Consider the following 56735-nt stretch of genomic DNA (forward strand, 5'->3'; position numbering starts at 1 on the left):
GAGAACGGGTCGGCCGACGGCGTCGCCACGGCGGCGAAGACGAACGTGCCGATGATGATCCACGGCCGGTACGCCTTGAGCGAGGCGCCCCTCACCACGCCGGCGAAGTTGAGGAGCACCACGAACACCGGGATGTTGAAGGAGAGGCCGAACACGAACAGGGTGCGCGTGAAGAACTGGAGGTAGTCGTTGAAGTCGATGAGGTTGGTGACGCCCTCGGGGTTGAAGCCGATGAGCACCTGGAGGGCCAGCGGCAGGGTGACGTAGCCGAGCACCACGCCGGCGAGGAAGAGCGGGCCCGCGACGGCCACGAAGATGCGGCTCATCTTCCGCTCCTGCGGGTAGAGCCCGGGCAGTACGAACGCCCAGATCTGGTAGAGCCAGTAGGGCGCGGTGACGATCGCCGAGGTGAAGCCGCACAGGGTCAGCCACAGCAGCAGGCCGGCGGCGGCGCCGCTGGTGGTGGCGTTCGTGGTGCCGGCGGGCAGCTTGTCGCGCGCCTGCTCGTAGGGGCCGTAGACGAGCTCCAGCAACCCGTGACGGAACACGAGCGCGACGCCCAGCGCGACCACGAAGACCAGCAGGCACCGCAGCAGGCGGGCGCGGAACTCCCGGAAGTGGTCCGAGAGCGCCATCCGGCCGTCAGGGCCGACAGGGTGGTGCGGCCGGGCGCTGAACAGCCCAGCGAGTCCCGCGATCCTCACGCTTGTCGCGGCCCCGCGTCAGGCGGTGGTGTCGTCGCGGCGCTCGCGGAGCACCTCGCCCGGGGCGTCGGTGCGCGCCTCGTCCCGGCCGTGGTCCCCGCTGTGGTCCCGGCTGGAGTCGCCGGCCTGCTCGCGGGCGGCCCGGTCGCGGCTCTCGATCTCGCGCTGCTCGGGCGTCGTCTTGTCGTCGTCGCGCAGGCCCTTGGTCTCGGTCTTGAAGATGCGCAGCGCCTGCCCCGAGCTGCGGGCGAGGTCGGGCAGCTTGGCGGCACCGAACACGAGCACGACGATCGCCAGGATCACCAGCCACTCCAGGCCCTGCGGCATGCCGATCATCGGATTCACCATGGAAGTCACTCCGTCGTCCCTGAGGTTGTGTGAGGTGCGTGCGTCAACACCGGCGAGTCTACGCCGTCGTCCTCGTAGAGGCTGAGCGCCGCCCGTGCGGACTCGGTGAACACCCGGGCGTACTCGGGTGGCGCGAGGACGACCGCGTGGGGTGCCAGCCGGAACAGCAGCGACCGCACCCACTGCTCGCTGGCGACCTCGAGGTCGACGTCGACGGTGTCGTCGGGCCCGGGCCGCTGGTTCGTCACCTGGTAGTACTCCAGTGCCCAGCGCGCGGGCGGCGCCAGCCGCAGCGTGACCGTGGTCGTCTCGGCATCGGTGAACCAGCCGCCGGTGAGGTCACGGGCCCGCGCCGCCGGGTCCGCGACCGGGCTGTCGAGCTCGGTGGCCGCGAGGATGCGGTCGACCCGGAAGGCACGGTCGCCCTGGGCGGTGTGGCACCAGGCGTCGAGGTAGAGCAGGTCCTCGACCCGCGCCAGGCCGCGGGGGTCGACCACTCGCTGGGACTCCTGGTCGCGCGAGGGCACGTGGTAGGTGATCTCGACCTGGTGCCCGTGCGCGATCGCCGCCTCGAGGACCGGCACGACGGCGCTGGCCTCGAGAGGCGTGGGTGTGACGTGCAGCCGCAGCAGCCCCTCGTCGTCCTGACCGGCGGCCTCCTCGAGCTTGCGCAGGGTCCGCTCGATGACCTCCCGCGCCTCCGCGGGAGCCACCTCCAGCATGGTGCGGAGCGCGACCACCAGCGACGTGGCCTCGGCGGGCGAGAACCGCACCGGCCGGGCGAGGTAGTCGGCATTGTCCACGCGGATGACCCGCTCGCCCTCCAGCGCCTCGAGGTCGACCTCGATGAGGTCGCCCGGCAGTCCCGGGGAGACGCCGGTCATGAACAGCAGGCGCAGGTCGCGCTCGATCTGGTCGGCGTCGGTGCCGAAGTGGGCGGCCGCGTCGTCGAGGCGCACCTCGCCGCGCGCGAGCAGGTAGGGCACGAGGGCCAGCAGCCGCGCCACCTGGTCCGGGGCGGTGTCCGCCCCCTGCGTGCTCATCGCACCTCTCCCGTTCCCTCGACCGGGCCAGCGACGGCCCGGAGCCGGGTCACCACGTCCTCACGCAGCGACGCAGGCCCCTCCACCACGACGTCAGCGCCGTAGGTGAGCACCTCGTCGGAGAGCTCGTGGACGGGGCCCTCCACGACGACCGCGTCCCACCCCGGGCGCCCCGGGATCGGCGTGACGGACTCGGCACGCCGGCGCAGGCCGACGCCGGTGCCCTGGCGCACCCGCACCTCGGCTCGCACGGACGGGAACGACGGCGACAGCCGGCGGGCGACCTCGCGGACGTCGGTGCCCGGCGGGACGTCGTAGGCACCGGACTTGCCGCTCGCGCGGACCGGCCCGACGATGCGGGACAGGCGGAAGACGCGCTCGGCGCCGCGGTCGACGTCGAACCCGACGACGTACCAGCGTCCCGACGAGCGGGCGAGCCCCCACGGCTGGACCCGGCGGGTGGTCGGCTGGGCCTCGCTGGTGCGCTGGTAGGGGAAGCTGACCTGGCGGCGCTTGCCGACGGCGTCCCAGAGCGGCTCGAAGGCCGGCTCGTCGGCGGTGATGGCCGGGGCCACCACCTCCAGGCGGGACGGGTCGATCTCCACCCCTTGCCCCTTGAGCTTGGCCAGGGCGCGGCCGGTCGCCTTGGCGAGCGTCGCCTGCTGCCACACCTGCGCGGCGAGCCCGAGCACGGCGGCCTCGTCGGACTCGAAGCGGATCTCGGGCAGCGACGTCTGCTCGGTGGGGATGCGGTAGCCGATCTCGTCGTCGAAGAACGCGTCCGCGCTGCCGACCTCGATCACGGCGCCGATCTGGCGCAGGGCGTCCTTGTCGCGCTCGAAGGCGCGCTCGAACGCCTCGTCGCCCGCGGGACTGTGCGCGTGCTCGGGGTAGACGGCCTCGCGGATCGCGTCCTTGCCGATGAAGCGCTTGGCGCCGAGCAGCAGGATGTGCAGGTTCATCAGCCGCTCTGCACGTGGCGTCGCCATGCCCCTGTCCTGCCTCGTCCAGCGCCGCTCGGATCAGGAGGCGGCGAGGATGTCGACCACGAAGAACAACGTGTCGGTGCCCTTGATGCCGGCCTGCTCGTTGCCCTTCTTGCCGTAGCCGTCGGCCGGCGGGATCTCGAGGATCACCCGGGAGCCGACGGTCCGGCCCACGAGGCGCTCGTCCCAGCCCTTGATGACCTGGCCCACGCCGATGGGGAACTCGGCCGGCTCCTTGCTGTAGGACTCGTCGAAGGGCTTGTCGGCCCCGTAGACCTGGCCGAGGTAGTCGACGGTGAGGGTCTGGCCGGACTTCACCTTCGCCCCGTCGCCCTTCACCAGGGTGGTGGCGATGAGCTTGCCGCTCGGCTCGTGGGCGTCGGTGAAGTCGAAGCCGGTGATGACCCCGTCCTCCTCGATGAGCGTGGGCGCCCATCCGGCCGGCTTCTTCTTCTCGCCCTGCGGGCCGTCGAGCGGCGGCACGGTCTCGGACCGGTCGAGGATGTCGACGACCGCGAGGACGGCGTCCTTGTTGCCGATGCCGATGCTCGGGTTGCCGGCCTCCCCGTAGGCCTCCTCGGCCGAGGTGAGCAGGACGACCCGGTCGCCGACCTTGTTGCCGATCAGGGCCTCGCGCAGGAACGGCAGGATGTCCTCGGCGACCTCGAGGGACTGGGGGCCCGACCCGTAGGTGCTCTGGGCCTCCTCCTCGGTGTAGCCGTTGCCGATCCACCAGTCGGCCTTGACCGTGTCGCCGTCGGCGACGGTCTCGCCGTCGCCCTCGATGAGGACCTCGGTCTCGGTCCTCGTGCCGTCGAGGCGGCCGTCGAAGGTGACCTTGGGCTCCTTGCCGTGCTTGCCCTCGATCGTGACCGAGCTCAGCGGCTGCCCGCCGGCCTCGTCGTCGCTGGACCCGGAGCCGCAGGCCGCGAGGGCGAGCATGCTGACGGCGAGGACACCGCTGACGGCAGCGGAACGTACACGAGACACTGGTTCACCTGTTCGATCGGACGGCGTTGCGCGGTCACCCTACCCAGCGACCCCACCCCGGCGGTGACGACACCCACCCCCGGGACCTCCCGGTCGGGCGCGTCCGGGTCGGGCGGCAGGGGGCGCGGGCCGGCTCACATGCCGTCGATGAGCCGCTGCACGCGCTCGTCGTAGGCCTTGAACGGGTCCTTGCAGAGCACGGTGCGCTGCGCCTGGTCGTTGAGCTTGAGGTGCACCCAGTCGACCGTGAAGTCGCGGCGGCGCTCCTGCGCCCGGCGGATGAACTCGCCGCGCAGCCGCGCGCGGGTGTTCTGCGGCGGGACGCTCTTGGCCTCGAAGATCTTCAGGTCGCTGGCGACGCGGGCCACGGCACCGCGCTTCTCCAGGAGGTAGTAGAGCCCGCGGCCGCGGTGGATGTCGTGGTAGGCCAGGTCGAGCTGGGCGATGCGGGCATCGCCGAGGGAGAGGCCGTGCTTGGCGCGGTAGCGCTCGATGAGCTTGAGCTTGATGACCCAGTCGATCTCCCGGTCCACGAGGCCGAGGTCGTCGGACTCGACGGCCTTGAGGGCCCGCTCCCAGAGGTCGAGCGCCCGCTCGATGGTCGGCGTGGAGATCTGGCGCCGGTCGACGAAGTCGCGCGCCTTGCCGAGGTACTCCGCCTGGATCTCCAGCGCGCTCGCCTCACGGCCGTTGGCCAGGCGCACCTTGCGCCGGCCCGACGGGTCGTGGCTGATCTCGCGGATCGCCCGGATCGGGTTCTCCATCGTGAGGTCGCGCATCACCAGGCCCTCCTCGATCATCCGGAGCACGAGGTCGCACGACGCCACCTTGAGCAGCGTCGTGGTCTCGCTCATGTTCGAGTCGCCGACGATGACGTGCAGCCGGCGGAACCGCTCGGCGTCCGCGTGGGGCTCGTCGCGGGTGTTGATGATCGGGCGGCTGCGCGTGGTGGCGCTGCTGACGCCCTCCCAGATGTGCTCGGCACGCTGGCTCACGCTGTACGACGCCCCGCGAGGGGTCATCACGACCTTGCCGGCGCCGACGACGATCTGCCGGGTCACCAGGAACGGGATCAGTATGTCGGCGAGGCGGCTGAACTCCCCGGCCCGGCCGACGAGGTAGTTCTCGTGGCAGCCGTAGGAGTTGCCGGCGGAGTCGGTGTTGTTCTTGAACAGGTAGATGTCGCCGGCGATGCCCTCCTCGTGGAGGCGGGCCTCGGCGTCGAGCAGGAGACCCTCGAGGATCCGCTCCCCCGCCTTGTCGTGCGTCACCAGGTCGACGATGTCGTCGCACTCGGGGGTGGCGTACTCGGGGTGGCTGCCGACGTCGAGGTAGAGCCGGGCGCCGTTGCGCAGGAACACGTTGGACGAGCGACCCCAGCTCACCACCTTGCGGAAGAGGTAGCGGGCCACCTCGTCGGGGCTCAGGCGGCGCTGGCCCCTGAACGTGCACGTGACGCCGTACTCGTTCTCGATGCCGAAGATCCGCCGGTCCATGACCCCACACTAGGCCCGCGGTCCACGTCGCGCGGGCGTACGCAGCGGTGACACGCAGGCCGCCGCCCGCCTTGGGCCTCGCGCCTAGGTTGCGGGCATGGACGACCCGACCGCCGCACCCGGGGCGCACCTCCGCCCGCAGCCTCGGGCTGACTCCCGCCTGAACTCCCTCCTGGACTCTCGCCTCGATTCCTGGCCCGCCCACCTCGCGACGGCCGCCGCCACCGGGCTCGTCACGACGCTCATGCCCGTCCAGCGCTGGTCGCGCGGCGCCCGGTGGACGATGCACGGCGGGACGGGGGTGCTCGCAGCGGCCGGGACGGCGCTGGTCGTGCGGCACCCCGAGAGGTTCGGCATCACCGACAGGCCACGCACCTCGCACCCGCAGGCCCTCGCGGTCGCGGCCCCGGCCGTGGTCGTTGGCGTGGCCGTGGCCGGCGCGAGCCGCGGCGGCCAGGCGGTGGACGCCTGGGCCGAGCGGCGGCTGGTCGCCCGCGGCGTACGCCGCCCGCGGCTGTGGATGGGCCTCGGGGCGGCTGGGCTCTCGCTCGCGATGAGCGTCGGGGACCGGCGACGCGCGGCGCGGCAGGCTCAGGCCTCGCCGGGCTCCGACGGGGGCGACGGCAAGCCGGGTGCCGGCGGCTGACCCGGCTGGGTCGGCGGCTGTGGCGCCGGAGGCCGCGGCTCGCCGGGCGCCGCCGGGTCGGTCGGTGTCCGCTCGCCCGGCTGCGACGGCGGAGCGACCGGGGGCACGACCGGCGGGGCCACCGGGGGTGCCACCGGCGGCTCGCCCGTGACGGGGTCCTCCAGCGGCGGCGTGCCGCCCGACACCTGGTCGGTCGGGTCGGCGGGGTCGTCGGTGGCCGACTGGCGGGGGCCGGCCCCGGCCAGGGCGTCCTCGGGTGCGGCGGCGTCGGCCTGCTCGGGGCCGCGGTCGGCCAGGATCTCGGCGAGGCGTGCCTCGCGCAGGCGCATGAACTTGCGCGGCTGCGTGCGGGTGCGGTCGAGCACCGCCACCTCAAGGTCGCGGGCCGGGATGACGCGGTCGTCGGTCTCGCTGTGACCGAGCGCGCGGACGGCGCACCGGACCGCGTCCTCGAGGGAGGCGCCCTCGACGTAGTGCTCGGTGAGGTGCGCGGCGACGACGTCGGCCGCCCCGCCCATCACCGCGAAGCCGTGCTCGTCGGCGACCTGGCCGTCGTAGGTGAGCCGGTAGAGCTGGTCGTCCGCGGGCGCGTCCCCGATCTCGGCGACGAAGATCTCCACCTCGTAGGGCTTCTCGCCGCCCGAGGAGAAGATCGTGCCCAGCGTCTGGGCGTAGGCGTTGGCCAGGCCGCGGCCCGTGACGTCGCGCCGGTCGTAGGCGTAGCCGCGCATGTCGGCGAGGCGCACGCCGGCGATGCGGAGGTTCTCGAACTCGTTGTAGCGACCGACCGCGGCGAAGGCGATCCGGTCGTAGATCTCGCTGACCTTGTGCAGCGCCTGCGACGGGTTCTCGGAGACGAACAGCACGCCGTCGGCGTACTGCAGCGCCACCACGGAGCGTCCGCGGGCGATGCCCTTGCGTGCGAAGTCGGCCCGGTCCTTCATCAGCTGCTCGGGCGAGACGTAGAACGGCATGCTCATGCGGGGCCTCCTAGACCAGCTCGGCGGCAGGGCCGTCGGGCCGCCGCATGCGGGACGCGATCATCCGGTCCGCGATGGCGGAGACCTCGTCGTCGGGCATCCGGCGCCCGCCGTCGGCGGTGATGACGTGGACGACCGGGAAGATGCGGCGGGTGAGGTCGGGGCCGCCGGTGGCGGAGTCGTCGTCGGCGGCGTCGTAGAGCGCCTGGATCACGGCCGTCACGGCGCCCTCGGCGTCGAGGTCCTCGCGGTAGAGCTTCTTCAGCGAGCCCCGCGCGAAGAGGGAGCCGGAGCCGACCGAGTGGAAGGCGGTCTCCTCGTAGCGGCCGCCGGTGACGTCGTAGCTGAAGATCCGGCCGCCGCCGGCGGCCAGGTCGTACCCGGCGAACAGCGGGACCACGGCGAGGCCCTGCATCGCGAGGCCCAGGTTGGCCCGGATGAGGGCGGCCAGGCGGTTGGCCTTGCCGTCCATGGACAGCGTGGTGCCCTCGATCTTCTCGTAGTGCTCGAGCTCGGTCTGGAACAGCCGCACCATCTCGACCGCGAGCCCCGCCGTGCCGGCGATGCCCACGACCGAGTACTCGTCGGCGGGGAAGACCTTCTCGATGTCGCGCTGGGCGATGATGTTGCCCATCGTGGCCCGGCGGTCGCCCGCCATCACCACCCCGCCGTCGAAGGTGGCGGCGACGATCGTGGTGCCGTGCGGCGCCAGGTCGCCCGCGTCACCCGGGGGCACCGCCCGGCGCGACGGCAGCAGGTCGGGGGCCTGTGCACCCAGGAAGTCGGTGAAGCTCGACGTGCCGGGCGTCATGAACGAGGTGGGCAGCCGGGACTCGCTCACTGGCCGCCCTTCTGGATGAACGACTTCACGAAGTCCTCGGCGTTGGTCTCGAGGACCTCGTCGATCTCGTCGAGGATCGCGTCGACGTCCTCGTCGATCATCTCCTTGCGCTCGGCGACGTCGGTCTCCACGACCTCCTCGGTCGCCGTCTCCTCCTGCGAGGACTTGCGCGGCTGCTTCTGCTCCTGGGCCATGACTCGACCCTATCCACTCCCCCTGACGCCACAAGGCGTTCACCGCAGGGCGAACGGGTGTGTCGGTGCGGGCCGCGCGGTCGTCGTACGTCGCGCAGGGGCGGCACTTCTCGAGGGTTGTGTGAACCTCGGGGGGCGTGCAGGCCCCCGGAAGTTCGCAATCCCCCGCTTGAGCGGGGGATCCGCACCCGGGCGCCGACGCGGCCGGCTACCCGCGCTGGCCCGTCGTCCGCGCCGGACTTCTCCAGGGTTGTGTGATCTCCGAGGGGCGTGCAGACCCCCGGAAGTTCGCAATCCCCCGCTTAAGCGGGGGATCCGCACCCGGCCGGCCGGCCCGGCCGGCTACCCGCGCTGGCCCCGTCGCTCGCGACCGGACTTCTCGAGGGTTGTGTGATCTTCGAGGGGCGTGCAGACCCCCGGAAGTTCGCAATCCCCCGCTTAAGCGGGGGATCCGCACCCGCGGCCGGCCGGCCAGCACCCCGACGACGCGCAAGCGCGGTCAGCGGGTGATCGCCGCGACGAGCGCCTGCGCGGTGTCGCTGCGGTCGATCAGCTCCCCCACGTGGGCGCGGGTGCCGCGGAGCGGGTCGATCGTCGGGACCCGCTGGAGCGATTCGCGTCCGGGGAGGTCGAAGATCACCGAGTCCCACGACGCGGCGGCGACCGCGTCGGCGTACTTGTCGAGGCACCGGCCGCGGAAGTAGGCCCGGGTGTCGGTCGGCGGCTCGTGCATGGCCGCCTCGATGCCGGCGTCGTCGAGCAGCCGCTCGATCCGCCCGGCAGCGGCCAGGCGGTGGTAGAGCCCCTTGTCGGGGCGCACGTCCGCGTACTGCAGGTCGATGAGGTGCAGCTTCGCGTCGTCCCAGTCGAGGTCGTCGCGGTCGCGGTACTGGTTCAGGAGCTTGAGCTTGGCGACCCAGTCGAGCTCGGTGGCGCACTCCATCGGGTCGCGCTCGAGCCGGGTGAGCACCGACTCCCAGCGGGCGAGCACGTCGACGGTCTGCTCGTCGGCGTCGGCTCCGTAGCGGTCCTCGACGTACTTGCGCGCCAGCTCGAGGTACTCCAGCTGCAGCTGCACGGCGGTGAGCCGACGACCGTCGCGGAGGGTCAGCAGGTGCCGCAGCGTCGGGTCGTGGGAGACCTCGCGCAGCGACTTCACGGCCCCCTCGACGGCGAGGTCGCGGTCGATGAAGCCGTCCTCGATCATCGCCAGCACGAGCGAGGTGGTGCCGACCTTGAGGTAGATCGAGACCTCCGCGAGGTTCGCGTCGCCCAGGATCACGTGCAGGCGGCGGTAGACCGCGGGATCGGCGTGCGGCTCGTCGCGGGTGTTGATGATCGGGCGCTTGAGCGTCGTCTCGAGCCCGACCTCCACCTCGAAGTAGTCGGAGCGCTGGCTGATCTGGAACCCGCGCTCGGGCGTGGTGTCGCGGCCGTCCTGGCCGATGCCCACCCGCCCGGCACCGGTGACGACCTGGCGGGAGACGAAGAACGGCGTGAGGTGGCGCACGATCTCCGCGAACTGGGTGGAGCGGCGCATGAGGTAGTTCTCGTGCGCGCCGTAGGACGCACCCTTGTTGTCGGTGTTGTTCTTGTAGAGCAGGATCGGCGTGCTGCCCGGCACCTGCGCCGCCATCCGCGACGCGTCGAGCATGACCTGCTCCCCCGCCTTCTCCCAGCGCACCACGTCGAGCGGCGTGGTGACCTCGGGCGAGGAGTACTCCGGGTGCGCGTGGTCGACGTAGAGCCGTGCGCCGTTGGTGAGGATGACGTTGGCGAGGCCGAGGTCCTCGTCGGTCAGCTGGGTGGGGTCAGCGACCTGCCGCGCCATGTCGAAGCCGCGGGCGTCGCGCAGCGGCGACTCCTCCTCGAAGTCCCACCGCGCGCGACGCGCCCGTGCGGTCGAGCTGGCATAGGCGTTGACGACCTGCGACGACGCGACCATGGGGTTGGCCGAGGGCTGCCCCTGCACCGAGATCCCGTACTCGATCTCCGTGCCCATCACGCGGCGTACGCTCATGGGATGAGCCTACGGGTGTGGGACGAGCGCGTCGTGCCGCGCCTCACGGAGCTCAGCCTGCGCGGACCCGAGCTCCACGAGGTGCGCGCCGCCACCTGCGCCGGGCTCGCCGGACGGGTGCTGGAGATCGGCTTCGGCAGCGGGCTCAACGTGCCCTGGTACCCCGCGGAGGTCACGTCGGTCACCGCCATCGAGCCCTCCGACCTCGGCTGGCGGCTCTCGGAGCCCCGCCGCAGGGGCGCTGCGCTCCCGGTCGTCCGCGCCGGGCTCGACGGCCAGCGCCTCGACCTGCCCGACGACTCCCACGACAGCGCGCTGGTCACGTTCAGCCTCTGCACGATCCCGGATCCGCTGGCCGCGCTGCGCGAGGCGAGGCGGGTCGTGCGCGACGGCGGTCGGCTGCACGTCCTCGAGCACGGCCTGGCCCCCGACGAGTCCGTACGCCGCTGGCAGCGGCGGCTCGAGCCGGTGCAGCGGGCCCTCGCCGGTGGTTGCCACCTCACCCGCGACGTCCCGGCGCTGGTGGGGCGGGCCGGATGGCACGTCGAGGACATCGAGCAGGCCTACCTGCCCGGGCCCGCCGTCGCCCGGCCCTGGGTGCACTGCACGCGCCTGCGCGCGTCGTGAACCCCCGGCCGGGGACGGCCGAGGCTCAACGCCCGCGGCGCAGGAAGCCCAGCAGGAAGATGACGATGACGACGACGACGACGATGATCAGAATGGTTCGCATCTGCTCAACCTAGCGCTCCGGGCCCCCGCGGCAACCCTCCGGAGGGGTGTCGCGCTCAGGGCCGCCGCGACTGCCAGGCGTGCGCGAGGTTCACCCCGACGATGCCGGCCAGCGTCACCAGCAGGGCGAGGAACTCCCCGTTCACGCCGAGGGCGATGCTGATCGGGATGAAGGCGACGAGCGAGACGATGCCGAGCGCCAGCTGGCGACCACCGGCCCCCGCGACCGCGGACGTACGCCGCTGCTCCAGGGCGGCGCGCTCGGCGACCCGCCGCTCCACCGCGCGCTCGATGCGCTCGGCGAACCCGTCGACGAGCTCGGCGTCGTAGCGCGCACCGAGCTCGCGACGGGCGGCGAGGGCGGCCTCGATGTCGCCGTGGCCGAGGTCGTCGTCGCGGGTCACCGGAGGCTCACCCCGGCCGGCTCACAGGTACTGGCCGGTGTTGGCGACGGTGTCGATGGACCGGCCCGGCTCGGTGCCCTGCTTGCCGGTGATGAGCGTGCGGATGAAGACGATCCGCTCACCCTTCTTGCCCGAGATCCGCGCCCAGTCGTCGGGGTTGGTCGTGTTGGGCAGGTCCTCGTTCTCCTTGAACTCGTCCACGCACGCCTGGAGCATGTGCTGGACGCGGAGACCGCGCTGGGCGGGATTGAGGTCGCTGTCGAGGAAGTCCTTGATCGCCATCTTCTTCGCCCGGTCGACGATGTTCTGGATCATCGCGCCGGAGTTGAAGTCCTTGAAGTAGAGGACCTCCTTGTCGCCGTTGGCGTAGGTGACCTCGAGGAAGCGGTTCTCCTCCGACTCGGTGTACATCCGCTCCACCGTGGCGCGGATCATCGCGTTGACCGTGGCCTCGCGGTCGTTGCCGAACTCGGCGAGGTCGTCGGCGTGCAGCGGCAGCCGCGCCGTGAGGTACTTGGAGAAGATGTCGCGCGCCGACTCGGCGTCCGGCCGCTCGATCTTGATCTTCACGTCGAGCCGGCCCGGGCGCAGGATGGCCGGGTCGATCATGTCCTCGCGGTTGGACGCCCCGATCACCAGCACGTTCTCCAGCGCCTCGACGCCGTCGATCTCGCTCAGCAGCTGCGGGACGATGGTGTTCTCCACGTCGGAGGAGACGCCGGACCCGCGGGTGCGGAACAGCGAGTCCATCTCGTCGAAGAACACGATCACCGGGGTGCCGAGCGACGCCTTCTCGCGCGCCCGCTGGAAGACCAGCCGGATGTGGCGCTCGGTCTCGCCGACGTACTTGTTGAGCAGCTCGGGTCCCTTGATGTTGAGGAAGTAGGACTTCCCCGACGCGCCGGTCTTCTCGGCGACCTTCTTCGCCAGCGAGTTGGCGACCGCCTTGGCGATGAGCGTCTTGCCGCAGCCGGGCGGACCGTAGAGCAGCACGCCCTTCGGCGGCTTGAGCTCGTGGTCGCGGAACAGCTCGGGGTGCAGGTACGGCAGCTCGACGGCGTCGCGGATCGCGTCGATCTGCGTGGTGAGGCCGCCGATCGAGCCGTACTCGATGTCGGGCACCTCCTCGAGCACGAGCTCCTCGACCTCGGACTTCGGCACGACCTCGTAGACGTAGCCGGCGCGGGTGTCGAGCAGCAGGGAGTCGCCCGCCCTGATGGTGACGTCCTCGGCGCGCAGCGGCTCGGCAAGACGTACGACGCGCTCCTCGTCGGCGTTGGCGATGACCAGGGCGCGCTCGCCGTCGGCGAGGATCTCCTTGAGCATCACGACCTCGCCGACCTGCTCGAAGTCGAGCGCGGCGACGACGTTGAGCGCCTCGTTGAGCATGACCTCCTGGCCGCGCACGAGGCCGTCGAGGTCGACGGCCGGGCTCACGCTGACGCGCAGCTTGCGCCCGCCGGTGAAGACGTCGACCGAGTCGTCGTCGTTGCGGCCGAGGAAGGTGCCGAACCCGGCCGGCGGCTGCGCCAGGCGGTCGACCTCCTCCTTGAGCGTGGTGATCTGGTCGCGCGCGTCGCGCAGCGTCTGGGCCAGGCGCTCGTTCTGGCTGGAGACGGCGGCCAGCGAACGCTGCGCGTCGGCCAGGCGGTTCTCCAGGCCCCGGGCGTGGCCCGGCACGTCGTCGAGGCGGCGGCGCAGGTCGGTGACCTCCGCCTCCAGGTAGCGCACCTGGGTGGCAAGTTGCTCGCGGGTCGGCTCCGTCATCTCGCACCTCCTGCTCAGTGACACTACCCACGGATCCGCGGGAGGGAAGGGCACACACGCCTGAGTTGGTCACCGTTTGGCAACGCCGCCGCGTCGGCTGTCCCGATCCGCGGGCGCGGCGCCCCCTCAGCCGGCGTCGTTGACGCGGCGGATCTCCTCGAGCTCGTCGGCGGTGAGCTCCCCCGACGCCGCGAGCACCTGCTGCAGGATCGCCGACTTCCCGGCGACGTAGGTGTCCATGTCCATGGCCGGGTCGGCTGCGAGCGCGCGCTTGACCCCGGCGTACGCGTCGCGCAGGTCGTCGCGGCCGCGCAGGACGTCGCGGACGGCGAGGTGGTTGCGCACCGAGGCGGTGCCGGCGGGGCACACGTAGACGTGTCGGCGCGGCCCGCCCGGGGCGTGGAAGGCCCCCCGGCCGGGGACACCGAGGTCGCCGCGGTGGACGTAGCCGACCGCCTCCAGCGCGGCGACGGCGGCGGGGACCTCCGCGGCGTCGACGACCACGTCGATGTCCAGGACCGGCTTGGCGGCCAGCCCGGGGACCGACGTCGAGCCGACGTGCTCGACGCGCGCCGACGGCACGTCGACGAGGGCCGAGCGCAGGACGGTCGCGACCTCCTCGAACTGCCGCGACCAGTCCGGTGACCAGTCGACGACCTCGACGCCGCTCACGCGCCGTCGGCCGCCTCCGCCGGCGGGACGTCGGCCGGGCGCGGGCCGGTGTAGTCGGGTCCGTACGCTCCGGGCGCGGGTCGCCGGGTCTTGCGGGGCGGCCTCTCCCCCGGCGCCATCCGGCGTGCGGTGACGAGGAAGGCGGTGTGCCCGATCATCTTGTGCCCCGGCCGCACCGCGAGGCCCTCGACGTGCCAGTCGCGCACCAGCGACTCCCAGGGCTGCGGCTCGGTGAAGCCGCCGTGGGCGCGGAGGGTCTCCACGACACGTGAGAGCTGGGTGGTGGTGGCGACGTAGGCACAGATGATCCCGCCGGGCACGAGCGCCTCGGCCACGACGTCGACGCAGCTCCACGGGTCGAGCATGTCGAGGATGACCCGGTCGACCTGGCCACCGAGAGCGGGCAGGCCGTCCTTGAGGTCGCCCAGGCGCAGGTCCCAGGCAGGGTGCGTGTGGCCCTCCGGAGCGGAGAAGAACTGGCCGACGTTGCGCCGGGCGACGTCGGCGAACTCCTCGCGCAGCTCGAACGACGTGACCCTGCCCCACGGGCCGACCGCGCGCAGCAGCGAGCAGGTCAGGGCGCCGGAGCCCGCCCCGGCCTCGACCACGCGGGCGCCCGGGTAGATGTCGGCCAGGGCGACGATCTGGGCGGCGTCCTTGGGGTAGACGACCGCGGCGCCGCGGGGCATCGACACGACGAACTCGTTCAGGAGCGGGCGGAAGACCAGGTACTGGCCGCCGGCCGACGAGGTGACCGTGAAGCCCTCGTCGCGGCCGATGAGCTCGTCGTGGTCCAGGTGGCCCTTGTTGGAGAAGAACCGCTTGCCCGCGGTGAGCTCGAAGTTGTGCTTGCGGCCCTTCTGGTCGGTCAGCCGCACCCACTCGCCCTCGCGAAGAGGACCGCGGTGGACGCCGGACCAGGCCTCGGCGGGGACGTCGGGTGAAGGCTCGGGCATGCCGCGAAGACTAGTGGTCGACGCCGCGTCGTCAGCGCCGGGCGTTCTCCCGGAAGGCGCGATCGACGTCGGCGGTCGACAGCACGCCGTAGATCCGGCCGTCCTCCTCGACGAGGAGGTACTCCTCGGCCGGGCGCCGGCTGATCGCCAGGATGAGGTCCTCACCGGACACGGCGGCCGGGAGGGCGAGGCCGTCCTCCATGGTGCGGGCCACCGTGGAGACCGCCACCCAGGGCCGGCGGTCCGCCGGCATCGCCGTCACGGCGGCCTCGCTGACGATGCCGACCGGCGTGCCGTCGGCGGCGACGGTGACGATGCTGCCGGCCTGCGCCTCCTGCGCACGGCGTACGGCCTCGGCGAGCGGCAGGTCCTCGGGGACGGTGAGCGTGCGCCGGGCGAGGGGTCGCGCGACCAGCGCGGGGAGCCGCTGCCGCAGCCGGGCGTGGGCCATCGCCGCCGTGGCGCCGGTCCACAGGAACAGGCCCAGGATGAACACCAGCACGAGGTCGAGGATCGTCGGCTCGGACCCCGTCAGCGGCTCCTGGACGAGCGGCCACGCCAACAGCGCCAGGGCGGTGAGCCGCCCGCCCCAGCCGGCGACGATCGTGCCGCGGTGCTGGTCGCCCGACGCGCCCCAGACCGCGGACTTCAGCACCCGGCCCCCGTCGAGCGGCAGCCCGGGGACGAGGTTGAGGACCCCGATGAGCAGGTTGGCACCGGCCAGCCCCTCGACCGCGACCCGCAGGAGTCCGTCCGGCACGACGAACCACAGCCCCGCTGCGGCGGCACCCACGGCGATCGACGTCAGCGGCCCGACGACGGCGATCCAGAACTCGTGGCGCGGCCGGCGCGACTGCCCGTCGATCTCGGTCATGCCACCGAGGAAGTGGAGCGTGATCGAGGTGACGCCGTAGCCGAGTCGCTGCGCCGTGACGGCGTGCGAGGCCTCGTGGAGTAGCACCGAGAGGTAGAGCACGACCGCGAAGACGAATCCGGCGACGTACTTCCAGAAGCCCAGCCCCGGCTCCTCCTGCTCGATCCGCGGGGCGAAGGTGAGCGAGATCAGGAGCGCGACGATGAACCAGGAGCTCGTGATGAGCACGTCGATGCCCGCGATCGAGCCGATCCGCAGCGTGCCCCGGGCGCGCGGCGTACGGCGGGGACGCCCCTGGGCAGGGGCCGGATCGGTCGGGTCGGGCACGCTTGAACCCTAACGAACGCCACCCACGGCGCCGGCGCGCAGGAGCGGCGGAGGGCGCTGTCGCACCCCTCGCCTAGGGTGACGGCGTCATGTCGATACCCGTCCCGGCCTCCGTCGTCCCGGCGCCCGCCCCCGCGCCCGCTCGGCGTCCCGTCGAGTCCCCCGCCGAGCGTGTGTCCACCCCCGTCGACGGAGTGGAGGTGCTCGGCGCCCTGTCGCCGAGCCGCGCGAGCGATTTCATGACCTGTCCGCTGATGTACCGCCTGCGCACCGTCGACCGGCTGCCCGAGGAGCCGTCGCCCGATGCCGCCCGCGGCACCGTGGTGCACAAGGTGCTCGAGGACCTCTTCGACCTGCCGGCGTCGGACCGGACCCCGGAGCGGGCCGCCGACATGCTCGCGCCGGCCTGGAGCGACCTTCTCGATATCGAGCCCGCCCTCGCCGACATGTTCGGCGGCGACGGCCCGGACCAGGCGGCATGGCTCGCGTCCTGCCGCACGGTGCTCGAGCGCTACTTCGACCTCGAGGACCCGCGCCGGCTCGAGCCGGCCGAGCGCGAGCTCTACGTCGAGGCGCTGCTCGAGTCCCGGCTCCTGCTGCGCGGGTTCGTCGACCGGGTCGACGTGGCTCCCGACGGCCGGATCCGGGTGGTCGACTACAAGACCGGCCGCAGCCCGGGCGAGGGCTTCGAGGCCAAGGCGCTGTTCCAGATGAAGTTCTACGCCCTCGTCATCTGGCGCCTGCGCGGCATCGTGCCGTCGGTGCTCCAGCTGGTCTACCTCGGCAACGGCGAGATCGTCCGCTACGAGCCCGACGAGCACGACCTGCTCGCCACCGAGCGCAAGGTCGAGGCGCTGTGGCGGGCGATCCGGCTGGCGCAGGAGACGGGCGACTGGCGACCCAGCCCGTCACGCCTGTGCGACTGGTGCTCCTTCCACCAGTACTGCCCGACCAAGGGCGGCACCGTCCCGCCCCTCCCCGAGCCGCCGGCGCCGCTGGCGGGCCGGGCGGACGCCTCGGTCGACGAGTCCGCGGACTGAGCTCCGCCCCTCGCCCCTCACCGCCCGGTCCTCCGCCGCCCGCCTGCCGGCGCCAGCGTGCCGGCGCCAGCGTTATGCGGACCCGCACCCATACGTACGCCTTCGTGTGACGCCCGCCCACGCCCGCGCCGCCGGGGGCGACGCGGCGGCGCCGGCTCAGCCCTTCCGCGCGAGCATCCGCCCCAGCGCGGGCGGGTCGAGCCCGACGAGGGAGTCGGCGAACACGCGCCCGTCCCCCTCGAGGATCGGCACGTGGTTCGGCACGCACAGGACCGTGCAGCCGGCGGCGACCGCCGACTTGGCGCCGGTGTTGGAGTCCTCGATGGCCAGGCACTGTCCGGGGTGCAGGCCGAGCTCGGCGGCGGCGGTGAGGTACGGCTCGGGGTGCGGCTTGCCGAACTCCACGCGGTCGCCGGTGACGACGCTGGCGAAGGTGCCGGCCGGGAGCCGCGACAGGATCGGCGTCACGAACCGCTGCCACGACATGGTCACCAGCGCGCAGGGGACACCGTGCGCGTGCAGGTCGGTGAGCAGCTCGCGGGCACCGGGACGCCACGGGACCTCCTCCTCGACCCGGGCGACCACGCCGTCGAGCAGCTCGTCGACGATCTGCTGAGGCGTCCGGTCGATGCCCATGTGCACCCGGATGTAGTCGCCCGACTCCAGCAGGGCGTTGCCGACGAGGTTCATCGCGTGCTCGTGCGACCACGTCCCGCCGTACCTTTCCGCCATCTCGTACTCGGTGGCGATCCAGTACGGCTCGGTGTCGACGAGCGTGCCGTCCATGTCCCAGAGGACTGCGGCGGGCAGGGGGTGCGGCGGCGCCGGGAGGGTCACCCGAGCGACCCTATCGACGTGGGCAGCGGCTCGCGCCGCCGCCCACACCCCGGCCCGCACCTCGGCCGCGACTGGTCAAGGCGCACCCAGCACCGGTAGACAGGGGCCACTCGGGAGCCTCTCGAGGATGCGAACACCGTCTGCACATCGTCTGGGGAGCCCATGGTCGCCTTGCACACCGCCGTCGCCATCCTCCTGGTGATCGCGCTCATCATCCGGGTGCGCATCGACCCCGTGATCTCGTTGATCCTCGGCTCGCTCTACCTCGGGCTGGCGGCCGGCGTCGGCTTCGCGGGCACGATCGAGGCGATCACGACCGGCTTCGGCGGCATCATGGCCGAGGTCGGCCTCCTCATCGGGTTCGGCGTCCTCATCGGGTCGCTGCTCCACTCCACCGGCGCGTTCCGCCGCCTGGTCGGGCTGCTGGTCCAGCGGGTGGGTCCGGGCCGGCTGCCGTACGCGCTCACCTCGATGCTCGCGGTGGTGATGCCCTCGATCTACGTCGACGTGCAGGTCGTGCTGGCCGCGCCGGTGGCGCGCTCCGCCTCGCCGTTCATCGGCAAGGTGGGTCTGCCCGTCCTGGCCTCCGCGCTCGGCTGCGGGATCTTCGCCGGCTACGTCTTCGTCATCCCGGGCCTCGCCGCGATCTCGATCGCGGGGCTGCTCGACATCCGGCTCGGCGACTGGCTCGTCTACGGCGTGGTCATCGGCCTCGTCACCGCGGTCGTGTCCACGATGCTGATGCGGCTGCTCTTCCACGCCGGCGGCTTCTGGAACGTCGCGACCGACGAGGAGCCCGACGAGGCGATGATCGAGCAGGAGGCCGCCGACCGCGCCTACCTGACCGGCGAGGCGGGCTCCTCGCAGGAGGCCCTCGCGCAGACCGAGGCGTCCGCGAGCGCCGCCGAGGCCGGTGAGGGCGTACGCCGCCTGCCGCTGCTGGTTCTCCTGCTGCCGATCCTCGTCCCGCTGCTGCTCATCGCCTTCGGCGCGTTCGCCGAGCTCGGCGGTTGGTCCACCGACGTCATCGCGTTCCTCGGCGACGCCAACGTCGCCCTCTTCATCGGCCTGCTGGGGGCCTACACCCTGTCCCGCGCCTCGGTGGGCCCGGAGCGGACCAACGAGGCGATGGAGGACGGCTTCCACACCACCGGCGAGATCCTGCTCATCACCGGCGTGGGCGGCTCGCTGGGCGCGGTCATCGAGGCGACCGGCCTCGACAAGGTGCTCGGCGACCTGTTCTCGGCCGACGCCGGCGCGCCAGTGGTGCTGAGCATCCTGCTCGCGTGGTTCATCGCGGCGGTGCTGCACCTGGCCATCGGCTCGGTCTCGGTCGCGGCGATCACCGCGGCCGGCATCATCGCGCCGGTCCTCGACTCGATCACGGTCTCCCCCATTGTCGTGGGGCTCGCCATCGCGTCGGGCGCGATGTTCGCGCTGCAGGTCAACAGCAACTTCTTCTGGATGTTCAAGTCCCTGCTGGGGCTCTCGACGAAGGGCACGCTCAAGACGCTGACGCTCGTCACCTCGGTGGCGTCGGTCGTGTCGCTGCCGCTCGTGATGGCGGCCGCGCTGGTCCTCTGACCGGGCCCTCGCCACGGGGGCGGGTATTGAGCCAGGCGCGCGGCGGAAACTCTCGGGGTCGGTCTGCCGGGTCGCGATCGACTCGAGCAGGACGACCGCGGTCGAGCCGGTCACCGGTCACCGGTCTCCGGCGTCCAGGGGGAATCGGATGACGAACGTCGTCGGGCTGTCCTCGGCCGGGGGCTGGTAGACGGCGTCGCCGCCGTGGCCCCTGGCGATCTCGCGCACGAGGTAGAGGCCCAGGCCGGTCCCGCTGGTGGCACCGGCCGTGGCGAACCGGTCGAACAGCCGTGGGACCAGCTCGTGGGGCGCGCCCCGGCCGGCGTCGGTGACCCGGAGCTCGACCTGGTCGTCGCGCACTGTCGCCGCCACGCTGAACGGCGGGGATCCGTGGCGGACGGCGTTGTCGAGCAGGTTGTCGAGCGCCTGGGCGAGGCGCACCTCGTCGGCACGGAGGACGGCCCCGTCGGGGACGTCCACCTCGACGTGGACGGCGGGGCTCGCGGCCGCCCGCCGCAGCGCGGCGCTCCGCACCAGCTCGCGGAGCGAGACGGTCTCGGCCCGGAAGTGCATGCCGCCGCCCTGCAGCTGCGAGGCCGCGGTCAGGTCGGCAGCCAGCCGGCGGAGCCGGTCCGCGCTGCTCCGGATGCCGCGGAAGAAGCGCTCGCGCTCCTCGGGGGTCATCTGCCGCTCCGACATCTGGAGGGCATGCGCACTGCCGTCGATCACGGCCGTGGGGTTCCTGAGCTCGTGTGCCGTCACGGCGAGCAGCCGCGCCTGCTCGGCCATGGCCTCCAGCCGGTTCTCGGCGTTCTCGCGCTGCTCGGTCTGGTCGCGGGTGATCTTGGCGAAACCGATGTGCCGACCGCGGTCGTCGTGGACGGGGGTGATGACGACGCTTGCCCAGAAACGGCTGCCGTCCTGGCGTACGCGCCAGCCCTCCTCGGCGAACGACCCGTCGCGCAGCGCCGCCTCGAGGTTGCGCTCGGGATGGCCGGTCAGCTGCTCCTCCTCGGGGTAGAACACCCGGAAGTGGCGCCCGACGATCTCGTTCGCCTGGTAGCCCTTGATCCGCCGCGCCCCCGCGTTCCAGCTCATCACCAGCCCCCTGGCGTCGAGCATGAACACGGCGTACTCCTCGACGGCGGCGACCAGGAGGCGGAACTTCTCCTCGGTGCGGTGCAGCTCCTCCTCGGCGGTGCGCTGGGCGGTGATGTCCTGGACCTGCGCGAAGACGTAGAGCATCTGCCCGACCGAGTCGCGGATCGGGACCAGGGTCACGCGGGCGGTGCGCACCTCGGTGGCCCAGGGCAGCCCCGGGATGGGGTGCTCGAACGTCGCCACGTTCTCCTGCGAGGTCCGCAACGTCTCGAGGTGGCGGTCCAGGACGTCGCCCAGCCCACCGGTCAGGCGGCCGTAGTCGACACCGACGAGCTCCCTCGGCTCGCACGACATCAGGTCGGCGAGGGCGTCGTTGGCCCGCACGATCGTGGCGTGCACGGTCAGGGTGGCCATGCCGATCGCTGCTCGGTCGAAGAGCTCGCGGAACCCCTCGACGTGGTCGTCGAGGATCTCCTGCTCCACCCGCGCCACGTCGACGCCCGCCTCGCGCAGCTCCTCGGGGTCCTCGTCCGGCGGGAGAGGGATGTCTGCGACGGCCTCCGCCCCCGCTCCGCGCAGGCTCCGCAGGAGCCGGTCGGGGAGCTCCTCCAGAGGGATCGACTTCTCGATGAGGTCGAGCGCGCCGAGCTCGCGGACCTCCATGGCGAGGTGGTCGCCGCTGAACCCGCTGAACATCACGACCGCTGTGTCCGGCCGCACCGCGAGGATCGACGGCAGCGTCTCGAGACCGTCCATGGCTGCCATCGAGACGTCGAGGAGCACGAGCTCCGGCTCGTGCCGGATCACCAGCTCGATGGCCTGCTCCCCGTCCGCGGCCTCACCGAGGACCTCGAACGTGCCCGAGGCTTCGAGCCGCATGCGCACCAGAGTGCGCACGTCGACCGAGTCGTCGACCAGCACCACCGACACCTTGCCGGGCTCCGCCACCTTCACGATCCTCCATCTGCCGGGCCCACCACACTCTCGCGACCCCGCAGTGTGTACCACGACTCGCCTCCTGCCGCGGTTCCCCCCACGCCCCTTCCCGATGCGCGTCGCCGACACCGAGGGACGGCTCGCTCAGTCCTCCGGGTCGTAGCCGAGGTTGGGCGAGAGCCACCGCTCGGCCTCCGCGAGGGTCCAGCCCTTGCGCTCGGCGTAGTCGGCGACCTGGTCGCGGGCCAGGCGGCCCACCACGAAGTACTGCGACTGCGGGTGGGAGTAGTAGAAGCCGCTGACCGACGCGCCTGGCCACATCGCCATCGACTCGGTGAGCCGGATGCCGGTGTGGTGCTCCACGTCGAGCAGCTCCCACAGGGTGCGCTTCTCGGTGTGCTCGGGGCACGCGGGGTAGCCGGGGGCGGGACGGATGCCGTCGTACTGCTCCTTGATCAGCCCGACGTTGTCGAGGTGCTCGTCGGGTGCGTAGCCCCAGAGCTCCTTGCGCACCCGCTCGTGGAGGCGTTCGGCGAAGGCCTCGGCGAGGCGGTCGCCCAGCGACTCGAGGAGGATCGCGCTGTAGTCGTCGAGCTCCGCGCGGTAGGCGGCGACGCGCTCGGCGAGGCCGTCGCCCGCGGTCACCGCGAACGCGCCGACGTGGTCGGGCAGGCCCGTCTCCCGGGGTGCGACGAAGTCGGCCAGGGAGCGGTTGGGCACGCCGTCGCGGTGCTCGCCCTGCTGCCGGAGCTGGTGCAGCACGGCGTGGACCTCGCTGCGGTCGCTGCCGAGGTAGAGCTCGATATCGTCGCCGACCGAGTTCGCGGGGAAGAACCCGACGACGCCGTGCGCCCGGATCCACTTCTCCTCCACGACCTGGTCGAGCATCGCCTGGGCGTCGTCGTAGAGCTTGCGGGCCGCGGGACCCGAGCTCGGGTTGTTGAGGATGTCGGGGAAGGCGCCCTTCATCTCCCACGCGTTGAAGAACGGCTGCCAGTCGATGTAGCGGCGCAGCGTGGCGAGGTCGTAGTCGCGCAGCACCCGCACGTGCTGCGCGACCGGGGTGTCGACGACCGTGGAGACGGCGTGGTCCTGCTGCAGCAGCATGTGGGGCTTGGGCGGGCGGTAGCCCGACCAGTCGATCGGCGTCGCGTTGGCCCGGGCCTGCGCGAGCGTGACGAGCGGCCGGTCGTGCTTGGCCGCGTGGCGCGCCCGCAGGGCGTCGAAGTCGGTCTGCACGTCGGCCATGAGCTTCTCGCGCTGCCCGGCGTCGAGCAGCGCGGCCGCCGTCGGCACCGACCGGGACGCGTCCTTGACCCAGACGACGGGGCCGTCGTACTTCTGGTCGATCTTGACGGCCGTGTGGGCGCGGGAGGTCGTGGCACCGCCGATGAGCAGCGGGATGTCGAGGCCGAGGCGCTGCATCTCGGCGGCGAAGTTCACCATCTCGTCGAGCGAGGGGGTGATCAGGCCGGAGAGGCCGATGATGTCGGCGTCGACCTCCTGCGCGGCGTCGAGGATCTTCTGCGCGGGCACCATGACGCCGAGGTCGATGACCTCGTAGTTGTTGCACTGCAGCACCACGCCGACGATGTTCTTGCCGATGTCGTGGACGTCGCCCTTGACCGTGGCCATGACGATCGTGCCGTTCGTGTCCTTCGCGGTGGCGAGGGCGGGGTTGTCGAGCTTCTCCTGCTCGATGAAGGGGATCAGGTAGGCGACGGCCTTCTTCATCACGCGGGCGCTCTTGACCACCTGGGGCAGGAACATCTTGCCGGCGCCGAAGAGGTCGCCGACGACGTTCATGCCGTCCATCAGCGGGCCCTCGATGACCTCGATCGGGCGGCCTCCGGCGGCGGCGATCTCGGCGCGGAGCGCCTCGGTGTCGGCCTCGACGTGCTGGTCGAGGCCCTTCACCAGGGCGTGCGTGATCCGCTCGCGCAGCGGCAGCCCGCGCCACTCGTCCTCGGCCTCCTCGACGTCGGCCGCGGCCACGTTGTAGCGCTCGGCGATCTCGAGCAGCCGCTCGGCGGCGTCGGGCCGCCGGTTGAGGACGACGTCCTCGATGCGCTCGCGGAGCTCGGCGTCGACCTCGTCGTAGACGACGAGCGCGCCGGCGTTGACGATGCCCATGTCGAGGCCGGCGCGGATGGCGTGGTAGAGGAAGACGGCGTGGATCGCCTCGCGGACGGGGTTGTTGCCCCGGAACGAGAACGAGACGTTGGAGATGCCGCCGCTCACCTTGGCGCCCGGCAGGTTCTGCTTGATCCACCGCGTCGCCTCGATGAAGTCCTCACCGTAGGTCGCGTGCTCCTCGATGCCGGTCGCGACCGCGAAGACGTTGGGGTCGAAGATGATGTCCTCGGGCGGGAACCCGACCTCCTCGACGAGGATCCGGTACGCACGCTCGCAGATCGCCTTGCGGCGCTCGAGGTTGTCGGCCTGGCCGTCCTCGTCGAAGGCCATCACCACGACGGCGGCGCCGTACTTGCGGCACAGGCGCGCGTGCTCGCGGAACGCCTCCTCGCCCTCCTTCATCGAGATGGAGTTGACGATCGCCTTGCCCTGCACGCACTTGAGGCCGGCCTCGATCACCTCCCACTTGGAGGAGTCGACCATCACCGGGACCCGGCTGATGTCGGGCTCGGCCGCGATCAGCTTGAGGAAGCGGTCCATCGCGGCGACGCCGTCGATCATGCCCTCGTCCATGTTGACGTCGATGACCTGGGCGCCGGCCTCGACCTGCTGGGCTGCGACGCCCAGCGCGGTGTCGTAGTCGCCGTCCTTGATGAGCTTGCGGAAGCGAGCTGAGCCGGTGATGTTCGTGCGCTCGCCGATGTTGACGAACAGGCTGTCCTCGGTGATCGTCAGCGGCTCGAGGCCCGAGAGCCGCATGACGGGCTCGTGGGGCACGGGCTCCCGGCGCGCCCGGCCCTCGACGGCGCCGGCGATCGCCGCGATGTGGTCGGGCGTCGTGCCGCAGCAGCCGCCGACGATGTTGAGGAAGCCGGCCTCGGCGAACTCGGCGAGGACGGCGGCGGTCTGCTCGGGCGTCTCGTCGTACTCCCCGAACGCGTTGGGCAGGCCGGCGTTCGGGTAGACGCTGACGAACGAGTCGGCCAGGCGGGAGAGCTCGGCGACGTAGGGGCGCATGTCGCGCGCGCCGAGGGCGCAGTTGAGGCCGACCGCCAGCGGGCGGGCGTGCCGGACGGAGTCCCAGAAGGCCTCGGTGACCTGGCCGGAGAGCGTACGACCCGACGCGTCGGTGATGGTGCCCGAGACGATCACCGGCCAGCGGCGTCCCTGCTCCTCGAAGAGCGTCTCGACCGCGAAGATCGCGGCCTTGGCGTTGAGGGTGTCGAAGATCGTCTCGATCATCAGCAGGTCGGCCCCGCCGTCGACGAGGCCGCGGGCCGCGACGAGGTAGGCGTCGGCCAGCTGGTCGAAGGTGACGTTGCGCGCGCCGGGGTCGTTGACGTCGGGCGAGATGGACGCCGTGCGGGTCGTGGGGCCGAGCGCGCCCGCCACCCAGCGCGGCCGCTCGTCGGTGGCCACGGCGTCCGCGGCCTGGCGGGCGAGCCGCGCCGACTCGACGTTGAGCTCGTAGGCCAGCTCCTCGAGACCGTAGTCCGCGAGCGAGATCGCGTTGGCGTTGAAGGTGTTCGTCTCGATGATGTCGGCGCCGGCGGCGAGGTAGTCCTCGTGGATCGCGCGGATCAGGGCCGGCTGCGTGAGGGTGAGCAGGTCGTTGTTGCCGACGAGGTCGCTGGGGTGGTCGGCGAACCGCTCCCCGCGGTACCCCGCCTCGTCGGGCCGGTCGCGCTGGATCGCCGTGCCCATCGCGCCGTCCAGCACCATGATCCGCTCGCGGAGGACTGCCGTCAGCGCGGCGGTGGCGTCTGGGCGGTGCTGCGGCTCCACGGCTGCGTGGCTCCTCTCGGGCTGCGGTGGGTGCCAGCCTAGGACGGGGTCCGACGCGCGGACGTGGTTCCCACATGGTGGCACCGGCGCGTCGGGCGGCGAAATCACGACGGCACGCTGGGCCGCGCGGCCTAGGCTGAGCAGGTGATCGAGTTCGACGACGTGCAGGACCTCGTCTCCCCCGTGGTGATCGCGGCGTTCGAGGGGTGGAACGACGCCGCCGACGCCGCCTCCGGGCTGGTCGACCACCTGATGGAGCAGTGGAAGGCCGAGGTGATCGGCGCGATCGACCCCGAGGAGTTCTACGACTTCCAGGTCAACCGGCCCGTCATCGGCACCGACCACAACGGGCACCGCCGGCTCACGTGGCCGACGACCCGCATCGCGGTCGCGCGGCCGGCGGAGCTCGACCGCGACGTGATCCTCGTGCGCGGCATCGAGCCGAACATGAAGTGGCGCCAGTTCTGCGCCGAGCTGCTCGCCGCGTGCGACGACCTGGGCGCGGAGCTCGTCGTGACGATGGGCGCGCTGCTCGCGGACACGCCCCACACCCGGCCGATCCCGGTCACGGGCACCGCCAGCGAGCCCGAGCTCGTCGACCGGCTCGCGCTCGAGCAGTCGACCTACGAGGGTCCGACCGGCATCGTCGGGGTCTTCAACGACGCGTGCACGCAGCTCGACATCCCCGCCGTGTCCTACTGGGCCGCGGTCCCCCACTACGTCGCGCAGCCGCCGTGCCCCAAGGCCACGCTCGCGCTGCTCGGGCAGCTCGAGGAGCTGCTGCAGGCGCCGATGCCGCTGGGCGAGCTCGCCGAGGACGCCAAGGCGTGGGAGCGCGGCGTCGACGAGCTCGCCGCGGAGGACGAGGACGTCGCCGACTACGTGCGCGCCCTCGAGGAGACCCGCGACACCGCCGACCTCCCGGAGGCCTCCGGCGAGGCGATCGCCCGCGAGTTCGAGCGCTACCTCAAGCGCCGCGACACGGACTGACCGCGCCGCCTCCCCCTTGCGGTTGGCGTACGCCGGCTCGCTCGTCGGCGATCCCGTCGGCGGTGAGTGGCGCAGGTTTCGGACCGTGGGAACGTGCGTCACGCACCGCTGGGCGCCCGGCGTACGCCGAGACGCCCGCGCGGCGGTGAGCGGCGCAGGTTTGGGCGGCGGAAACGTGCCTCACGCACCGCCCACCCGCGCGGCGGTGAGTGAGACAGGTTTCGGAGCGCGGAAACGTGCCTCACGCACCGCTGGGCGCCCGACGCACGCCGACACGCCCGTCGGCGGTGAGTGGCGCAGGTTTCGGGCGGCGGAAACGTGCCTCACGCACCGCCCACCCGCGCGGCGGTGAGTGGCGCAGGTTCCGGGCGGCGGGAACGTGCCTCACGCACCGCTTATCCGCGCGGCGTACGCCGACACACCCGCGCGGCGGTGAGTGGCGCAGGTTCCGGACCGCCGAAACCTGCCTCACGCACCGCCCGCCCGCCCGACGTACGCCGACACGCCGCCGGCGGTGAGTGGCGCAGGTTCCGAACCGCGAGAACCTGCCTCACGCACCGCCCCGTACCTACGTCAGAGCGACAGGCCCAGCGCCGCGTCGACCAGCCGGTGCACGGTCGCCGCCGCCTCGGGGTCCGAGGTGTCCGCGAGGCCATGGGTGCCGAGGGTGGCCTCGACCCAGTCCTGGACGGCCGCCACGGCGGTGGGCGCGTCGAGGTCGGAGGCGAGGGCGGCGAGGACGCGCTCGACCACCGGCGCGGCGGGCGCCCCGGCGCCGAGCGCGAGGGCGCGACGCCAGTCTTCGAGGGTGTCGACGGCGTCCCAGAGCTGGTCGTCGGTCCACTCCCAGTCGCTGCGGTAGTGGTGGCGCAGCAGCACGAGGCGGATCGCCATGGGGTCGACCTCGCTCATCCGCAGCGCGGAGACGAAGACGAGGTTGCCCTTGGACTTCGACATCTTCTCGCCGTCGTAGGCCACCATCCCGGCGTGGGCGTAGGCCCGCGCGAACGGCACCCCCGGCTCGGCGACCTGCGCGTGCCCGGCCCCCATCTCGTGGTGCGGGAAGACCAGGTCGCTGCCGCCGCCCTGGACGTCGAACGACGCGCCGAGGTGCTCGAGGGCGATCGCGGTGCACTCGACGTGCCAGCCCGGGCGTCCGGGACCGAACGGGCTCGGCCACGACGGCTCGCCGTCGCGCGCGCCGCGCCACACCACGCAGTCGAGCGGGTCCTTCTTGCCCTCACGGTCGGGGTCGCCGCCGCGCTCGCCGAAGATGTCCAGCATCTGCGCACGCTCCCACCCCGACACCTCGCCGAACGCGGGGTCCGCGGTGACGGAGTAGTAGAGGTCGGTGTCGACCTGGTAGATCGCGCCTGCCGCCTGGAGGCGCTCGATCACCGCGATCGCCAGCGGGATCGACTCCACCGCGCCGATGTAGTGGGCCGGCGGCAGGACGCGCAGGGCCTCCATGTCGTCGCGGAACAGCTGGGTCTCGCGCTGGGCGAGCTCGGCCCAGTCGACCTTGACCTTCTCGGCCCGCTCGAGCAGCGGGTCGTCGACGTCGGTGACGTTCTGCACGTAGGTCACCTCGTGGCCGGCGTTGCGCCAGGCGCGGTTGAGCAGGTCGAAGGCGACGTACGTCGCCGCGTGGCCCATGTGGGTCGCGTCGTAGGGCGTGATCCCGCAGACGTACATCCGCGCCGGACCCTCCGGACGGGTCTCCACCAGGGCGCCGGTCGCGGTGTCGTGCACCCGCACGACGGGGCCCGTCACGGGCAGGGTGGGAACGTCGGGGGACGACCAGGCGCGCATGTCGCGCAGCCTATCGGCCGGCCGTCGAGCGCCGTGCCCGCGCACCTCGGTGGGCGCGGTCCGGCATCAGAACGGCGGCCAGGGGATGACGGGGTACGCCGACGACGCAGGCGCGGGAAACTCGCCGCGGGCCAGCAGGCGGGCGACGCGCCGCCGCGTGGTGGCGACCTCGTCGTCGGTGAGCGAGGCCGCGAGCGTGGCGCCCAGCTCGGCGTCGAGGGCGGCGGCGAGCCGGCGCAGCGCCCGGTCCTCGTCGGCGGAGATCGGCTCGCCGACGAACCCCCAGAGCACGGTGCGCAGCTTGTGCTCGACGTGGAACGTCAGGCCGTGGTCGACGCCGTGGCGGTGCCCGTCGGCCATCGGCAGGACGTGCCCGCCCTTGCGGTCGGCGTTGTTGACCACCACGTCGAAGAGCGCCATCCGCCGCAGCGCTGCGGAGTCCTCGTGCACCAGCGAGACGGGCTGGTCGTGGGCGTCGAGCCCGTCGAAGACGTGGCGGTAGCCCGCCGGGACCTCACCCTCGGCGACGATGTCGACCGGCGCCTGGTCCTCGACCTCGTCGCGCCACAGCTGCACCATCCCGGGCCCGTGCGGCCCGTCGCCGAGCACGGTCGGCGGGACGATGTCCCAGCCCAGCGCCTGCGAGACGGCGTACGACCCCACCTCGCGCGCGGCGAGGGTGCCGTCGGGGAAGTCCCACAGCGGCCGCTCCCCCGCGATCGGCTTGTAGACCACCCGCACGCCGCCGAGCTCGCCGACGAACGTGGCGTTGGAGGCGGGCAGCACGCGACCGTGGAGCGTGAGCGTGCCGGTCGGGAAGCCGTCCGGCAGCGCCTCCGGGGAGGGGTGGTCAGGGATCACGGCGCCGGAAGCCGTTCGCCCGCACGCACAGGTGGCCGTCGGGGTCGATCGGCTCGCCGCAGAAGGGGCAGTCGGGGCGTCCGGCCTCGACGACCGACCGCGCCCGCTCGACGAAGGAGCGGGCCGCTGCCGCGGTGATGCGCACGAGGAAGATCTCCTCCGGCTCCGGCTCGAGGAGGTCCTCGAGGTCCTCCTGGAGCTGCTCGGGGGACACCACGGCGGCCTCGGTGAAGGGGAACACCTCGATCACCACGCGCTCGTCGGTGCCGTCCCACGACAGCGTCATCGTGCCGGCCCGGAACTCCTCCTCGATCGGCTGCTCCAGCGGCTGGGCGTCGACGAGGTCGCGCGGCGCGATGGCCGGGATGAGCACCTCGTCGCCGGCGGCGCGCATCAGCTCGTCGAGGAGCTCGTCGATGCGCTCCGCCAGGGCCTGCACCTGCTGCTTCTCCAGCGAGACGCTCACGAGCCGCGTGCCCTCGCGCGCCTGGAGGAAGAAGGTGCGCGAGCCGGGCTCGCCAACGGTGCCGGCGACGAAGCGCTCGGGCGGGTCGAAGCGGTGCACGACGGGCATGTGACTCACCCTAGGACCCTGCTGTCTGAGGCCCGGCCCCTCCACCCACCTCGGCGTCCGCGCGGCGCGCGCGGGACGTGCGGCGCGGCTTGCGCGGCGGCGTGAGCCAGGCCAGGTCACCGCCGTGGGTGTTCGTGCCGAGCACGAAGGGACGCGTCTCGGTGTAGCGCACGACCGACACCGACGCGGGGTCGACGTAGATGCGCTGGAAGAGGTCGAGGTGGGTCCCGAGGGCGTCGGCCAGGACCGACTTGATGACGTCGCCGTGGCTGACCGCGAGCCACACGGCGTCGTCGCCGTGCTCCGACGCGACGCGCGCGTCGTGGCGGCGGATGGCGGCCACGGCGCGGTCCTGCATGGCCCGCATGGACTCCCCGCCCGGGAAGGTCGCCGCCGACGGCTGCGCCTGCACGGTGCGCCAGAGCTTCTCCTTGGCCAGCTCCTTCAGCGGCCGGCCCTGCCACTCGCCGTAGTCGCACTCGGTGAGCTGCTTGTCGGTGCCGGCCCGCAGCGGCGCGGCCTGCCGGGAGGTGATCTCCCTGGCGGTCTCCCGGCACCGCTCGAGCGGGCTCGTGACGGCCGCGGCGAGACGTACGCCCGCCAGCCGCTCCCCGACCGCGACGGCCTGTGCGACGCCGGCCTCGTCGAGGTGGACCCCGGCGAGCCGGCCGGCCAGGACACCCGTCGCGTTGGCCGTGGAGCGCCCGTGGCGGACGAGGATGACGGTGGGCACGACGACGACCCTAGTGGGACTAGCCTGAGCGCCGTGATCGTCGACAACGCGCTCTACCGCGACGGCAGGCGGGTCCCCGTGCGCGAGGGCGACGACCAGAGCCTCGGCCACACCCGCGTGCCCTGCGAGGCGGGCGACTTCCAGTGGATCGGCATCCACGACCCCACCGCCGAGGAGCTGCGGCTGATCGCGGAGACGTTCGACCTGCACCCGCTGGCCGTGGAGGACGCCGGGGACTCCCACCAGCGGCCGAAGCTCGAGCACTACGGCGACACGCTGTTCCTGGTGCTCAAGACGCTCTGGTACGTCGACGAGGAGGACGCGGTCGAGACCGGCGAGATCAACCTGTTCGTCGGCGACGACTTCGTGGTGACCGTCCGCCACGGCGAGGGCATCGACCTCGCGTCGGCCCGCCGCGACCTCGAGCACCGGGCGAAGGTGCTCGAACACGGCCCGATGGCCGTCATGTACGCCATCTGCGACCGCGTGGTGGACGAGTACGAGAAGGTCGGCGCCTCGCTGGAGGTGGACGTCGACGAGGTGGAGGAGTCGGTCTTCTCCCCCGCCCGCACCGACGACTCGAACCGCATCTACGTCCTCAAGCGCGAGATCGCGGAGGTCCGCCGGGCGGTGATGCCGCTGCGCGAGCCGATGCGGCGCTTCGCGCACGGCGCCGACGACCGCGTCACCGCGCACACCGCGACGTACTTCCGCGACGTCGCCGATCACCTCCAGCGGGTCTCGGAGGTCATCGACAACCTCGACCAGCTGCTCTCGACGGCGTTCGACGCCCAGGTGGCGCGCATCTCGGTGCAGCAGAACGAGGACATGCGCAAGATCTCGGCCGGTGCGGCGCTGGTCGTCGTGCCGACGCTGATCGCCGGGATCTACGGCATGAACTTCGACCACATGCCCGAGCTGCACTGGACCTACGGCTATCCCTTCGCCGTCGGGCTGATGGCGGGGGTCGCCGCAGCCCTGTTCGCCTGGTTCAAGAGGTCCGGCTGGCTGTGAGCCGGCCCGCGACGGCCCCCACCGCCTGGCGGGTCGTGTGGTGGTTCGGCTTCGTCAGCCTGGCCGCCGACATGGTCTACGAGGGCGCCCGGTCGGTCTACGGCCCGGTGCTGGCCGCACTCGGCGCGTCCGCGGTGGTCGTCGGGCTGGTCACCGGTGCCGGAGAGGCGGTCGCGCTCGTGCTGCGCCTGGCGTTCGGGCCGCTCGCCGACCGCACCGGCCGCCACTGGACGCTGACGATCCTCGGCTACGGCCTCACCGCGGTCTGCGTGCCGCTCCTCGCGCTGGCGCCCCGGCTCGGGGCGGCGGGGCTGGCGTTCGCGGTGACGATGATCCTGCTGGAGCGGCTCGGCAAGGCGGTGCGGTCGCCGTCGAAGTCGGCCCTGCTGGCGCACGTGGCGGCCGCGGTGGGGCGCGGCCGCGGCTTCGGGGTGCACAAGGCGCTCGACCAGGTCGGCGCGTTCGCCGGCCCGCTCGTGGTGTCCGGCGCCGCGGCGGTGGCGTCGCTGTGGTGGGGCCTGGCGGTGCTGGCCGTGCCGGGCGCCGTCGCGATGCTGCTCCTGCTCGCGCTGCGCCGCCGTGTCCCGGACCCGGCCGCCTACGACGCGCGCCCGCCCGCCCCGGACGACGCGCCGGCGATCCCGCGCGGCTGGTGGGCCGAGGCGGTGGGTGCCGGGCTGTCGCCCGACTTCTTCCGCTACGCCCTCGCCGCGTCGCTGACCACCGGCGGGCTGGTGACGTGGGGCGTCATCGGCTACCACGTCACGGTGGACGGGCTGCTGCCCGTGGCCGCGGTGCCGTTGCTGTACGCCGCCGCGATGGCGGTCGAGGCCGTCGCGGCGCTCGCGGTGGGCGCTGCCTACGACCGGACCGGCGCCCGGGTGCTGCTGGTGGTGCCCGTGCTCGTCGGCCTCGTGCCGGCCCTCGCGCTGGGCTCGACGCTGGCGGCGGTCCTCGCGGGCGTGGTGGCCTGGGGGATCGCGCAGGGAGTCCAGGACTCCACCGTCAACGCGGTGGTGGCCGACCTGGTCGACGCGCCGCGCCGCGCGACGGCGTACGGCGTGTTCGCCGGCGTGCAGGGTCTGCTGGCGGTGGTGGGTGGCGTCGCGGCCGGATGGCTCTACGAGCGCTCCCTGCTCGCGCTCGTCGTGGTGGTGGCGCTCAGCCAGGTCGTGGCGCTCGGGCTCCTGGTCGACACGTTCAGGCGGTCAGCACCCCGGCGCCGAGCAGGATGAGGGTGCCCGCGCCGAGCAGGATGCGGTAGACGACGAACGGCGTGTAGGACCTCGTGCTGACGTAGCGCAGCAGCCAGGCGATGGCGGCGTAGCCGACGACGAACGAGACGACCGTCGCGGTGATCGTGGGCCCCCACCCGAAGTCGTTGTGCCCGTGCGGGATCTCCTTGAGCTCGAAGAGCCCGGCGCCGACGACCGCGGGGATGGCGAGCAGGAACGCGAAGCGGGTGGCCGCCTCGCGCTCGAAGCCGAGGAACCGACCCATCGAGATGGTCGCCCCGGAGCGCGAGACGCCGGGGACGAGCGCGAGCGCCTGCGCCGCGCCCATCAGCACCGCGTCCCTCAACGTCAGCCTGCCCAGCGGCCGGTCGGTGCGGCCCACCCGGTCGGCGACGCCCAGCACCACGCCCATCACGACCAGCGTGCAGCCGATGATCCACAGGTTGCGGAAGTCGCGCTCGATGACGTCCTTGAGCAGGACGCCGAGCACCACGATCGGCAGCGAGCCGACGATGATGAACCAGCCCATGCGGGCGTCGAACGTCCCGCGGTGCTCGGCCCGGAACAGCGAGCGCAGCCAGGCGCTGCCGATGCGCCAGATGTCCTTGCGGAAGTAGATCAGCACGGCGAGCTCGGTGCCGATCTGGATGACGGCAGTGAAGGCAGCACCGGGGTCGCCCCACCCGAAGAGCTCGGGGAAGATCCGCAGGTGCGCGCTGCTGGAGATCGGCAGGAACTCGGTGAGTCCCTGGATGATCCCGAGGACCACGGCTTTCAGGAGATCCGTCACGGGGGCTGAGCCTACGGGCGAGTCCCTGCTCGTCCCTGCAGCACCCGTGGCTACCCTCACCACCATGCAGCAGCGTTCCCTCGGCGCGACCGGGCTCAAGGTCTCGCGGCTCGGCCTGGGCACCATGACCTGGGGCCGCGACACCGACGAGCACGAGGCGCGTGACCAGCTGGTCGCGTTCGCCGAGGCCGGCGGCACCCTCCTCGACACCGCTGCCGGCTACGGCGACGGCGCCAGCGAGGAGCTGATCGGGACCCTGATCGGCGACGTCGTGGCTCGCGACGAGGTCGTGCTGGCGACCAAGGCGGGCATCTCGCGACGCACCGGTGAGCGGGTGACGAACACCTCGCGCGGACACCTGTTGCGCACGCTCGACGCCTCCCTGGCGCGGCTCGGGGTCGACCACGTCGACCTCTGGCAGGTCCACGTGTGGACCGACGAGGCCCCCCTCGAGGAGACGCTGCAGGCCCTCGACCTGGCCGTGACCTCCGGCCGGGCCGCCTACGTGGGCATCTCCAACTACTCGGGCTGGCAGACCGCGCAGGCAGCCACCTGGCAGCGCGCGGTGCCCGGCCGCACGCCGCTGGCGTCCACCCAGGTCGAGTACTCCCTGCTCAACCGCCACGTCGAGCAGGAGGTCGTCCCCGCGGCCCGCGCGCTCGGGCTCGGCGTCCTGCCGTGGTCGCCGCTCGGCCGCGGGGTGCTGACCGGCAAGTACCGCACGGGCACCCCCTCGGACTCGCGCGCCGCCAACGAGCACTTCGCCCGGTTCGTCGGCGTCTACCTCGACGAGCGGGGACGCGGCATCGTGGAGGCGGTCGCCCGCGCCGCCGACGGGCTCGGGTGGTCCCCGCTCGAGGTGTCGCTCGCCTGGGTGCGCGACCGGCCGGGCGTCACCGCGCCGATCATCGGCGCCCGGACCGCGGCCCAGCTCGACGGCGTGCTCGGCGTGGAGCAGCTGACCCTGCCCCGCGAGATCGTGGACGCCCTCGACGACGTGTCCGCGGACTGACCCGCAGCAGCCGGACGAGACCCGACCCGAGCAGACCCGACCAGACCGAGCAGACTCGAGCAGGCAGGAGGCACCATGGCCAGGATCCAGCGTCGCCCACCCGGACGCGGTGTGGAGTGGGAGTTCGAGACCCTCGTGCTGCCCAAGGACTTCTCCCGCAACGTCGTGACCCGGATGCTGGTCGAGCGCGCCGAGCACGGAGGCTGGGAGCTCGACCGGCTCCGCATCGGCAACGACGGCAAGCGCCGTGTCGTCCTGCGCCGCAAGATCATCCGCCAGCGGCTCACCCTGTTCGCCGGCTGACGCCGTACGCGCCAGTACGCGGCCAGGACGCCCGCCGCCCGGATCGTGGAGCTCCCGGGTCACCCGGCGGCACGGATCCTCCACCGTCCTCGTCGGTCCGCATCGGTCCGCGTCGGACCTCGTGCGGCTGACGCCTACCAGCCGGTGGTCCCGGGCCCTCCCTTGAACGGGCCGGTGACCCGCGAGGTGATCCAGCCGCCGTAGAAGCCGCCGGGCTGCGGCTCGACGACCTCGCCGTCGACGGTGCAGCGGTCCACGCGTCCGGGATAGAGGGCGACGTGGTCGACGAGCCGCTCGAAGCCCTGCGAGGGCGTGGGGTACGTCCACGCGACGGCCGCCAGCACCTCGTCGCCCACCACGAGGTCGAGGTAGGCCGCCCGGCCCTTCCACTCGCACCACGAGGCACCCCGGGCGGGACGGAGGACGTCCGCGGCGAAGGCGTCGCGCGGCAGGTAGTACGTCGGCGGGTGGCTTGTCTCCAGCACGCGCAGCGCCGCCGTGGTGTCGGCGACCACCACGCCGGCGTGACTGACGACGACGTGCTCGCCGGTCGGCTCGACCCGCGGCGGGCGCGGGTAGTCCCAGACGGACTCGGTCACGTCGGCTCCTCCCCCGGCCGGTACGCGCGGACCTCCCGGCGCGCGTCCGGGTGCCGGCGCCGGTGGTCCTCGACGCAGACGCGCTCCCGGGGCCGGTCGTGGCGGTGCGCGAGGTCCATCAGCCGGCGACCGACTCGGCGCGCTCGCGCAGCGCGGCCACCATGGCGTCGGGGTCGTCGGCGGAGTAGACCGCGGACCCGGCCACGAAGACGTCCGCCCCCGCCTCGGCGCACCGCTCGATCGTCTCCAGGGAGACGCCGCCGTCGACCTGGAGCCAGGTCTCGACGCCGTGCTTGCGCATCAGCTCGCGGGCCGTGCGGATCTTCGGCAGGCAGAGGTCGAGGAACTTTTGGCCGCCGAAGCCCGGCTCGACGGTCATGACGAGCACCATGTCGAGCTCGGCGAGCAGGGCCTCGTAGGGCTCGATCGGGGTCGCCGGCTTCAGCGCCATCGACGCCCGGGCGCCCTGCGCGCGGATCTCGCGGGCCAGCCGGACCGGCGCCCTCGCCGCCTCGGCGTGGAACGTGACCGAGCCGCAGCCGGCCTCGGCGTACGCCGGAGCCCACCGGTCGGCGTCCTCGATCATCAGGTGCGCGTCGATCGGCTGGGACGCGTGCCTGACGAGCGCCTCGACCACGGGGAGCCCGAGCGTCAGGTTGGGCACGAAGTGGTTGTCCATCACGTCGACGTGCACCCAGTCGGCGCTGGGGATGCGCGCGACCTCGTCGGCCAGCCGCGACAGGTCGGCGTTGAGGATGCTCGGCGTGATCTGGATGCCCACGCACCGATCCTAGGGACTGGCCCCCTCACGCCCGGGGGTGCCGTCCATCCGCGCGGCACGGCTGCCGGCCGGCACGACGACGTGCAGGGCGTTGCGGTCGACCTCGAAGGTGGCCGGGGTCGTGGCGGCGATCTCGCCGTCGAGGTTCACCGGCAGCGGCTCGTCCGTGACGAGCCGGAGCCGGCGGGCGGTCACGTGGTGCACCCGTTCGTGCTCGACCAGGTGGCCGGTGCGGAGCAGGCGGGCCACCGACACGTGGTCGAGCAGCCGGCCCTGCTCCACGGCGTACACGTCGAGCAGGTGGTCGTCGATCGAGGCGTGCGGGGCGACGGTGAGCCCGCCGCCGTAGTGGCGGCCGTTGCCGATCGCGACCTGCATCAGGTCGCGGAGCTTGAGCACGGTGCCGTCGTCGAGCTCGAGGCGGGCGGCGAACGGCCGGTGCGAGCGGTACGCCGCGAGCGTGGCGGCGGGGTAGGCGAAGCGGCCCAGCCGCCGCTTGAGGCCCGGGGTCAGGCGCTGCGTCACCGCGACCGACAGTCCCACGGAGGCGACGTTGAGGTAGGCACGGCCGTCCACGCGACCCAGGTCGACGTCGACGACGCGCCCGTGGACCAGCGTGTCCACGGCTGCGGCGAGCTGCGTCGGGATCTCCAGCGTGCGGGCGAAGTCGTTGGCCGTCCCGAGCGGCAGGACGCCGAGCGTGGTGGGGGTGTGGGCGACCATCTCGGCGGCGGCGCCGATGGTGCCGTCGCCCCCGCCGACGACGAGGAGGTCGGGCTCGGACCGGGCGGCAGCCGACAGCGCGTCGAGCAGCTGCGTGCCGCCGTGGACGGCCCGCACCGTGACCTCGTCGGCCACCGGACGCAGCGCGGCCTCCAGGAGCGGCAGCAGCCGCGCGCCGGTGCGCGCCGCGGTGTTGACGACGACGGCGACGCGGTCGGTCCTGGGCTCGGCGGGCGTGTCCTCCTGCATGGCCCCGAGGCTAGGCCGGACGGGTGAGAGGAGTCTGAGGCCCGCCTGTGCGCGGCCTGTGCCTAGTCATCGTCGGGTTCGGGCGGCGCGTCGGCGCCGGCCGCCTCGTCCCGCTCGGCCCACGCGAGCAGCGGGGCGATGTCGAAGGGGTGGTCGTCGATGTCGGCGTGCAGGTCGCCGATCCCGGCGAAGCGCCGCGGCATCGTGAACATCGTGAAGTCGTCGGGCTCGCAGTCGTCCACCTCGTCCCAGCCGATCGGCGCCGAGACCCGCGCGCTCGGCACCCCGCGGACGGAGTAGGCGGCAGCGATCGTGTGGTCGCGCGCGTTCTGGTTGTAGTCGACGAACAGCTGGGTGGGGTCGCGGTCCTTGCGCCACCAGGCCGTGGTGACGTCTCCCCCGGCCCGGCGCTCGACCTCGCGGGCGAACGCCAGCGCGGCGCGGCGGACGTCCTGGAAGCCGTGGTCGGGCGGGATCCGGACGTAGACGTGCAGCCCGGACCCTCCGCTGGTCTTGGGGTACCCGACCGCGCCGAGCTCGTCGAGGACCTCGTGCGCCACGTGCGCGACCTGCTGCACGGTGTCCCACGTGCACTCCGGTCCGGGGTCGAGGTCGATGCGCCACTCGTCCGGCTTCTCCGTGTCGCCGCGGCGGCTGTTCCACGGGTGGAACTCGACGGTGGACATCTGCACCGCCCAGATGACGGCCCCGAGCTCGGTGACGCACAGCTCGTCGGCGGTGCGCTTCCAGCGGGGGAAGAACAACTGCACGGTCTCCACCCACTCGGGCGCTCCGGCGGGCAGGCGCTTCTGGTGCACCTTGTCCCCCGAGAGGCCGGTCGGGAAGCGGTGCAGCATGCACGGTCGCTCGAACAGCGCGTTGACGATGCCGTCGCCGACGGCGAGGTAGTACTCGACGAGGTCGAGCTTGGTCGCGCCGCTCTCGGGGAAGTAGACCCGGTCGGGGTTGGTGACCTTGACGATGCGGTCGTCGACCTCGATCTCGGTGTAGGGCGATGCCACGACCCCGACCCTAGTGGCCCGGGTCAGCGCTTCGACGGAGCCGACGCGGCTTGCCGCTGGTCCTCCCGCGACTCCCCGGGCTGCTGGGTCGCCGCGCCCTGCCCCGACGCCTGCCCCTCCTCGGGCGCCTGCCCCTGCTCGGGCGCCTGCCCCTGCTCGGGCGCCACCCGCACCGTGACGGCGTCCGACCACCCCTCGTCCGCGTACTGCCCCTCGGGACGGTGCCAGCGGAACTCGGTGGTCCCCGTCACGGGTACGGCGACGCGCGCGACGCCGTCGCGGTCGGCGAGCACCGGCTTGCCGACGGGCGACCACGCGCCCCCGGGTGCACGGGACTCCAGCACGAGCGGGTCACCGGTGAGGCGGCCCGAGGCGTCGGTGACCCGGCCGGTGAGCTCGACCTCCTCGCCGGAGCGGACCTCCTGCCTGCCGGCCGCGATCGAGGTGGTCAGCCGCACGCCCTCGAAGTCGAAGGTCGACCCGGACGCACGCACGGCGTCGAGGTTGAAGGCGTTGCCGTCGCAGCCGAAGCCGGTGACCGCGAACCCGGTGCCGTCACCGTGCTCGGCGGCGAACTGTGCCGGCGTGCCCCTGCCGGCGGCGTCGACGACCTTGCCCGAGGCCAGCTCGACCAGCGACCAGTCGTAGGTGAGCCGGGCGGTGGACACGGTCGTCCAGGAACCGGACGGGGCGGCGACGGTGGCGCGACCCCGCCAGGCGGTGCCGACCGGGCTGGTCCTGGTCACCGCCATCACCCACGAGACGCCCTGGCTGCCCGCGGTCGACGCGACGGAGAGGCTGGAGTCGAGGCCGGCCAGGGAGTCGAACGTGGTGTAGGGGCCGGTGGCGCTGCCGGCGGTCGTCGGGACCAGCCCCAGCGACCGGCGCCCGAGCGGGGCGGCGTACGGGCCGAGGTTGATGCGCGACTGCGGGGCGGAGGCGGCGCCGAACAGGCCGTCGCAGCGCACGTAGGTCAGGTAGACGTCCGCGTCGCCCGTGGCCGGCCCCGAGACCGTCCGCGTCTCGCCGGCTCGGGCCGGGCCGGTCAGGGCGACCGTCAGCGCCGCCGTGGCGACCACGGCCAAGAGACCTCGCACGTGCATCCCGCTCCCCTCGCCCGGCACCCCTTCGGTGCTCGTGCTGACCCCATCATGCAAGGCCGCACAACAGATGGGAACAGGTGACGCGAAGGCGACGTCGAGATGTCGCGTCGCGCCCACCTGTCCGGGTGACGGCTGGTCGTGCGGACCGTCGGCGCGGGCTCAGTCCCGGCGTCGTAGCGTGGCGGCGAACATCGCGTCGGTGCCGTCGCGGTGGGGCCACAGCTGGAACCGGTCGACCTCGTCGGTGTCACCGCGTCGCTCCAGCACGGCTCGCACCACCGCCGTGGTCTCGGCGACGACGGGCGAGCACGTGGCGTAGACGACCACGCCGCCCGGCCGGACCGACTCCAGGGCGACGTCGAGGAGGACCTGCTGGAGGGCGACCAGGCCGTCGAGGTCCGCGGGGGTCCGGCGCCAGCGCGACTCCGGCCGCCGCCGGAGGGCGCCCAGCCCGGAGCACGGGGCGTCGACCAGCGCACGGTCGAAGGTCCCCGGCACCCATGCCGGCCGCATGGCGTCGCCGGCGAGCACGTGGGCGGTGCCGGGAGGAACGGCGCGCATCGCCGAGGCGACCAGTGCGGCCCGGTGCGGCTGCCGCTCGTTGGCGGTGAGGGTGGCACCGCGGCGCGCGGCCAGCGCGGCCAGCAACGCCGCCTTGCCGCCCGGGCCGGCGCAGAGGTCGAGCCACCGCTCGTCGCGGCCCTCCAGCGGCGCCTCCGACATGGCGAGCGCGACCAGCTGGGAGCCCTCGTCCTGCACGCCGGCGCGGCCCTCGGCGACCGCCGGCACCGCGGCCGGCTCGCCGCCGGCCAGCACCACGCCGTGGGGCGACCGGCTCGTGCGGGTGCCGCCGGCGGCCTCCAGCTCCTCGACCGTCGCCAGTCCCGGCCGCGCGACCAGCGTGACCCGCGGCGCGGCGTTGTCGGCCGCGAGCAGGGCGTCGAGCTCCTCGTCGGAGCCGAGCGCCTCGCCCAACGCGTCCACCACCCAGCGGGGGTGCGACCGCGCCACCGCGAGGTGACCGTACGGGTCCGTGGCCCGGTCGGGCGCGACGTCGGCGACCCACGCCTCGAGGTCGCGCCGGCTGACCTTGCGCAGCACGGCGTTCACCAGCCCCGCCGGGCCCTGGCCGACGACGGCGCGGACCAGGTCGACGCTGGTCGAGATCGCGGCGTGGTCGGGCACCCGCATCGACAGGAGCTGATGGACCCCGAGCCGCAGCACGTCGCGCACCTCGGGCTGGAGCCGCGGCTTGGTCAGGCACGCGTCGATCACGGCGTCGTAGAGCCCCTGCATCCGGATCGCACCGGACGCCAGCTCGGTCGCGAGGCCGGCGTCGCGGCCCGCCAGGCGGTGCTTGCGCAGCACCTGCGGCAGGACGAGGTTGGCGTACGCCTCCTCGACTCGGACGGCCGTCAGCACGTCGAGCGCCGCCCGCCGCGCCGGGTCGGCCGCACGGCGACGCTCAGCCACCGAGGTGCTCCCGGACGAGCCTCTTCGGAGCCTTGGCGGCCCACGCGTCGGTGATCACCTCGACCAGCTCCTCCCGGCTGATCTCGCCGAGCCGGGACAGCTGCACCAGGACGGCGTTGTAGCCGGAGAAGTGGTCGATGGTGAAGAACGGCGTCGACGGGTCCTCGACCAGGGCGTGCTTCTCGGCCTCTGTGGGCGTCACGACCACGAGGAGGTCGTCGTACATCTCCCCCGTGTCCGGGTCGATCGCGCTCCTGTGGGGAGCGCGGTAGAGCACGAAGCCCTTGCCCTTGTCGCCGCGGGGCACCTTCCACGTCGGCCGGTCGCCCCACGACGTCCCGAGCTCCGTCTCGGGCATGCTGCCGCAGATCTCGTCGACGTCCTCCGGGCGGGCTGGCACGGTCACGTCGACGACCCCGGGTCGCCGAGCCGGACCCCTGACTCGAGGCGCACGCCGCGGGCCCAGTCGGCCGCACCCATCTGCCTCTTGCCGAAGGGCTTGACCTCGCCGAGCTGGACGGGCGTGGTGGCGGTGCCGACGAAGACGGCGTTCTTGGTGACCTCGACGACGCCCGGGGCGAGCGTCTCGCGGTCCACCGGGCGCACCGGCCCGACCTTCATCCGCTCGCCCTCGAACGTGCTCCACGCGCCGGGAGCGGGGTCGCAGGCGCGCACCTGGCGGTCGATCCCGACGGCGGGGTGCGTCCAGTCGATGCGGGCGTCGTCGACGGTGATCTTCGGCGCGAACGACACGCCGTCCTCGGGCTGCTCGCGCGCCTCGAGGGTGCCGTCCTCGATGCCGTCGAGCGTCTGGACCAGCAGTCCTGCCCCGCCCTCGGCGAGGCGGGTGAGCAGGTCGCCGGCGGTGTCGTCGGGCCGGATCCGCTCGGTCATCACGCCGAAGACCGGACCGGCGTCGAGCGCCTTGACGATGCGGAACGTGGTCGCGCCGGTGACCTCGTCGCCGGCCCAGACAGCGTGCTGGACGGGCGCGGCGCCGCGCCACGCCGGGAGCACGGAGAAGTGCAGGTTGATCCAGCCGTGCGGCACCAGGTCGAGCGCCGACTGCGGCAGCAGCGCACCGTAGGCGACGACCGGGCAGGCGTCGGGGCGCAGCTCGGCCAGGGCCGCCTGGAAGTCGCGGTCGCGCGGGTGCTCCGGCTTGAGCACGGGTACGCCGATCTCCTCCGCGCGCTGCGCGACGGGACTGGCGACCAGCCGGCGGCCGCGCCCGCTGGGAGCGTCGGGTCGGGTCACGACACCGACCAGCTCGTGACGGCTGGCCGCGACCGCGTCGAGGGCGGGCAGGGCCACGTCGGGCGTGCCGGCGAAGACGACGCGCATCAGGCGCGCCCCGTCACCGGGCGAACCCGTTCGTGGGATGGGGGCTGACCTTGACCGCCGGCCGCTCCAGGCCGAACCAGTCGGACTCGCGGATCTCCTTCATGGCCGCCTTGCGGGCCTGGGTGTCCAGCTTGTCGATGAACAGGATGCCGTCGAGGTGGTCGGTCTCGTGCTGCATGGCGCGGGCGAGGAGCTCGGAGGCCTCGATCCGCTGCGGCTCGCCGTACATGTCGAAGCCGGTGGCGACCACCGACAGCGCGCGCAGGCACTCGTAGGTCAGCTCGGGCAGCGACAGGCACCCCTCCGCGCCGTCCTGGGTCTCGTCGGACAGCTGGAGCGTGGGGTTGACGAGGTGACCGACCTCGCCCTCGACGTTCCAGGTGAACACCCGCAGGCTGACACCGATCTGCGGCGCCGCGAGGCCGGCGCCGGGCGCGGCCAGCATGGTGTCGGTGAGGTCGGTGACGAGCTGCCGGACCTCCTTGTCGAAGTCGTCGACCTGGACAGCGCGCTGGCGCAGCACGGGGTCACCGAAGAGGCGGATGGGCTGGACGGCCACGGGTCTCCTTGCAGCTGCTGCCGTGCGGACGAGGGACCAGTCTAGGGACGGCCGGCGCCGCAGCGCCCATCGACGGTGCTCATACCGACAGCGGGTCGACCTGGACCCGGACGGGCTCGAGCTTGCGTGCGGACCGGATCCGCTGGAGGTCGCCCAGCGCGCCGGAGAGCGCCTCGCCCGCGACCCGTGGGACGCGGAGCAGCACGCGGTGCTCGTCGCCGGCGGGAACCGGACCCAGGACCTCGGCGCCCTCGGGGAGGTCCAGCAGGTGCAGCACGTCGTCGAGCGCGCCGATGTCGCCGGTCACGGTCGCCAGGCGGGCCGCCGGGGGCAGGTGCGCCAGCGCGCGCTCCTCCGCCTCGCGGCGGGCGAACCCGGCGGGGTCCCACCGCACCAGCGCCTGCAGCGCCGGGTGCGCGGGGTCGCCGACGGCAACGACCTGCCCGCCGGCGCGGACGAGGGCAGCAGCGTTGAGCCAGCGGCGCAGCGCCTCCTCGGCGGCACGGAGGTCGTCGCGGGCCAGGCTCAGCCAGGTGTCGAGGACGACGACGGCGGCGTACCCGGCCTCCGCGACGGGCTCGGCGCCGACCGTCGCGACCACGAGGTCCGCGCGCTCGCCGACGCGGTCCACGACCCGGTCGCCGCTCGAGCTGCGCACCATCGTGCCGGGGAACATCCGGCCCAGCTCCTCCGCGGTGCGCGCCTCCCCCCGCACGGGGGCGCGCAGGCCGTGCCCGCCGCACGCGGGACAGGCCCAGGGGGACTCCGCGTGGCCGCACCAGCGGCACTGCGGGGGCACGGCGGGACCCGCCATGGCGAGGGGCCCGGTGCACACGCTGCAGCGGGCGGGCGCCCGGCACGTGTCGCAGGCGAGGGACGCCGCGTAGCCAGCCCGCGGCGTCTGGACGAGGACCGGCCCGGTGGTCAGGCCCCGCCGGATGGCGTCGTAGGCCGGGCGCGGGATGCGGGTGCCCACGGACCGGTCCTCGGCGGGCACTGCCTCCACGCGGACGCGTCGGCGCAGCACCTCGCGCGGCACGGCGAGCTCGTGCGCCCACCCGGCGGCGAGGAGCTGCTGCGCCTCCGGGGTCCGGGCGACCCCGCCGACGAGGGCGGCCGTGCCCTGCTGCTCCGCACGCGCGAGCAGCACCTCGCGGGTGTGCGGGTAGGGAGCGCGGGGCTCGGCGTGCAGGTCGTCGCCGTCGTCCCACACCACGACCAGCCCGAGGTCGTGGACCGGGGCGAACGCCGCCGACCGGGTGCCGACGACCACCCGGCGGGCGCCGCGCGAGACGGCGAGGAAGTCGCGGTAGCGCGCCGCCGGACCGCCGTCGGCGCCCAGTGTGACGTGGTGCCCCTCGCCCAGGAGCGCCGTCAGTGCGGCGTCGAGCCGGGCGACGTCGCGCCGGTCGGGCACGCACACGAGCGCGCCGCGGCCGCCGGCGTACGTCGCTGCGACCGCCTCCGCCAGCATGGCCGGCCAGTCGTCGGCCGGGGCGGCGGACCACACCGCCCGGGGCGAGCCGCGGGCGGCGAGGCGGCGCAGGAACGCGTCGGCGTGCTCGACCTCGGTCCACGTCGTCGGGGGCCGCGGGGTGAGGGCCGGCGCGGGCGGCGAGGGCGCCTTTTCGGTCGCGGCGTGCCGGGGTGGGACCGCCAGGCGCAGCACGTCGGACCGGGCGCCGGCGTACCTGCGGGCGAGCGTCTCGCTCAGTGCGGCGATCTCGGGCGCGAGCACGGGCTCGGGGCTCACCACGCGGCGCAGCGGCTGGAGCCGGCCGGTGTGGTCGGACTCGGCGCCGCGCGCCACGACGTAGCCGTCGACGTCCTGGCCGGCGAAGCGCACCTTCACCCGGGCGCCGGGGACCGCGGTGTCGGCCATCGCGCGCGGGACGGCGTAGTCGAACGGGCGGTCGAGGTGGGCGAGCGCCACGTCGACGAGCACCCGCGCCACCGGATCGGTCTCCGCGGGCTCCCACGCGGCGGCCCTACGGCGCCGCGTGGCCGCCGCCTTGGCCTTCGCGTCGTCCACGGCGGCACGAAGCCCCGGGAGCATGTCTGCTTCCGGGGCTTCGCGTGAGGTCATGCGGCCGATTGTGTCAGCGGGCTCGGACAGCCCGGACCTCCCGGGGCGTCCTCGAACTTCCTGTGGTGTGCAGGCCCCCGGAAGTTCGCAATCCCCCGCTTGAGCGGGGGATTGCAAGCACGGGAGGGACGACGTGCGGCGGGTCAGACGCCGGCGGCGGCCTTCAGCTTCTCGGCGCGGTCGGTGCGCTCCCAGGTGAACTCCGGGAGCTCGCGGCCGAAGTGGCCATAGGCCGACGTCTCGGCGTAGATCGGCCGGAGCAGCTCGAGGTCGCGGATGATCGCGGCCGGGCGGAGGTCGAAGACCTCGAGCACGGCGTCCTGGATCTTCTCGTCGGGCACGACCCCGGTGCCGAAGGTCTGGATGAACACGCCGACGGGGGCGGCCTTGCCGATCGCGTAGGCGACCTGCGCCTCGCAGCGCCGGGCCAGGCCGGCGGCCACGACGTTCTTGGCGACCCAGCGCATCGCGTAGGCGGCCGAGCGGTCGACCTTCGACGGGTCCTTGCCGGAGAACGCCCCGCCGCCGTGGCGGGCCATGCCGCCGTAGGTGTCGACGATGATCTTGCGACCGGTCAGGCCGGCGTCGCCCATCGGGCCGCCGATGACGAACGTGCCGGTGGGGTTGACGAGCATCCGGTAGCCCTCGGAGGGCAGGTCGAAGTCCGCGAGGACCGGGTCGATGACGTGCTGCTTGACGTCGGCCTCGAGCGTCGCGTGCTCGACGTCGGCGTCGTGCTGGGTGGACAGCACCACGGTGTCGATGCGCACCGGGCGGTCGTCCTCGTCATACTCGATGGTGACCTGGGTCTTGCCGTCGGGACGGAGGTAGTCGAGCGTGCCGTCCTTGCGGACCCGGGTGAGGCGGGCGGCGAGCCGCTGGGCGATGGTGATCGGGAGCGGCATCAGCTCGGGCGTGTCGTCGCAGGCGTAGCCGAACATCAGCCCCTGGTCGCCGGCGCCGCGCTTGTCGAGCTCGTCGTCGGACTCGCCGACGCGGGACTCGTGGCCGGCGTCGACGCCGGCGGCGATGTCGCTGGACTGTGCGCCGATGGCGACCTGGACGCCGCACGTGTGGCCGTCGAAGCCCTTCTCCGAGGAGTCGTAGCCGATGTCGAGGATCGCCTTGCGGACGATGTCGGCCACCGGCGCGTAGGCGTTGGTGCGGACCTCGCCCGCCACCACGACGAGGCCCGTGGTCAGCAGCGTCTCCACCGCCACGCGCAGGTTGGCGGTGTCGGGGTCCTCGCGCATCAGGTGGTCGAGGACCGAGTCGCTGATGCGGTCGGCGATCTTGTCCGGGTGTCCCTCGGTCACGGACTCGGAGGTGAAGAGGCGTCCAGCCACGTTGCTCTCGATTCTTCTGCTCGAACGGTCGGTGGAAACGTACCTGTTGGCCAGCATCCGGGACACCGGTCTCAGTCGGCGAATCGCCGGGCGACCTCGTCCCAGATGATGTGTGCGAGCGCCGCCTTGCTGCCGCGGGCGACCTCGACGGCCGTTCCGTCGGCGCCCAGGATGACCGCCTCGTTGTCGGCGCTGCCGAAGACCGCTCCCCCGCTTACGTCGTTGACGACGAGCAGGTCGCACCCCTTGCGAGCCAGCTTGGCGCGACCGAGGTCGAGCACCGTGCCGGTGGCGTCACCGGTCTCGGCGGCGAAGCCCACGACCACGGAGCCGGACCGGGCCCGGTGGTGGGAGATCTCGGCCAGGACGTCGGGGTTCTGCTCCAGCTCGATCGCCGGCGCCGAGCCGTCGTCGGCCTTCTTGATCTTGGCGTCGCTGACCGCGGTGGGCCGGAAGTCGGCGGGCGCCGCCGCCATCACCACGGCGTCGGCGGTGGCCGTCGCGGCGACCACGGCCTCACGCAGCTGCTCGGTCGTCTCGACGCGTACGACGCTCGCGCCGGCGGGGTCGGGCAGCGACACGTTGGCGCTGACCAGGGTCACGTGCGCCCCCCGGGCGGCGGCCGCCCGAGCGAGGGCGTAGCCCTGCAGGCCCGAGGAGCGGTTGCCGAGGAAGCGCACGGGGTCGAGGTACTCGCGGGTGCCACCCGCCGACACGACGACCTTGCGGCCGGCGAGGTCCTGCGTCGCGTCGGCGCCGCGCTCGAGGACGCCGAGCACGAGCTCGAAGATCTCCGCGGGATCCGGCAGGCGGCCCTTGCCGGTGTCGGCGCCGGTCAGCCGCCCCTCGGCGGGCTCGACCACGACCGCCCCCCGCTTGCGCAGCGTGGCCACGTTGGCCTGGGTCGCGGGGTGCTCCCACATCTCGGTGTGCATCGCCGGGGCGAACACGACCGGGCAGCGCGCGGTGAGCAGGGTGTTCGCGAGCAGGTCGTCGGCGAGTCCGTGCGCGGCCCGGGCCAGCACGTCGGCGGTCGCTGGGGCGACCACCACCACGTCGGCGTGCTGGCCGATGTGGACGTGCGGCACGGCGTGCACGTCGGTCCAGACGTCGGTCGCCACCGGCTTGCCCGACAGGGCCGCCCACGTCGGCGCGCCGACGAACTCCAGCGCCGCAGCCGTGGGCACGACGGTGACGTCGTGGCCGGACTCGGTGAACCGGCGCAGCAGCTCACAGGCCTTGTAGGCCGCGATCCCGCCGGAGACGCCCAGGACGACCCGTGCGGTCATCGCGAGGCTCGCGTCACTCCGTGACGTCGCCGGCAGCGGCGGCCTCGGCGGCGGCGGCCTCGGCGGCGGGGTCGATGTCCTCGCAGGTCAGGAGGTCCTCGTTGATCTCGCGCAGCGCGATCGAGAGGGGCTTCTCCTGCACGTGGGTGTCGACCAGCGGGCCGACGTACTCCAGCAGGCCCTCGCCGAGCTGAGAGTAGTAGGCGTTGATCTGGCGCGCGCGCTGGGCGCTGTAGAGCACCAGCTTGTACTTGCTGTCGGTCTTGCTGAGCAGGTCGTCGATCGAGGGGTTGGTGACGCCCTCGGCGGCGATGGTGGGAGAAGCCACGGTGTGGGTGCCTCGCTAGTCAGAAGGGGGCTGGTCGGGATGACGCAGACCGGGTCCAACCATCAAGGCTACCAACTCGTCCGCAGCGGCGTGAACTTCGTGGTTGACGATGGTCACGTCGAACTCGCTCTCGGCGGCCAGCTCGTGGCGGGCCGTCTCCAGGCGGCGCTCGCGCTCGGCCTCGTCCTCGGTGCCGCGACCGACGAGGCGACGCACGAGCTCCTCCCACGACGGCGGCTTGAGGAAGACGAACAGCGCCTCGGGCATCGTCTCGCGCACCTGCCGGGCGCCCTGCAGGTCGATCTCGAGCATGGCCGGCTGCCCCGAGGCGAGGGCGAGGTCGACGGGGCCGCGGGGCGTGCCGTAGCGGGCCGCCCGGTGGACCACCGCCCACTCGAGCAGGTCGCCCTTCTCCACCATGGCGTCGAACTCCTCGTCGGAGACGAACCAGTAGTGGACGCCGTTCTCCTCGCCCGGCCGCGGGGCGCGCGTCGTGGCCGACACCGAGATCCAGACCTCGGGGTGCGTCTCGCGCACGGCGGCCGCGACGGTGCCCTTGCCGACGGCGGTGGGGCCGGCCAGGACGATCAGGCGGGAGCGTCCGCTCCGGGTGCCGGCGTCGGCGGGATGACCGGTCTCGATCACGATGCGTCGGGGCCGAACTCGCGCTCGAGCGCGGCGACCTGCTTGACGCCGAGCCCGCGCACGCGGCGGCTCTCGGCGATGCCCAGGCGCTCCATCACCTGGCGCGCGCGCACGCGGCCCAGGCCGGGGACCGACTGGAGGAGCTCGACGACCCGCATCTTGCCGATGACCTCGTTGGTCTGGCCCTCGTGCAGCACGTCGAGGATGGAGCCACCCGAGTTCTTGAGGCGGTTCTTCACCTCGGCCCGCTCGCGTCGGGAGGCCGCAGCCTTGTCGAGGGCTGCCTGGCGCTGCTCGGGCGTCAGAGGGGGCAAGGCCACGGAGGCGGTCCTTCCGGGTCGTGGTTCCGGCTGGTCCGGACGGCGGTCCGGACCCTGGTCCGGACTCCCGTCCGCGACGGTCGTCCGTCGGACGTCCGGCTCAATCTAGTCAGGTCCTGCGGGGTCGGGCAATCGGGTCGTCGCGGTGTCCCGTGGACGTGACGTCGGCGACAGCGGCGCCCCCGCGCTAGCGCGACAGCGGCGTCCCGCAGACGTCGAGGGCGTGCTGCTCGACCGCCGCCATCGCCTCCACCGTGCGCTGGGCGCCCACGTCGCGGGCGGCCGCCTCGATCTCGTCGCGGGCCGCGTCGCCGAGGCCGGCCGGGGGCTTCGTGGCGGCGTACGTCGACGGGTCGACGTCGTGCTCCTCGAGGACCTCCCGCAACGCGTGCAGCGGCTCCACGACGGCCGCCCAGTCGTCCGCGACGTCACGCGGCGCGAGGGCTGCGAGGTCGTCGTAGGCGGCCAGGGCGTCGAACACGGCGGCCGCGTCGTCGGAGGCCGCGACCTCGGTGAGCTCCGCCTGGTGCTCCTCCACGGCGGCGCAGTAGGTCTCCTGCGGGTCATCCGAGCACCCGGCCAGAAGGAGGAAGGTCAGCAGGAGCAAGGGCAGCAGGACGAGGGGCACCTGCGCGGCGCCCGCCGGGCGGCGGCGGGGCGGGGTCACGCTCCCAGGCCCCGCACGGCGTCGTTGCCGCGCAGGGCCGCGTCGCGCAGCGCCGTGACGTCGGGGCCGGCGCGCAGCACCTCGCGCGACGAGCTCGGCAGCGCCCACCGGGCAGCGGGGCCGAGGATGCGCACGAGGTCGTCGGCGGTGCCGCCCTGCGCGCCGTAGCCCGGCACCAGGAGGGGCCCGTTGACGTCGAGGTCCTCGACCGTCTCGCCGATCGTCGCGCCGACGACGGCGCCGAAGGAGCCGATCGGCTCGGCACCCGCGTTCGCGGTGCGCAGGTGGGCCAGGACCGTCCCCGCGACGGTGCCGTCGGCCGTGCGGGCGTGCTGCACCTCCGGGCCCTCCTTGTTCGAGGTGAGCGCGAGCACGAACAGCCCGCCGCCGTGGCGGCGGCACGCCTCGAGCATCGGGTCGAGCGACCCGAAGCCGAGGTAGGGGCTGGCCGTCAGGGCGTCCGAGGCCAGCGGCGAGGTGGGATCGAGGTAGGCCTGCGCGTAGGCCTCGCTGGTCGAGCCGATGTCCCCGCGCTTGGCGTCCATGATCACCAGCGCGCCGGCCGCCCGCGCCTCGGCGACCACCCGCTCGAGCACCGCGACGCCCGGGCTGCCGAATCGTTCGTAGAACGCGCTCTGCGGCTTCACCACGCCGACCACCGGGGCCACCGCCTCCACGACGGTGAGGGCGAAGCGCTCCAGCGACGCGACGTCGTCGGAGAGCCCCCAGTGGTGCAGGAGCCCGGCGTGCGGGTCGATGCCCACGCAGAACCGTCCGCGCTCCTCGATGGCGTTGGCCAGGCGGGTGCCGAAGGGGGTCATGGGGTCTCCTCTGCTGCGGGCGGGTGGGCGGTCGGGCGCAGCGCGGCCCGCAGCCGCGCCACGGTGGTCGGGTCGTGCAGGAGCGCGGTGCCGACCTGGACCGCGGTCGCGCCGGCGTCGAGGTAGGCGGTTGCGGACGGCAGGTCGCGCACCCCGCCGCAGCCGATCACCGGGACGCCGGGCAGCGCCCGGTGCACCTCGGCGACGCAGCGCAGCGCGACCGGTGCGACGGCGGGGCCGCTCAGGCCGCCGGACCGGCCGTCGGGGAAGGCGGCGGGAACGGCGTTGCCGACCACCACGGCGCTGGCTCCCGCCTCGTGGCAGGAGCGGGCGCCCTCGACGACGCGGGACACGTCGGGGCGCAGCTTGACGAGCACCGGCCGGTCGGTGGGGAACTCGCGCCGGACCGCGGCGACCACGCCGGCCGCGTGGAACGGTTCGCGGACCGCGAGGAGCCCGGCGCCGTCCTCGTCGGGTGCGCCGACGTTGACCTCGAGCCCGGCGACGCCCGGCGCGCGGCTGAGGCGGCGGGCGAGGTCGGCGTACTCCCCCAGCGTCGAGCCGGCGACGGACACCACCACCCTCGCGCCCGCGCGCACCAACCAGGGCAGCTCGGTCGCCAGGAAGTGCTCCAGGCCCGGGTTGGGCAGACCGACGGCGTTCACGAGGCCGCCGGGGACCTCGGCGATCCGCGGGCCCGGCCCGCCGGAGCGGGGGTCGAGCGTGATCGACCGGGTGACGAAGTCGAGGCCGTCGAGGCCCTCGGGGCCGGCGTACGGCTCGAGCTCGCGACCGGTGCCGCCACAGCCGGCAGCGACCATGACCGGCCCCGGCACGCGGGCGCTCACAGGGCGTCCCAGCGCACGCGGTCGCCGCGGACGACGGGTCCCTCGGCACAGGCACGCACCACGCGGTCGACGCCGTCCTCACCGACGACGGGCAGCGGACAGCCGTGGCAGAGCCCGGTGCCGCAGGCGGTGGGCACCTCCACCGCCACCTGGCTCCAGGCCCCGGCCCGCTCGGCCGCTGCCGCGGCACCGGCCAGGACGGCCGCGGGTCCCGCGGCGTAGACGACGTCGGCGTCGCTGCGCTCGACGAGCTCGTGGAGGTGGTCGGCGACGTGGCCCCGCCGGCCGACCGACCCGTCGGCGGTCAGCACCGTGACGGACCGGACCCAGCGCCGGGCCTCGAGCGCCGAGAGCAGGTGCGACTCGTCGGGGGCCGAGACCACGAGCGACACCGAGCAGCCGCGCTCGCGCAGCCGCTCGGCGAGGGGGAAGAGGGGTGCCGCGGCGTAGCCCTCGCCGACGAGCAGGCAGGACACGGCGTCCCGGGGTAGCGCGAAGGGCCGCCCGAGGGGGCCGGTGAGGGTGACCCTGGCGCCGACGGGCAGGGCGGCCAGCCACGCGGTGCCGCTCCCCCGCACCTCGACGACGACGTCGAGGGTGGGGCCGAAGGCGCTCGACGCCCGGACCCGGTGCACCCACAGGGCACGGCGGGCCACGTGCCCGGCGACGGTGACCGCGACGAAGCTGCCGGCGCGGAACCGCTCGGGGACGCCCGGCGCCGTGAGGGTGAGGTGACGGTAGGCCCCGACGCGCTTGCTGGCGACCACCTCGCCGTCGACGTGCACCGCGCCGGGAGCGCGGCCCCGCTCCTCAGCCATCCGCAGCGAGTCCCCGCACGATGCGCCGGGGCCACAGCGGCCCCTCGTAGACGAAGGCCGTGTAGCCCTGGAGCAGGTCGGCTCCCGCGGCGAGCCGGCGCCGGGCGTCGTCGACCGTCGTGATGCCACCGACGCCGACGAGGGTCAGGTCGGGCCCGACCCGCTCGCGCAGCATGCGCAGCACCGCCTCGGAGCGCTCCGTGAGCGGGCGCCCGCTGAGTCCCCCCGCGCCGACCTCCGCGACCCGCGCGGCCGGGGTCGTGAGGCCGTCGCGGCCGATGGTGGTGTTGGTGGCGATGATGCCGTCGAGGCCGCTGGCCAGCGCGAGGTCGGCGACGGCCGCGACGTCCTCGTCGCCCAGGTCGGGCGCGATCTTCACCAGCAGCGGGACGCGGTGGTCGGGACGCACCTCGTCGGCGCGCCGGCGTACGGCGGCCAGCAGCGGCTCCAGCTTCTCGACCGCCTGCAGGTTGCGCAGTCCCGGCGTGTTGGGCGAGGACACGTTGACGACGAGGTAGTCGGCGTGGGGCGCCAGCAGCCCCGCGGACTTCTCGTAGTCGCGGGCGGCGTCGTCCTCCGGCACGACCTTCGACTTGCCGATGTTGACGCCCAGGATGGGCGGACCGAGGAACGAGGTCCGGCCATCCTGCGAAGCGGCCTCAGCCACCGGGGGGTTCGCCGTGCGCCATCGACGGAGCCGCCGCGCGACCACCTCGGCGCCGTCGTTGTTGAAGCCCATGCGGTTGACGATCGCCCGGTCCGCGGTGAGCCGGAACAGCCGCGGACGGGGGTTGCCGGGCTGGGGCTCGCCGGTCACGGTGCCGACCTCCACGTGCCCGAACCCCAGCGCGGCGAGGCCGTCGATGCCCACGGCGTTCTTGTCGAAGCCGGCGGCCAGGCCGAGGGGGTGCGGGAAGCTCAGCCCCAGCGCCCGGACCGGTGCGCCCGCGTGCGCGCGCCCCTCGTGCCGGGTTCCGAGCAGCCGGCTCGTGACGGGCGCGGCCGCCCGGATCGCCCGGAACGCCGCGTGGTGCGCACGCTCCGGGTCGACCCGGGTGAGCGCGTGCTCGAAGAGGAGGTCGTAGGCGCGCACGGTCAGGCCCGGTCGGCCGACGAGGCGGCGGCCAGCGCCGCCCAGTCCTGCAGCGACCGCACCCCGATCTCCCCGCGACGCATCGCCTCGAGCCCCTGCACCGCGGCGCCGAGGCCCTGGATGGTGGTGATGCACGGGATGTCGGTGATCACCGCCGCCGTGCGGATGTCGTAGCCGTCGGCACGCGGCGAGCCGCCGCTGGTGGCGCCGTGGGGCGTGTTGATCACCAGGTCGACCTCGCGGTTGCGGATGCGCCCCACGATCGTCGGCTCGCCGTCGGGGCCCTCCCCCTCGGACTGCTTGCGGACCACCGTGGCCTCCACGCCGTTGCGGCGCAGCACCTCGGCCGTGCCCGCGGTGGCGAGGATCTCGAAGCCCATGTCGGCGATCTGCTTGACCGGGAAGATCATGTGGCGCTTGTCGCGGTTGGCGACCGAGACGAACACCTTGCCCGACAGCGGCAGCGAGCCGTAGGCGGCGGCCTGCGCCTTGGCGAACGCGGTGCCGAAGAAGGCGTCGAATCCCATGACCTCGCCGGTCGAGCGCATCTCGGGGCCGAGCAGCGCGTCGACGGTGCGGCCGTCGGCGGTCTTGAAGCGGTCGAACGGCATGACCGCCTCCTTGACCGCGATGGGCGAGCCGTCGCGCAGGTGCCCGCCGTCGCCCTCGGCGGGGAGCACCCCGGCGGCCCGGAGGTCCGCGATGGACTCGCCGAGCATCACCCGGGCGGCGGCCTTGGCGAGCGGCGTGGCGGTGGCCTTGGAGACGAACGGCACGGTCCGCGACGCGCGCGGGTTGGCCTCGAGCACGTAGAGCACGTCGGAGGCGAGGGCGTACTGGATGTTGAGCAGCCCGCGCACGCCGAGCCCCCGGGCGATGGCCTCCGTCGAGCGGCGGATCCGGTCGATCTCCTCGCGGCCGAGGGTGATCGGCGGCAGCGCGCAGGACGAGTCGCCGGAGTGGATGCCGGCCTCCTCGATGTGCTCCATCACGCCGCCGAGGAACAGCTCGTCGCCGTCGAAGAGCCCGTCGACGTCGATCTCCACCGCGTCGTCGAGGAACCGGTCGACCAGCACCGGCTGCCTCTCGCTGATCAGGCCGTTGGCGACGTACTTCTCGAGGTAGGCCTCCAGGGCGGTGTCGTCGTAGACGATCTCCATGCCGCGCCCGCCGAGCACGTAGGACGGCCGCACCAGCACCGGGTAGCCGATCTCGTGGGCGATGCGCTGCGCCTGGGGGTACGACGTCGCGGTGCCGTGCTTGGGCGCCGGGAGGCCGGCGTCGGCCAGCACGCGGCCGAAGGCGCCGCGCTCCTCGGCGAGGTGGATCGCCTCGGGGGTGGTGCCGACGATCGGCACGCCCGCGTCGGCGAGGCCCTGGGCGAGGCCGAGCGGCGTCTGGCCGCCGAGCTGGCACACGACCCCGGCGACCGGACCCGCCTGCTGCTCGGCGTGGACGATCTCGAGGACGTCCTCGAGGGTCAGCGGCTCGAAGTAGAGCCGGTCGGAGGTGTCGTAGTCGGTGCTGACCGTCTCCGGGTTGCAGTTGACCATGATCGTCTCGTAGCCGGCCTCGGCCAGCGCGAGCGAGGCGTGCACGCAGCTGTAGTCGAACTCGATGCCCTGACCGATGCGGTTGGGCCCGGAGCCCAGGATGATCACGGCCTCCTTGCCGTCGGCCCGCGGCTGCACCTCGGTCTCCTCGTCGTAGGAGGAGTAGTGGTACGGCGTGCGCGCGGCGAACTCGGCGGCGCAGGTGTCGACGGTCTTGAAGACCGGCCGGATGCCCAGGGCGTGCCGGACCCCGCGGACCACGTCGGCGCTCAGGCCGCGGATCTTGCCGATCTGCTCGTCGGAGAACCCGTGGCGCTTGGCCAGCCGCAGCAGCTCGGGGGTGAGCTCGGTGGCCGCGATGAGCCGGCCGGCGACCTCGTTGATGAGCGCGAGCTGGTCGACGAACCACGGGTCGATGCTGGTGGCCTCGAAGACCTCTTCCGGCGTGGCGCCGGCGCGGATGGCGTCCATGACCTTGCGCAGCCGCCCGTCGTGCGGCACCCGCACCTCGTCGAGCAGCGCGGCCTTGTCGAGCTCGACGTGCTCCTTGTGCCAGTCGAAGGGCGCGTGCTTGCTCTCCAGCGAGCGCAGCGCCTTCTGCAGCGCCTCGGTGAAGTTGCGGCCGATCGCCATCGCCTCGCCCACGGACTTCATGTGGGTGGTCAGCGTGGGGTCGGCCTCGGGGAACTTCTCGAAGGCGAACCGCGGCACCTTGACCACGACGTAGTCGAGCGTCGGCTCGAAGGACGCCGGCGTCTCCTCGGTGATGTCGTTGCGGATCTCGTCGAGGGTGTAGCCGATCGCGACCTTGGCGGCGATCTTCGCGATCGGGAAGCCCGTGGCCTTCGAGGCCAGGGCCGAGGACCGGGAGACGCGCGGGTTCATCTCGATGACGATCAGGCGCCCGTCGGCCGGGTTCACGGCGTACTGGATGTTGCAGCCGCCCGTGTCGACGCCGACGGCGCGGATGATGCCGATCGCGAGGTCGCGCATCTTCTGGTACTCGCGGTCGGTGAGCGTCATCGCCGGCGCGACCGTGATCGAGTCGCCGGTGTGCACCCCCATCGGGTCGAGGTTCTCGATCGAGCAGACGATCACGCTGTTGTCGGCGCGGTCGCGCATGACCTCGAGCTCGTACTCCTTCCAGCCGAGGATCGACTCCTCGAGGAGCACCTCGGTGGTCGGGCTGGCGGCGAGGCCGGCGCCGCCGATGCGGCGCAGGTCGGCCTCGTCGTAGGCCATGCCGGAGCCGGTGCCGCCCATGGTGAACGACGGGCGGACCACCATGGGGTAGCCGAGCTCGTCGGCGGCGGCGAGCAGGTCGTCCACCGAGTGGCAGATGACGCTGCGGGCGGACTCGCCGCCGAGCTGCTCGACGATCTTCTTGAACTGCTGGCGGTTCTCGCCGCGCTCGATCGCCTCGATGGAGGCGCCGATGAGCTCCACGCCGTACTTCTCGAGCACCCCGGCGCGGTCGAGCGCCATCGCGCAGTTCAGCGCGGTCTGCCCGCCGAGCGTGGCGAGCAGGGCGTCGGGGCGCTCCTTGGCGATGACCTTCTCGACGTAGTCGGGGGTGATGGGCTCGACGTAGGTGGCGTCGGCGAACTCCGGGTCGGTCATGATCGTGGCCGGGTTGGAGTTGACGAGGACGACCCGCAGGCCCTCCTGGCGCAGCACCCGGCACGCCTGGGTGCCGGAGTAGTCGAACTCCGCGGCCTGGCCGATGATGATCGGCCCCGAGCCGATGACGAGCACGCTCTGGATGTCGGTGCGCTTGGGCATCTCAGGCCTCCGTCCCTGCGCCGGTGCGGGCCCGGTCGGACATCAGGTCCCCGAACCGGTCGAAGAGGTACGCCGCGTCGTGCGGGCCGGCGGCGGCCTCCGGGTGGTACTGCACGGAGAACGACCGCAGCCGCCCGTCGCCGTCGCGCAGCTCGAGCCCCTCGACGACGTCGTCGTTGAGGCAGACGTGGCTGACCGACGCGTCACCGAACTCGGTGGCAGTGGCGCCCTCGAGGGGCGCGTCGACGGCGAAGCCGTGGTTGTGCGCGGTGACCTCGACCCTGCCGGTCGTGCGGTCCATCACCGGCTGGTTGATGCCGCGGTGGCCGTACTTGAGCTTGTAGGTGCCGAACCCCAGGGCGCGCCCGAACAGCTGGTTGCCGAAGCAGATGCCGAAGTACGGGATGCCGGCGCGCAGCGCGTCCTGCAGCAGCTCGACCTGGCGGGTGGTGGCGGCGGGGTCGCCCGGGCCGTTGGAGAAGAACAGCCCGTCGGCGCCCGTGGCCCGGACCTCGTCGAGCGTCGCGGTGGCGGGCAGCACGTGCACCTCCATCCCCCGCTCGCTC

At 73.2% G+C, this 56735-nt stretch carries 54 protein-coding genes (2 of these 54 only partly in view); 9 read left to right on the forward strand and 45 right to left on the reverse strand.

Annotated features, from left to right (window positions below; all coding sequences use genetic code 11):
- From tatC to pafA, 6 genes are all read right to left on the reverse strand, one after another.
- Positions 1 to 635 carry the 5' portion of a twin-arginine translocase subunit TatC gene (gene tatC / locus J3P38_RS11515; protein ID WP_210440938.1) on the reverse strand. Its footprint begins 133 nt before the window's first position, so 635 of the gene's 768 nt are visible here — the first part of the coding sequence; its start codon is at positions 633 to 635; its stop codon lies off the left edge, out of view.
- Positions 636 to 722: 87 nt separating this feature from the next.
- Positions 723 to 1052 (reverse strand): twin-arginine translocase TatA/TatE family subunit, encoded by a 330-nt coding sequence (tatA, locus tag J3P38_RS18140; protein WP_210440939.1) that lies wholly within the window; start codon positions 1050 to 1052, stop codon positions 723 to 725.
- Positions 1053 to 1057: 5 nt separating this feature from the next.
- Entirely contained in the window at positions 1058 to 2095 is a 1038-nt protein-coding gene (locus J3P38_RS11525) for a helix-turn-helix transcriptional regulator (RefSeq protein ID WP_210503748.1), read from the reverse strand.
- Positions 2092 to 3084, reverse strand: a complete 993-nt coding sequence (locus J3P38_RS11530) for a helix-turn-helix transcriptional regulator (RefSeq protein WP_210440941.1) — start codon at positions 3082 to 3084, stop codon at positions 2092 to 2094. Before J3P38_RS11530 ends, J3P38_RS11525 begins: the two co-directional genes overlap by 4 nt.
- Positions 3085 to 3117: 33 nt before the next feature.
- A complete protein-coding gene (locus J3P38_RS11535; protein WP_210440942.1) occupies positions 3118 to 4071 on the reverse strand; it encodes an FKBP-type peptidyl-prolyl cis-trans isomerase in 954 nt (317 codons plus the stop codon).
- Between the two features lie 134 nt (positions 4072 to 4205).
- A complete protein-coding gene (gene pafA, locus J3P38_RS11540) occupies positions 4206 to 5567 on the reverse strand; it encodes a Pup--protein ligase (RefSeq protein ID WP_210440943.1) in 1362 nt (453 codons plus the stop codon).
- Positions 5568 to 5664: 97 nt separating this feature from the next.
- Between pafA and J3P38_RS11545 the strand changes: the two genes are divergently transcribed.
- Complete coding sequence (locus J3P38_RS11545; protein ID WP_210503749.1) at positions 5665 to 6213, forward strand: hypothetical protein; 549 nt, start codon at positions 5665 to 5667, stop codon at positions 6211 to 6213.
- Here the strand turns inward: J3P38_RS11545 and prcA are convergent.
- The 4 genes from prcA to dop form a co-directional block, all read right to left on the reverse strand.
- Positions 6159 to 7193 (reverse strand): proteasome subunit alpha, encoded by a 1035-nt coding sequence (gene prcA / locus J3P38_RS11550; RefSeq protein ID WP_210503750.1) that lies wholly within the window; start codon positions 7191 to 7193, stop codon positions 6159 to 6161. The genes J3P38_RS11545 and prcA overlap by 55 nt on opposite strands.
- A gap of 10 nt (positions 7194 to 7203) precedes the next feature.
- Positions 7204 to 8004 carry a proteasome subunit beta gene (gene prcB / locus J3P38_RS11555; protein ID WP_210441593.1) on the reverse strand — a complete coding sequence of 267 codons (801 nt, stop codon included), beginning with the start codon at positions 8002 to 8004 and terminating at the stop codon, positions 7204 to 7206.
- 26 nt (positions 8005 to 8030) lie between these two features.
- Positions 8031 to 8228, reverse strand: coding sequence for a ubiquitin-like protein Pup (locus J3P38_RS11560; RefSeq protein ID WP_172261243.1), 198 nt, complete (start codon positions 8226 to 8228; stop codon positions 8031 to 8033).
- A gap of 499 nt (positions 8229 to 8727) precedes the next feature.
- The gene (gene dop / locus J3P38_RS11565; protein WP_210440946.1) at positions 8728 to 10248 is read right to left on the reverse strand and encodes a depupylase/deamidase Dop; all 1521 of its coding nucleotides are present in this window, start codon (positions 10246 to 10248) and stop codon (positions 8728 to 8730) included.
- Between the two features lie 3 nt (positions 10249 to 10251).
- Here dop and J3P38_RS11570 point away from each other — a divergent pair, with 3 nt between their 5' ends.
- The gene (locus J3P38_RS11570; RefSeq protein WP_210440947.1) at positions 10252 to 10875 is read left to right on the forward strand and encodes a class I SAM-dependent methyltransferase; all 624 of its coding nucleotides are present in this window, start codon (positions 10252 to 10254) and stop codon (positions 10873 to 10875) included.
- Between the two features lie 158 nt (positions 10876 to 11033).
- On the opposite strand, the gene J3P38_RS11575 is transcribed toward J3P38_RS11570, so the two are convergent.
- The 5 genes from J3P38_RS11575 to J3P38_RS11595 all read right to left on the reverse strand — a co-directional run bounded on the left by J3P38_RS11575 (position 11034) and on the right by J3P38_RS11595 (position 15977).
- The gene (locus J3P38_RS11575; RefSeq protein WP_210440948.1) at positions 11034 to 11381 is read right to left on the reverse strand and encodes a hypothetical protein; all 348 of its coding nucleotides are present in this window, start codon (positions 11379 to 11381) and stop codon (positions 11034 to 11036) included.
- A 21-nt stretch (positions 11382 to 11402) separates the two neighbouring features.
- Positions 11403 to 13148, reverse strand: a complete 1746-nt coding sequence (arc, locus tag J3P38_RS11580; RefSeq protein ID WP_210440949.1) for a proteasome ATPase — start codon at positions 13146 to 13148, stop codon at positions 11403 to 11405.
- A gap of 126 nt (positions 13149 to 13274) precedes the next feature.
- The gene (locus tag J3P38_RS11585) at positions 13275 to 13820 is read right to left on the reverse strand and encodes a GrpB family protein (RefSeq protein WP_210440950.1); all 546 of its coding nucleotides are present in this window, start codon (positions 13818 to 13820) and stop codon (positions 13275 to 13277) included.
- Positions 13817 to 14776 carry a tRNA (adenine-N1)-methyltransferase gene (locus J3P38_RS11590; protein ID WP_210440951.1) on the reverse strand — a complete coding sequence of 320 codons (960 nt, stop codon included), beginning with the start codon at positions 14774 to 14776 and terminating at the stop codon, positions 13817 to 13819. Before J3P38_RS11590 ends, J3P38_RS11585 begins: the two co-directional genes overlap by 4 nt.
- Positions 14777 to 14807: 31 nt before the next feature.
- On the reverse strand, positions 14808 to 15977 hold the full coding sequence (locus tag J3P38_RS11595; RefSeq protein ID WP_307807868.1) for a site-2 protease family protein: 1170 nt from the start codon (positions 15975 to 15977) through the stop codon (positions 14808 to 14810).
- A gap of 89 nt (positions 15978 to 16066) precedes the next feature.
- Between J3P38_RS11595 and J3P38_RS11600 the strand changes: the two genes are divergently transcribed.
- Positions 16067 to 17017, forward strand: coding sequence for a RecB family exonuclease (locus J3P38_RS11600; RefSeq protein ID WP_210440952.1), 951 nt, complete (start codon positions 16067 to 16069; stop codon positions 17015 to 17017).
- 156 nt (positions 17018 to 17173) lie between these two features.
- On the opposite strand, the gene J3P38_RS11605 is transcribed toward J3P38_RS11600, so the two are convergent.
- Complete coding sequence (locus J3P38_RS11605; RefSeq protein ID WP_307807869.1) at positions 17174 to 17854, reverse strand: HAD family hydrolase; 681 nt, start codon at positions 17852 to 17854, stop codon at positions 17174 to 17176.
- A 162-nt stretch (positions 17855 to 18016) separates the two neighbouring features.
- Between J3P38_RS11605 and J3P38_RS11610 the strand changes: the two genes are divergently transcribed.
- Entirely contained in the window at positions 18017 to 19438 is a 1422-nt protein-coding gene (locus tag J3P38_RS11610) for a GntP family permease (RefSeq protein WP_210503751.1), read from the forward strand.
- A 117-nt stretch (positions 19439 to 19555) separates the two neighbouring features.
- Here the strand turns inward: J3P38_RS11610 and J3P38_RS11615 are convergent, their stop codons facing one another.
- Together J3P38_RS11615 and metH are read right to left on the reverse strand one after the other, a co-directional pair.
- A complete protein-coding gene (locus J3P38_RS11615; RefSeq protein ID WP_307807870.1) occupies positions 19556 to 21487 on the reverse strand; it encodes a PAS domain S-box protein in 1932 nt (643 codons plus the stop codon).
- 132 nt (positions 21488 to 21619) lie between these two features.
- Positions 21620 to 25333 (reverse strand): methionine synthase, encoded by a 3714-nt coding sequence (gene metH, locus J3P38_RS11620; RefSeq protein WP_210504028.1) that lies wholly within the window; start codon positions 25331 to 25333, stop codon positions 21620 to 21622.
- A 207-nt stretch (positions 25334 to 25540) separates the two neighbouring features.
- Here metH and J3P38_RS11625 point away from each other — a divergent pair, with 207 nt between their 5' ends.
- The gene (locus J3P38_RS11625; RefSeq protein ID WP_210503752.1) at positions 25541 to 26386 is read left to right on the forward strand and encodes a PAC2 family protein; all 846 of its coding nucleotides are present in this window, start codon (positions 25541 to 25543) and stop codon (positions 26384 to 26386) included.
- 573 nt (positions 26387 to 26959) lie between these two features.
- Here J3P38_RS11625 and mshC read toward each other — a convergent pair.
- From mshC to J3P38_RS11645, 4 genes are all read right to left on the reverse strand, one after another.
- Positions 26960 to 28198 carry a cysteine--1-D-myo-inosityl 2-amino-2-deoxy-alpha-D-glucopyranoside ligase gene (gene mshC / locus J3P38_RS11630; protein ID WP_210503753.1) on the reverse strand — a complete coding sequence of 413 codons (1239 nt, stop codon included), beginning with the start codon at positions 28196 to 28198 and terminating at the stop codon, positions 26960 to 26962.
- A gap of 66 nt (positions 28199 to 28264) precedes the next feature.
- Positions 28265 to 29059: an SCO1664 family protein gene (locus J3P38_RS11635; protein ID WP_307807872.1), complete on the reverse strand. Its 795-nt coding sequence runs from the start codon at positions 29057 to 29059 to the stop codon at positions 28265 to 28267.
- Complete coding sequence (locus tag J3P38_RS11640; RefSeq protein ID WP_210440956.1) at positions 29049 to 29633, reverse strand: DUF3090 domain-containing protein; 585 nt, start codon at positions 29631 to 29633, stop codon at positions 29049 to 29051. The genes J3P38_RS11635 and J3P38_RS11640 overlap by 11 nt, the downstream gene beginning before the upstream one ends.
- 10 nt (positions 29634 to 29643) lie before the next feature.
- Positions 29644 to 30366, reverse strand: coding sequence for a histidine phosphatase family protein (locus J3P38_RS11645; RefSeq protein WP_210503754.1), 723 nt, complete (start codon positions 30364 to 30366; stop codon positions 29644 to 29646).
- 33 nt (positions 30367 to 30399) lie between these two features.
- On the opposite strand from J3P38_RS11645, the gene corA reads away from it, so the two are divergent.
- Both corA and J3P38_RS11655 read left to right on the forward strand, forming a co-directional pair.
- Positions 30400 to 31380, forward strand: a complete 981-nt coding sequence (corA, locus tag J3P38_RS11650) for a magnesium/cobalt transporter CorA (RefSeq protein WP_210503755.1) — start codon at positions 30400 to 30402, stop codon at positions 31378 to 31380.
- A complete protein-coding gene (locus tag J3P38_RS11655) occupies positions 31377 to 32615 on the forward strand; it encodes an MFS transporter (RefSeq protein ID WP_307807873.1) in 1239 nt (412 codons plus the stop codon). Before corA ends, J3P38_RS11655 begins: the two co-directional genes overlap by 4 nt.
- Here J3P38_RS11655 and J3P38_RS11660 read toward each other — a convergent pair.
- Positions 32581 to 33405, reverse strand: a complete 825-nt coding sequence (locus tag J3P38_RS11660; RefSeq protein ID WP_307807874.1) for an undecaprenyl-diphosphate phosphatase — start codon at positions 33403 to 33405, stop codon at positions 32581 to 32583. The two genes, J3P38_RS11655 and J3P38_RS11660, sit on opposite strands and share 35 nt — an antisense overlap.
- Positions 33406 to 33469: 64 nt before the next feature.
- On the opposite strand from J3P38_RS11660, the gene J3P38_RS11665 reads away from it, so the two are divergent.
- Together J3P38_RS11665 and J3P38_RS11670 are read left to right on the forward strand one after the other, a co-directional pair.
- The gene (locus J3P38_RS11665) at positions 33470 to 34417 is read left to right on the forward strand and encodes an aldo/keto reductase (RefSeq protein ID WP_210503757.1); all 948 of its coding nucleotides are present in this window, start codon (positions 33470 to 33472) and stop codon (positions 34415 to 34417) included.
- Positions 34418 to 34492: 75 nt separating this feature from the next.
- Positions 34493 to 34720 (forward strand): DUF5703 family protein, encoded by a 228-nt coding sequence (locus J3P38_RS11670; RefSeq protein ID WP_210440961.1) that lies wholly within the window; start codon positions 34493 to 34495, stop codon positions 34718 to 34720.
- A 134-nt stretch (positions 34721 to 34854) separates the two neighbouring features.
- Here J3P38_RS11670 and J3P38_RS18145 read toward each other — a convergent pair whose 3' ends face one another.
- From J3P38_RS18145 to carA, 22 genes are all read right to left on the reverse strand, one after another.
- A complete protein-coding gene (locus tag J3P38_RS18145; RefSeq protein WP_210503758.1) occupies positions 34855 to 35319 on the reverse strand; it encodes a DUF427 domain-containing protein in 465 nt (154 codons plus the stop codon).
- A gap of 118 nt (positions 35320 to 35437) precedes the next feature.
- On the reverse strand, positions 35438 to 36100 hold the full coding sequence (gene rpe, locus J3P38_RS11680; RefSeq protein WP_210440963.1) for a ribulose-phosphate 3-epimerase: 663 nt from the start codon (positions 36098 to 36100) through the stop codon (positions 35438 to 35440).
- Between the two features lie 9 nt (positions 36101 to 36109).
- A complete protein-coding gene (locus J3P38_RS11685; protein WP_210503759.1) occupies positions 36110 to 37072 on the reverse strand; it encodes a lipid kinase in 963 nt (320 codons plus the stop codon).
- A gap of 62 nt (positions 37073 to 37134) precedes the next feature.
- Positions 37135 to 38094: a non-homologous end-joining DNA ligase gene (gene ligD, locus J3P38_RS11690; protein WP_210503760.1), complete on the reverse strand. Its 960-nt coding sequence runs from the start codon at positions 38092 to 38094 to the stop codon at positions 37135 to 37137.
- Between the two features lie 23 nt (positions 38095 to 38117).
- The gene (locus tag J3P38_RS11695) at positions 38118 to 39197 is read right to left on the reverse strand and encodes a hypothetical protein (protein ID WP_210503761.1); all 1080 of its coding nucleotides are present in this window, start codon (positions 39195 to 39197) and stop codon (positions 38118 to 38120) included.
- 159 nt (positions 39198 to 39356) lie between these two features.
- A complete protein-coding gene (locus J3P38_RS11700; RefSeq protein WP_210503762.1) occupies positions 39357 to 40670 on the reverse strand; it encodes an RsmB/NOP family class I SAM-dependent RNA methyltransferase in 1314 nt (437 codons plus the stop codon).
- Positions 40663 to 41076 carry an MmcQ/YjbR family DNA-binding protein gene (locus J3P38_RS11705; RefSeq protein WP_210503763.1) on the reverse strand — a complete coding sequence of 138 codons (414 nt, stop codon included), beginning with the start codon at positions 41074 to 41076 and terminating at the stop codon, positions 40663 to 40665. Before J3P38_RS11705 ends, J3P38_RS11700 begins: the two co-directional genes overlap by 8 nt.
- Positions 41073 to 42014 carry a methionyl-tRNA formyltransferase gene (gene fmt / locus J3P38_RS11710; RefSeq protein ID WP_210503764.1) on the reverse strand — a complete coding sequence of 314 codons (942 nt, stop codon included), beginning with the start codon at positions 42012 to 42014 and terminating at the stop codon, positions 41073 to 41075. The genes J3P38_RS11705 and fmt overlap by 4 nt, the downstream gene beginning before the upstream one ends.
- Positions 42015 to 42027: 13 nt before the next feature.
- On the reverse strand, positions 42028 to 42573 hold the full coding sequence (def, locus tag J3P38_RS11715) for a peptide deformylase (RefSeq protein ID WP_210503765.1): 546 nt from the start codon (positions 42571 to 42573) through the stop codon (positions 42028 to 42030).
- A 79-nt stretch (positions 42574 to 42652) separates the two neighbouring features.
- Positions 42653 to 44659 (reverse strand): primosomal protein N', encoded by a 2007-nt coding sequence (locus J3P38_RS11720; RefSeq protein ID WP_210503766.1) that lies wholly within the window; start codon positions 44657 to 44659, stop codon positions 42653 to 42655.
- Positions 44660 to 44802: 143 nt separating this feature from the next.
- Complete coding sequence (gene metK, locus J3P38_RS11725) at positions 44803 to 46005, reverse strand: methionine adenosyltransferase (protein WP_210503767.1); 1203 nt, start codon at positions 46003 to 46005, stop codon at positions 44803 to 44805.
- A gap of 71 nt (positions 46006 to 46076) precedes the next feature.
- Positions 46077 to 47294, reverse strand: coding sequence for a bifunctional phosphopantothenoylcysteine decarboxylase/phosphopantothenate--cysteine ligase CoaBC (gene coaBC, locus J3P38_RS11730; RefSeq protein ID WP_210503768.1), 1218 nt, complete (start codon positions 47292 to 47294; stop codon positions 46077 to 46079).
- A gap of 13 nt (positions 47295 to 47307) precedes the next feature.
- Entirely contained in the window at positions 47308 to 47622 is a 315-nt protein-coding gene (gene rpoZ / locus J3P38_RS11735; RefSeq protein WP_210440974.1) for a DNA-directed RNA polymerase subunit omega, read from the reverse strand.
- A 15-nt stretch (positions 47623 to 47637) separates the two neighbouring features.
- Entirely contained in the window at positions 47638 to 48267 is a 630-nt protein-coding gene (gene gmk / locus J3P38_RS11740; RefSeq protein ID WP_307807875.1) for a guanylate kinase, read from the reverse strand.
- On the reverse strand, positions 48264 to 48587 hold the full coding sequence (gene mihF, locus J3P38_RS11745; protein ID WP_179620612.1) for an integration host factor, actinobacterial type: 324 nt from the start codon (positions 48585 to 48587) through the stop codon (positions 48264 to 48266). Before mihF ends, gmk begins: the two co-directional genes overlap by 4 nt.
- 187 nt (positions 48588 to 48774) lie before the next feature.
- A complete protein-coding gene (locus tag J3P38_RS11750) occupies positions 48775 to 49254 on the reverse strand; it encodes a hypothetical protein (protein ID WP_210503769.1) in 480 nt (159 codons plus the stop codon).
- The gene (pyrF, locus tag J3P38_RS11755; RefSeq protein WP_210503770.1) at positions 49251 to 50075 is read right to left on the reverse strand and encodes an orotidine-5'-phosphate decarboxylase; all 825 of its coding nucleotides are present in this window, start codon (positions 50073 to 50075) and stop codon (positions 49251 to 49253) included. The genes J3P38_RS11750 and pyrF overlap by 4 nt, the downstream gene beginning before the upstream one ends.
- Positions 50072 to 50923: a tRNA-dihydrouridine synthase gene (locus J3P38_RS11760; RefSeq protein ID WP_210503771.1), complete on the reverse strand. Its 852-nt coding sequence runs from the start codon at positions 50921 to 50923 to the stop codon at positions 50072 to 50074. Before J3P38_RS11760 ends, pyrF begins: the two co-directional genes overlap by 4 nt.
- Positions 50920 to 51741, reverse strand: coding sequence for an iron-sulfur cluster-binding protein (locus J3P38_RS11765; RefSeq protein ID WP_210503772.1), 822 nt, complete (start codon positions 51739 to 51741; stop codon positions 50920 to 50922). Before J3P38_RS11765 ends, J3P38_RS11760 begins: the two co-directional genes overlap by 4 nt.
- Positions 51734 to 52834, reverse strand: coding sequence for a quinone-dependent dihydroorotate dehydrogenase (locus J3P38_RS11770; RefSeq protein WP_210503773.1), 1101 nt, complete (start codon positions 52832 to 52834; stop codon positions 51734 to 51736). Before J3P38_RS11770 ends, J3P38_RS11765 begins: the two co-directional genes overlap by 8 nt.
- A 2-nt stretch (positions 52835 to 52836) precedes the next feature.
- Complete coding sequence (carB, locus tag J3P38_RS11775; protein WP_210503774.1) at positions 52837 to 56169, reverse strand: carbamoyl-phosphate synthase large subunit; 3333 nt, start codon at positions 56167 to 56169, stop codon at positions 52837 to 52839.
- A gap of 1 nt (position 56170) precedes the next feature.
- Positions 56171 to 56735, reverse strand: partial view of a glutamine-hydrolyzing carbamoyl-phosphate synthase small subunit gene (gene carA, locus J3P38_RS11780; RefSeq protein ID WP_307807876.1) — the 3' end only. The gene runs 602 nt beyond the window's last position; only the last 565 of its 1167 coding nucleotides appear in the window; its start codon lies off the right edge, out of view; the stop codon is at positions 56171 to 56173.

Source organism: Nocardioides xinjiangensis (assembly GCF_017916455.1).
Lineage (GTDB): Bacteria > Actinomycetota > Actinomycetes > Propionibacteriales > Nocardioidaceae > Nocardioides > Nocardioides xinjiangensis.

What these genes read in the sequence shown, in the direction of transcription:
- J3P38_RS11720 (WP_210503766.1), bottom strand. Translation starts at nt 44,659, where the DNA reads ATGACCTCACGCGAAGCCCCGGAAGCAGACATGCTCCCGGGGCTTCGT.
- J3P38_RS11640 (WP_210440956.1), bottom strand. Translation starts at nt 29,633, where the DNA reads ATGCCCGTCGTGCACCGCTTCGACCCGCCCGAGCGCTTCGTCGCCGGC.
- J3P38_RS11560 (WP_172261243.1), bottom strand. Translation starts at nt 8,228, where the DNA reads ATGGCCCAGGAGCAGAAGCAGCCGCGCAAGTCCTCGCAGGAGGAGACG.
- J3P38_RS11545 (WP_210503749.1), top strand. Translation starts at nt 5,665, where the DNA reads ATGGACGACCCGACCGCCGCACCCGGGGCGCACCTCCGCCCGCAGCCT.
- prcA (WP_210503750.1), bottom strand. Translation starts at nt 7,193, where the DNA reads ATGAGCATGCCGTTCTACGTCTCGCCCGAGCAGCTGATGAAGGACCGG.
- pyrF (WP_210503770.1), bottom strand. Translation starts at nt 50,075, where the DNA reads ATGACCCCCTTCGGCACCCGCCTGGCCAACGCCATCGAGGAGCGCGGA.
- mshC (WP_210503753.1), bottom strand. Translation starts at nt 28,198, where the DNA reads ATGCGCGCCTGGTCGTCCCCCGACGTTCCCACCCTGCCCGTGACGGGC.
- carB (WP_210503774.1), bottom strand. Translation starts at nt 56,169, where the DNA reads ATGCCCAAGCGCACCGACATCCAGAGCGTGCTCGTCATCGGCTCGGGG.
- J3P38_RS11590 (WP_210440951.1), bottom strand. Translation starts at nt 14,776, where the DNA reads ATGCCCGAGCCTTCACCCGACGTCCCCGCCGAGGCCTGGTCCGGCGTC.
- metH (WP_210504028.1), bottom strand. Translation starts at nt 25,333, where the DNA reads ATGGTGCTGGACGGCGCGATGGGCACGGCGATCCAGCGCGACCGGCCC.
- arc (WP_210440949.1), bottom strand. Translation starts at nt 13,148, where the DNA reads ATGACGGAGCCGACCCGCGAGCAACTTGCCACCCAGGTGCGCTACCTG.
- J3P38_RS11570 (WP_210440947.1), top strand. Translation starts at nt 10,252, where the DNA reads ATGAGCCTACGGGTGTGGGACGAGCGCGTCGTGCCGCGCCTCACGGAG.
- J3P38_RS11525 (WP_210503748.1), bottom strand. Translation starts at nt 2,095, where the DNA reads ATGAGCACGCAGGGGGCGGACACCGCCCCGGACCAGGTGGCGCGGCTG.
- pafA (WP_210440943.1), bottom strand. Translation starts at nt 5,567, where the DNA reads ATGGACCGGCGGATCTTCGGCATCGAGAACGAGTACGGCGTCACGTGC.
- coaBC (WP_210503768.1), bottom strand. Translation starts at nt 47,294, where the DNA reads ATGACCGCACGGGTCGTCCTGGGCGTCTCCGGCGGGATCGCGGCCTAC.
- J3P38_RS11600 (WP_210440952.1), top strand. Translation starts at nt 16,067, where the DNA reads ATGTCGATACCCGTCCCGGCCTCCGTCGTCCCGGCGCCCGCCCCCGCG.
- fmt (WP_210503764.1), bottom strand. Translation starts at nt 42,014, where the DNA reads ATGCGCGTCGTCTTCGCCGGCACGCCCGACGTGGCCCTGCCCGCCCTC.
- J3P38_RS11610 (WP_210503751.1), top strand. Translation starts at nt 18,017, where the DNA reads ATGGTCGCCTTGCACACCGCCGTCGCCATCCTCCTGGTGATCGCGCTC.
- J3P38_RS11530 (WP_210440941.1), bottom strand. Translation starts at nt 3,084, where the DNA reads ATGGCGACGCCACGTGCAGAGCGGCTGATGAACCTGCACATCCTGCTG.
- J3P38_RS11685 (WP_210503759.1), bottom strand. Translation starts at nt 37,072, where the DNA reads ATGCAGGAGGACACGCCCGCCGAGCCCAGGACCGACCGCGTCGCCGTC.
- prcB (WP_210441593.1), bottom strand. Translation starts at nt 8,004, where the DNA reads ATGACGCCCGGCACGTCGAGCTTCACCGACTTCCTGGGTGCACAGGCC.
- dop (WP_210440946.1), bottom strand. Translation starts at nt 10,248, where the DNA reads ATGAGCGTACGCCGCGTGATGGGCACGGAGATCGAGTACGGGATCTCG.
- J3P38_RS11765 (WP_210503772.1), bottom strand. Translation starts at nt 51,741, where the DNA reads ATGGCTGAGGAGCGGGGCCGCGCTCCCGGCGCGGTGCACGTCGACGGC.
- J3P38_RS11695 (WP_210503761.1), bottom strand. Translation starts at nt 39,197, where the DNA reads ATGCACGTGCGAGGTCTCTTGGCCGTGGTCGCCACGGCGGCGCTGACG.
- J3P38_RS11670 (WP_210440961.1), top strand. Translation starts at nt 34,493, where the DNA reads ATGGCCAGGATCCAGCGTCGCCCACCCGGACGCGGTGTGGAGTGGGAG.
- J3P38_RS11665 (WP_210503757.1), top strand. Translation starts at nt 33,470, where the DNA reads ATGCAGCAGCGTTCCCTCGGCGCGACCGGGCTCAAGGTCTCGCGGCTC.
- tatA (WP_210440939.1), bottom strand. Translation starts at nt 1,052, where the DNA reads ATGGTGAATCCGATGATCGGCATGCCGCAGGGCCTGGAGTGGCTGGTG.